57 protein-coding genes, 1 rRNA gene and 1 riboswitch (1 of these 59 running past the window's edge) are annotated in these 57,671 nt (G+C 45.6%); of the genes, 3 read left to right on the top strand and 55 right to left on the bottom strand.

The genetic code is table 11. The features are described from left to right. The 30 genes from folP to pth all read right to left on the bottom strand — a co-directional run. A protein-coding gene (gene folP / locus BM415_RS22655; RefSeq protein ID WP_091161530.1) for a dihydropteroate synthase crosses the window boundary here: on the bottom strand, positions 1-144 show its 5' portion. 714 nt of this gene lie to the left of the window's left edge; only the first 144 of its 858 coding nucleotides appear in the window; its start codon is at positions 142-144; the stop codon falls past the left edge of the window. Beyond that, positions 131-1,036 (bottom strand): aminotransferase class IV, encoded by a 906-nt coding sequence (locus BM415_RS22650; RefSeq protein WP_091161552.1) that lies wholly within the window; start codon positions 1,034-1,036, stop codon positions 131-133. Before BM415_RS22650 ends, folP begins: the two co-directional genes overlap by 14 nt. Before the next feature lie 10 nt (positions 1,037-1,046). Then, on the bottom strand, positions 1,047-1,622 hold the full coding sequence (gene pabA / locus BM415_RS22645; RefSeq protein WP_091161528.1) for an aminodeoxychorismate/anthranilate synthase component II: 576 nt from the start codon (positions 1,620-1,622) through the stop codon (positions 1,047-1,049). A gap of 97 nt (positions 1,623-1,719) precedes the next feature. Next, entirely contained in the window at positions 1,720-3,303 is a 1,584-nt protein-coding gene (locus BM415_RS22640; protein ID WP_091161526.1) for an anthranilate synthase component I family protein, read from the bottom strand. Between the two features lie 234 nt (positions 3,304-3,537). Next, positions 3,538-4,476: a cysteine synthase A gene (cysK, locus tag BM415_RS22635; RefSeq protein ID WP_091161525.1), complete on the bottom strand. Its 939-nt coding sequence runs from the start codon at positions 4,474-4,476 to the stop codon at positions 3,538-3,540. A 315-nt stretch (positions 4,477-4,791) separates the two neighbouring features. Continuing rightward, a complete protein-coding gene (locus tag BM415_RS22630; RefSeq protein ID WP_091161523.1) occupies positions 4,792-5,733 on the bottom strand; it encodes a peptidyl-prolyl cis-trans isomerase in 942 nt (313 codons plus the stop codon). 25 nt (positions 5,734-5,758) lie between these two features. Then, positions 5,759-6,643, bottom strand: coding sequence for an Hsp33 family molecular chaperone HslO (gene hslO, locus BM415_RS22625; RefSeq protein WP_091161521.1), 885 nt, complete (start codon positions 6,641-6,643; stop codon positions 5,759-5,761). A 191-nt stretch (positions 6,644-6,834) separates the two neighbouring features. Continuing rightward, the gene (locus BM415_RS22620) at positions 6,835-7,602 is read right to left on the bottom strand and encodes a type III pantothenate kinase (protein WP_091161519.1); all 768 of its coding nucleotides are present in this window, start codon (positions 7,600-7,602) and stop codon (positions 6,835-6,837) included. Between the two features lie 6 nt (positions 7,603-7,608). Beyond that, positions 7,609-8,472, bottom strand: coding sequence for a carboxylating nicotinate-nucleotide diphosphorylase (nadC, locus tag BM415_RS22615; protein ID WP_091161518.1), 864 nt, complete (start codon positions 8,470-8,472; stop codon positions 7,609-7,611). Next, entirely contained in the window at positions 8,465-10,078 is a 1,614-nt protein-coding gene (gene nadB, locus BM415_RS22610; RefSeq protein ID WP_091161516.1) for an L-aspartate oxidase, read from the bottom strand. Before nadB ends, nadC begins: the two co-directional genes overlap by 8 nt. 54 nt (positions 10,079-10,132) lie before the next feature. Further along, a complete protein-coding gene (gene nadA, locus BM415_RS22605; RefSeq protein WP_091161514.1) occupies positions 10,133-11,071 on the bottom strand; it encodes a quinolinate synthase NadA in 939 nt (312 codons plus the stop codon). Positions 11,072-11,366: 295 nt separating this feature from the next. Beyond that, the gene (gene ftsH, locus BM415_RS22600; protein WP_091161513.1) at positions 11,367-13,421 is read right to left on the bottom strand and encodes an ATP-dependent zinc metalloprotease FtsH; all 2,055 of its coding nucleotides are present in this window, start codon (positions 13,419-13,421) and stop codon (positions 11,367-11,369) included. Positions 13,422-13,519: 98 nt separating this feature from the next. Next, positions 13,520-14,059, bottom strand: a complete 540-nt coding sequence (gene hpt, locus BM415_RS22595; protein ID WP_091161511.1) for a hypoxanthine phosphoribosyltransferase — start codon at positions 14,057-14,059, stop codon at positions 13,520-13,522. Positions 14,060-14,124: 65 nt separating this feature from the next. Then, a complete protein-coding gene (gene tilS, locus BM415_RS22590; RefSeq protein ID WP_091161509.1) occupies positions 14,125-15,549 on the bottom strand; it encodes a tRNA lysidine(34) synthetase TilS in 1,425 nt (474 codons plus the stop codon). A gap of 50 nt (positions 15,550-15,599) precedes the next feature. Then, a complete protein-coding gene (locus BM415_RS22585; RefSeq protein ID WP_091161508.1) occupies positions 15,600-16,532 on the bottom strand; it encodes a serine/threonine protein kinase in 933 nt (310 codons plus the stop codon). Then, positions 16,516-17,262 (bottom strand): vWA domain-containing protein, encoded by a 747-nt coding sequence (locus tag BM415_RS22580; protein WP_091161506.1) that lies wholly within the window; start codon positions 17,260-17,262, stop codon positions 16,516-16,518. Before BM415_RS22580 ends, BM415_RS22585 begins: the two co-directional genes overlap by 17 nt. A gap of 100 nt (positions 17,263-17,362) precedes the next feature. Then, positions 17,363-19,867: a stage II sporulation protein E gene (gene spoIIE, locus BM415_RS22575; protein ID WP_091161504.1), complete on the bottom strand. Its 2,505-nt coding sequence runs from the start codon at positions 19,865-19,867 to the stop codon at positions 17,363-17,365. A 376-nt stretch (positions 19,868-20,243) separates the two neighbouring features. Further along, a complete protein-coding gene (locus BM415_RS22570; protein ID WP_091161502.1) occupies positions 20,244-20,777 on the bottom strand; it encodes a S1 domain-containing RNA-binding protein in 534 nt (177 codons plus the stop codon). 184 nt (positions 20,778-20,961) lie between these two features. Then, positions 20,962-21,306 (bottom strand): FtsB family cell division protein, encoded by a 345-nt coding sequence (locus BM415_RS22565; RefSeq protein WP_091161500.1) that lies wholly within the window; start codon positions 21,304-21,306, stop codon positions 20,962-20,964. Between the two features lie 33 nt (positions 21,307-21,339). Continuing rightward, entirely contained in the window at positions 21,340-21,909 is a 570-nt protein-coding gene (yabQ, locus tag BM415_RS22560) for a spore cortex biosynthesis protein YabQ (RefSeq protein WP_091161499.1), read from the bottom strand. Then, entirely contained in the window at positions 21,906-22,190 is a 285-nt protein-coding gene (gene yabP / locus BM415_RS22555) for a sporulation protein YabP (protein WP_091161497.1), read from the bottom strand. Before yabP ends, yabQ begins: the two co-directional genes overlap by 4 nt. Positions 22,191-22,317: 127 nt before the next feature. After that, positions 22,318-22,596, bottom strand: coding sequence for an RNA-binding S4 domain-containing protein (locus BM415_RS22550; protein WP_091161495.1), 279 nt, complete (start codon positions 22,594-22,596; stop codon positions 22,318-22,320). Beyond that, complete coding sequence (locus tag BM415_RS22545; protein ID WP_091161493.1) at positions 22,597-22,869, bottom strand: HU family DNA-binding protein; 273 nt, start codon at positions 22,867-22,869, stop codon at positions 22,597-22,599. Between the two features lie 296 nt (positions 22,870-23,165). Further along, positions 23,166-24,665, bottom strand: a complete 1,500-nt coding sequence (gene mazG / locus BM415_RS22540; protein ID WP_091161491.1) for a bifunctional methyltransferase/pyrophosphohydrolase YabN — start codon at positions 24,663-24,665, stop codon at positions 23,166-23,168. 122 nt (positions 24,666-24,787) lie between these two features. Continuing rightward, positions 24,788-26,443 (bottom strand): putative polysaccharide biosynthesis protein, encoded by a 1,656-nt coding sequence (locus BM415_RS22535; protein WP_091161490.1) that lies wholly within the window; start codon positions 26,441-26,443, stop codon positions 24,788-24,790. A gap of 142 nt (positions 26,444-26,585) precedes the next feature. Next, positions 26,586-27,128, bottom strand: a complete 543-nt coding sequence (gene spoVT / locus BM415_RS22530; protein ID WP_091161488.1) for a stage V sporulation protein T — start codon at positions 27,126-27,128, stop codon at positions 26,586-26,588. 360 nt (positions 27,129-27,488) lie between these two features. Continuing rightward, positions 27,489-28,661, bottom strand: coding sequence for a peptidylprolyl isomerase (locus BM415_RS22525; protein WP_091161486.1), 1,173 nt, complete (start codon positions 28,659-28,661; stop codon positions 27,489-27,491). Further along, a complete protein-coding gene (gene mfd / locus BM415_RS22520; RefSeq protein WP_091161484.1) occupies positions 28,648-32,172 on the bottom strand; it encodes a transcription-repair coupling factor in 3,525 nt (1,174 codons plus the stop codon). The genes BM415_RS22525 and mfd overlap by 14 nt, the downstream gene beginning before the upstream one ends. A 250-nt stretch (positions 32,173-32,422) precedes the next feature. Further along, on the bottom strand, positions 32,423-32,653 hold the full coding sequence (locus BM415_RS22515) for an anti-sigma-F factor Fin family protein (RefSeq protein WP_091161483.1): 231 nt from the start codon (positions 32,651-32,653) through the stop codon (positions 32,423-32,425). A 239-nt stretch (positions 32,654-32,892) separates the two neighbouring features. Next, positions 32,893-33,453: an aminoacyl-tRNA hydrolase gene (gene pth, locus BM415_RS22510; RefSeq protein WP_091161550.1), complete on the bottom strand. Its 561-nt coding sequence runs from the start codon at positions 33,451-33,453 to the stop codon at positions 32,893-32,895. 150 nt (positions 33,454-33,603) lie between these two features. Between pth and BM415_RS22505 the strand changes: the two genes are divergently transcribed. Beyond that, positions 33,604-33,804: a hypothetical protein gene (locus BM415_RS22505; RefSeq protein WP_091161481.1), complete on the top strand. Its 201-nt coding sequence runs from the start codon at positions 33,604-33,606 to the stop codon at positions 33,802-33,804. An 80-nt stretch (positions 33,805-33,884) separates the two neighbouring features. Here the strand turns inward: BM415_RS22505 and BM415_RS22500 are convergent, their stop codons facing one another. From BM415_RS22500 to BM415_RS22435, 13 genes are all read right to left on the bottom strand, one after another. Further along, on the bottom strand, positions 33,885-34,838 hold the full coding sequence (locus tag BM415_RS22500) for a ribose-phosphate diphosphokinase (protein WP_091161480.1): 954 nt from the start codon (positions 34,836-34,838) through the stop codon (positions 33,885-33,887). A gap of 95 nt (positions 34,839-34,933) precedes the next feature. After that, positions 34,934-36,334, bottom strand: coding sequence for a bifunctional UDP-N-acetylglucosamine diphosphorylase/glucosamine-1-phosphate N-acetyltransferase GlmU (gene glmU, locus BM415_RS22495; RefSeq protein WP_139237052.1), 1,401 nt, complete (start codon positions 36,332-36,334; stop codon positions 34,934-34,936). A 261-nt stretch (positions 36,335-36,595) separates the two neighbouring features. Then, positions 36,596-36,880: a septation regulator SpoVG gene (gene spoVG, locus BM415_RS22490; RefSeq protein WP_047914164.1), complete on the bottom strand. Its 285-nt coding sequence runs from the start codon at positions 36,878-36,880 to the stop codon at positions 36,596-36,598. Positions 36,881-37,069: 189 nt separating this feature from the next. Continuing rightward, positions 37,070-37,903, bottom strand: coding sequence for a pur operon repressor (purR, locus tag BM415_RS22485; protein ID WP_091161478.1), 834 nt, complete (start codon positions 37,901-37,903; stop codon positions 37,070-37,072). A gap of 116 nt (positions 37,904-38,019) precedes the next feature. After that, positions 38,020-38,874 (bottom strand): 4-(cytidine 5'-diphospho)-2-C-methyl-D-erythritol kinase, encoded by an 855-nt coding sequence (ispE, locus tag BM415_RS22480; RefSeq protein WP_091161476.1) that lies wholly within the window; start codon positions 38,872-38,874, stop codon positions 38,020-38,022. A 150-nt stretch (positions 38,875-39,024) separates the two neighbouring features. After that, positions 39,025-39,207: a small, acid-soluble spore protein, alpha/beta type gene (locus BM415_RS22475; RefSeq protein WP_091161475.1), complete on the bottom strand. Its 183-nt coding sequence runs from the start codon at positions 39,205-39,207 to the stop codon at positions 39,025-39,027. 242 nt (positions 39,208-39,449) lie between these two features. Then, a complete protein-coding gene (locus tag BM415_RS22470) occupies positions 39,450-39,728 on the bottom strand; it encodes a biofilm formation stimulator Veg (RefSeq protein WP_091161473.1) in 279 nt (92 codons plus the stop codon). 260 nt (positions 39,729-39,988) lie between these two features. Beyond that, positions 39,989-40,894 carry a sporulation peptidase YabG gene (gene yabG / locus BM415_RS22465; protein ID WP_091161471.1) on the bottom strand — a complete coding sequence of 302 codons (906 nt, stop codon included), beginning with the start codon at positions 40,892-40,894 and terminating at the stop codon, positions 39,989-39,991. A 93-nt stretch (positions 40,895-40,987) separates the two neighbouring features. Further along, on the bottom strand, positions 40,988-41,875 hold the full coding sequence (gene rsmA, locus BM415_RS22460; RefSeq protein ID WP_091161547.1) for a 16S rRNA (adenine(1518)-N(6)/adenine(1519)-N(6))-dimethyltransferase RsmA: 888 nt from the start codon (positions 41,873-41,875) through the stop codon (positions 40,988-40,990). Positions 41,876-41,879: 4 nt separating this feature from the next. Beyond that, positions 41,880-42,425 (bottom strand): ribonuclease M5, encoded by a 546-nt coding sequence (gene rnmV / locus BM415_RS22455; RefSeq protein ID WP_091161469.1) that lies wholly within the window; start codon positions 42,423-42,425, stop codon positions 41,880-41,882. A 168-nt stretch (positions 42,426-42,593) separates the two neighbouring features. Then, positions 42,594-43,820 carry a 3D domain-containing protein gene (locus BM415_RS22450; RefSeq protein WP_091161468.1) on the bottom strand — a complete coding sequence of 409 codons (1,227 nt, stop codon included), beginning with the start codon at positions 43,818-43,820 and terminating at the stop codon, positions 42,594-42,596. 277 nt (positions 43,821-44,097) lie between these two features. After that, positions 44,098-44,345, bottom strand: a riboswitch (cyclic di-AMP (ydaO/yuaA leader). Between the two features lie 230 nt (positions 44,346-44,575). Continuing rightward, entirely contained in the window at positions 44,576-45,343 is a 768-nt protein-coding gene (locus BM415_RS22440) for a TatD family hydrolase (protein WP_170862594.1), read from the bottom strand. A gap of 39 nt (positions 45,344-45,382) precedes the next feature. Beyond that, the gene (locus BM415_RS22435; protein WP_091161465.1) at positions 45,383-46,663 is read right to left on the bottom strand and encodes an HD domain-containing protein; all 1,281 of its coding nucleotides are present in this window, start codon (positions 46,661-46,663) and stop codon (positions 45,383-45,385) included. 358 nt (positions 46,664-47,021) lie between these two features. On the opposite strand from BM415_RS22435, the gene BM415_RS22430 reads away from it, so the two are divergent. Further along, on the top strand, positions 47,022-47,276 hold the full coding sequence (locus BM415_RS22430; RefSeq protein WP_047914173.1) for an AbrB/MazE/SpoVT family DNA-binding domain-containing protein: 255 nt from the start codon (positions 47,022-47,024) through the stop codon (positions 47,274-47,276). A gap of 201 nt (positions 47,277-47,477) precedes the next feature. Here BM415_RS22430 and rsmI read toward each other — a convergent pair whose 3' ends face one another. The 10 genes from rsmI to BM415_RS22380 form a co-directional block, all read right to left on the bottom strand. After that, on the bottom strand, positions 47,478-48,368 hold the full coding sequence (gene rsmI / locus BM415_RS22425; protein WP_091161463.1) for a 16S rRNA (cytidine(1402)-2'-O)-methyltransferase: 891 nt from the start codon (positions 48,366-48,368) through the stop codon (positions 47,478-47,480). Positions 48,369-48,429: 61 nt separating this feature from the next. Beyond that, entirely contained in the window at positions 48,430-49,179 is a 750-nt protein-coding gene (locus tag BM415_RS22420; protein ID WP_091161545.1) for a tRNA1(Val) (adenine(37)-N6)-methyltransferase, read from the bottom strand. 110 nt (positions 49,180-49,289) lie between these two features. Continuing rightward, on the bottom strand, positions 49,290-49,658 hold the full coding sequence (gene yabA, locus BM415_RS22415; protein WP_091161542.1) for a DNA replication initiation control protein YabA: 369 nt from the start codon (positions 49,656-49,658) through the stop codon (positions 49,290-49,292). 28 nt (positions 49,659-49,686) lie between these two features. Next, complete coding sequence (locus BM415_RS22410) at positions 49,687-50,487, bottom strand: PSP1 domain-containing protein (protein ID WP_091161461.1); 801 nt, start codon at positions 50,485-50,487, stop codon at positions 49,687-49,689. Positions 50,488-50,632: 145 nt separating this feature from the next. Then, a complete protein-coding gene (holB, locus tag BM415_RS22405; protein ID WP_091161459.1) occupies positions 50,633-51,607 on the bottom strand; it encodes a DNA polymerase III subunit delta' in 975 nt (324 codons plus the stop codon). A gap of 441 nt (positions 51,608-52,048) precedes the next feature. Beyond that, positions 52,049-52,492 carry a YaaR family protein gene (locus tag BM415_RS22400; RefSeq protein WP_091161458.1) on the bottom strand — a complete coding sequence of 148 codons (444 nt, stop codon included), beginning with the start codon at positions 52,490-52,492 and terminating at the stop codon, positions 52,049-52,051. A 36-nt stretch (positions 52,493-52,528) separates the two neighbouring features. Continuing rightward, positions 52,529-52,858, bottom strand: a complete 330-nt coding sequence (locus tag BM415_RS22395; protein ID WP_047914178.1) for a cyclic-di-AMP receptor — start codon at positions 52,856-52,858, stop codon at positions 52,529-52,531. Between the two features lie 317 nt (positions 52,859-53,175). Continuing rightward, entirely contained in the window at positions 53,176-53,811 is a 636-nt protein-coding gene (gene tmk, locus BM415_RS22390; RefSeq protein ID WP_091161456.1) for a dTMP kinase, read from the bottom strand. A 460-nt stretch (positions 53,812-54,271) separates the two neighbouring features. Then, positions 54,272-55,762 (bottom strand): aminotransferase class I/II-fold pyridoxal phosphate-dependent enzyme, encoded by a 1,491-nt coding sequence (locus BM415_RS22385; RefSeq protein WP_091161541.1) that lies wholly within the window; start codon positions 55,760-55,762, stop codon positions 54,272-54,274. Between the two features lie 158 nt (positions 55,763-55,920). Then, positions 55,921-56,112 carry a sigma factor G inhibitor Gin gene (locus BM415_RS22380; protein WP_047914181.1) on the bottom strand — a complete coding sequence of 64 codons (192 nt, stop codon included), beginning with the start codon at positions 56,110-56,112 and terminating at the stop codon, positions 55,921-55,923. Positions 56,113-56,372: 260 nt separating this feature from the next. Between BM415_RS22380 and BM415_RS22375 the strand changes: the two genes are divergently transcribed. After that, positions 56,373-56,894, top strand: a complete 522-nt coding sequence (locus tag BM415_RS22375; protein WP_091161454.1) for a hypothetical protein — start codon at positions 56,373-56,375, stop codon at positions 56,892-56,894. A 56-nt stretch (positions 56,895-56,950) separates the two neighbouring features. Here the strand turns inward: BM415_RS22375 and BM415_RS22370 are convergent, their stop codons facing one another. Then, the gene (locus BM415_RS22370) at positions 56,951-57,235 is read right to left on the bottom strand and encodes a hypothetical protein (RefSeq protein ID WP_091161452.1); all 285 of its coding nucleotides are present in this window, start codon (positions 57,233-57,235) and stop codon (positions 56,951-56,953) included. A gap of 318 nt (positions 57,236-57,553) precedes the next feature. Further along, positions 57,554-57,670, bottom strand: a 5S ribosomal RNA gene (gene rrf, locus BM415_RS22365). Position 57,671 lies beyond the last annotated feature (1 nt).

Raw genomic sequence — 57,671 nt, 5'->3', positions numbered from 1 at the left:
TCGCTCTACCTCATAATACTGTCCGCCATCAGAGAAGGAATCCGGCGTTACATTAACAATGCCCATAATGAGTGTTCTTTCTCCAAGAGAAAGCGTCATTTCTCCCTTTTGATAAGTACGTTTATAAATTCTAGGTTGCAGCATCTCTCCTACCTGCCTTTATTCGATATAGATGTAACAGCTCTCTCGTCATCGGACCTATTCGTCCTTGTGATATCTCCAGCGCTGGATACCCAGCTGCCGGCAAATCCAAGATTGCAGTAATCGGAACCAATTCCTGAATGGAGCTTGTCATAAAAATTTCGTCAGCACCTCCCAGCGCCTCCCAGGTATAGCGCCCCTCAGTAACTGGGATCTTCCGTTCTTTGCAGGCTTCCAGTACGACTTCTCGTGTTATGCCCGGCAAGATACCAGTCGATAACTCTGGTGTGAATACCATCCCATCCTTCACAAAAAAGAGATTGCTGACCATACCTTCCGCCAAATGCCCTTCTGGTGTCAGCATCAATCCCTCTGCTTGAAGCTGAACGGCCTGCTCATACTGCATAAGCTCCCGCTTCGCCAAAATATTATTCATGTAATGCAGCGATTTAAATCGAACCTGCCCCTCAGGGGTATTCCGTCTCGTTCGTAGAAGCTGAAGCGCCTTGCCCTTCTCATACCATTCGTCAGGCATGGCAGGCAATGGTTTGGCGAATACAATGTGATTCGGCTCAGAATAATTACCTGCAGGAAGTCCCAGCAGCTCCTCTCCTGCAGAGACGGTATAACGAATATAAGCTTCCTCCAATTCATTCGCAGCAAGAAGTCTGGCAATCCATTGTTCAAGCTCATCCGGGTCAGCTGTAAAAGGAATGCCCAGCTCATTACACCCTGCAGCCATCCGTTCCAAATGCCGTCCCAAGATAGAGGGCTTACCGTGATACGTGCGAAAGGTCTCAAACAAGCCGATGCCATACAAGAAGCCGTGATCCATCACAGGGATCGCGGCTTGTTTCAATTCGGTCAACTGACCGTTCATCATCGTATATTTCATCTTAATCATTTTAAGCCTGCTTCTTTGTCCGCAGAAAATTTCGCAGCATCTGGTGTCCATAATCAGTAACAATTGATTCAGGATGGAACTGAACACCTTCAATGGGATACTCTCTATGTCTTAGACCCATGATTTCGCCCTCTTCCGTCTCTGCCGTAATCTCCAGGCAGTCTGGCAGGCTCTCACGCTCCACCAGCAGGGAGTGATATCTCGTCGCCGTAAATGGCACCGGCAGGCCTTCAAAGACCGATTGTCCACCATGAAGGATTGGAGACGTTTTGCCATGCATTAATCTCTCTGCTCTAATCACGTTCCCACCAAAAGCCTGTCCGATCGCCTGATGCCCAAGACATACACCAAAGATCGGAATCTTGCCTTTGAAATGTGTCAGCACATCAAGACTGATACCCGCCTCATTCGGAGTACATGGTCCGGGTGAAATCAATATATGATCCGGCGCAAGCGCCTCTATTCCTTCAAGGTCTATCTCGTCATTGCGACGGACCTCAATTTCCTCACCTAGCTCACCTAAATACTGTACGAGGTTATACGTGAAAGAATCGTAATTATCAATAACTAGAATCATAATCTAATTAACCTCCTCTATTCTCTTCTCAGCTAAGCATTTGTGCAACAAATGCGATTCACGTTAGAAACGGTACATCACATTATTGTGAATGTTTCTATAAGTGTGAACTTCTAATATCAAGGGATGCAGCCTCTTCACTATATTGTACAGCTTTCATTACCGCGCGTGCTTTGTTTTTTGATTCCCGGTACTCCCGGTAAGGATCAGAATCAATAACGATTCCGGCCCCGGCCTGAATGTAACCTATTCCGTCTATTACCGTCAAGGTCCTTATAACGATGTTCAGCTCCATATCTCCATGGTAGCCAATCCAGCCGATCGAGCCAGTATAGGGCCCTCGTCTAACAGGCTCCAGCTCTTCTATGATCTCCATCGTGCGAACTTTGGGAGCACCTGTAATCGTTCCTCCTGGAAATGCAGCAGCAATGACATCAAAGGCATTTTTTCCGTCTGCAATCGTACCTTCAACTTGAGATACAAGATGCATAACATGGGAATAGTACTCAATCGTCATTAATTCAGGCACTCGGACGGTACCGTATTGTGCAACACGGCCGATATCGTTTCTTTCCAGATCAACAAGCATGATATGCTCAGCCCGCTCCTTCTCTGTATGCAGCAGCTCGCTAGCCATCCGCTCATCCTCTTCCGGCGTAGTTCCTCTTCGTCTTGTGCCTGCAATCGGCCTTGCTACCACTTGTCCATGATCAAGCTTGACCAGCAGCTCAGGAGAACCGCTTACCAGCTCGAATTCCGGAGTACGCACATACCCCATATACGGAGATGGATTAAGCACACGAAGCCACTCGTATACATCCTCCGGAGAGGTGTGAAGCTCCTTCTGCTGGCGTAGAGACAGATTCACCTGAAATACATCGCCCTGGCTGATATAATCTTGAACTTTGCGGACGGCTTGCTCGAACGCTTCTCGGGCAAAGGAGGATTCCCAGTCCGTCGTTACGTCAACAGAAGCATCTCCCTGCTGTGCCGCCAGCTCAATCCGATCTAACCGCTGCTCCAGCTCAAGCTTGTATTTCAAATCACCTGCAGCTTCAATTAGCTGCTCGGCTCTCGCCATCATTCGTTCTGCCCGAAGTCCAGCTTGATGAAATTGCTCCTCAAGAGAAAGCTCGGCATGCCTAAGCACATAAACCGCACTGAAGAGCGTCTTGCTCTCATGATCAATCATCCATACTTCATCAAACCGCATCCAGATATAATCAGGAAGCTCCGGATTATCCTCCGCTAATACAGGCAGCCTCTCAAGCGAGCGAGCAATATCATAGCTCAAGTAGCCGACAATGCCGCCAGAGAAAGGGGGAATCCCTTCTACACGAGGAGCAGTATATGGACTTAGCCACTCCTCAAGTACGGGAAGAGGATCTCCTTCCAAAGTATGAGTCAGCTTTTCTTGTGCATTAACCGTAAGATCCTCTATCTTTGCCCTATTCCCTTTGCCTGTAATAACAGATACAGGATCAAGGCCCAGATAAGTGTACCTGCCGTCTTTACCGCTCTCTAATACAAAAGCGTATGGAGAAGCTTGTTCCCAAGCGGGTTTCCATGAGCCAACTCTATCTCCTCCAGGGAAAGGCTTGCTTATTACATAAGGAAGAATAGTCCAGTCTTCCTTGCTCCAGGCCTGCCAGTGATCATATGTTGTCATTACTTTATTCATGTAAATCTTTATCCCCCAGCCGACTGATCTATTGTTTGTAAGTATACTAGAGCACGCTGCTTTTTGAAAAGAGCCGCACTGCACCAATCTTGAATTTCAGAACATCTGTTAGGAAGACGGAAATAAAAAAAGACTGCAGGCAAACTCAATTAAGCAGTTTGTCTACAGTCTGCTCAGTTCTTAGCATGACCTAAGAACTGAGAAAAATTGCGTAAGTCAAGGTTCAGCTTACAATTAGCCTTCGAAGTTATACAGCGGTGTGCTCAAGTAACGCTCACCATTACTTGGTACGATGGCAACGACACGTTTGCCAGCTCCAAGCTGCTTAGCTACTTGAAGAGCTGCACGAATGGCTGCACCAGAGGAAATACCCGCAAGAATACCCTCTTCTTTAGCTACTTGACGTGCAGTTTCAAAGGCATCTTCGTTCTCAATATGAACGATTTCATCATAAATGTCCTGATTCAGAATCTCAGGAATAAAGTTTGCACCAATTCCTTGGATTTTGTGAGGGCCTGGCGTTCCTCCAGCAAGAATCGGGGAGGCTGCAGGCTCAACGGCTACGATCTTGATATCCGGGTACTCTTTCTTCAGTACTTCACCAGCGCCTGTAATCGTTCCGCCAGTACCGATTCCTGCAACGAATGCATCCAGCGTTCCGCCGATGGATCCGATCGCTTCCACAATCTCAGGTCCAGTAGTTTCACGGTGAATCTTCACGTTCGCTTGGTTCTTAAACTGTTCTGCCATGAAATAGTTCGGATTCTCTTGAACGATCTCTTCCGCTTTCTTAACTGCACCGTTCATTCCTTCTGATCCTGGTGTCAGCACAAGCTCTGCGCCATATGCACGAAGCAGATTGCGGCGCTCCAAGCTCATCGTTTCAGGCATAACAATAATGACACGATAGCCTTTGGCTGCTGCTACCATTGCGAGACCAATACCTGTGTTACCACTTGTTGCTTCAACAATAGCATCGCCTGGTTTAATACGTCCTTGCTTCTCAGCTTCTTCTACCATGCTGATTGCAATACGGTCTTTGACACTGGCACCTGGGTTCTGGTACTCGAGCTTAACATAGATTTCTGCGCTTCCCTCAGGCACGACGCGATTCAGACGCACAAGGGGTGTGTCTCCGATCAGTTCAGTAACGTTGTTAACAACTTTAGCCATGATAATTGACCTCCTTGAGATGGATGAAATATGAAGAATGCTGCTGCTTCTTGGTTGTTAAAATAATTCGGCTGACCACGCCTGTAGAACAGAGTTAACCATGAATAGCGCGTCATGCTTCCGAATTTATAAAGAATTCATACAAGATTGATAAAAATCATTTATATTCCGAGTAAATCAGTAGGTATTTCAAAGTTAATATTATCAACCTTAGGTGCACTTGTCAATATTGCTCAAAAAAAATACTTTGACTTGGGTCTTTAGGCGGTTGTCAAAGTATTTTATAACAAGATTGTCGTCCTCACTGAACTCAGACTATGATGCCTTATCCAGCTCTACGAGAATCTCTGCACCGTATTTATTCCGAAGCGACTTCTCCACTTCAGAGAGCGGCCCCGCTTCATTAAGTGCAAGCATTCGTCGAATTTCCTCCATTGCCTGCTCACGGGTCGGGGCGTTCTCTTCGTTAATATCATTGAGCCGGATAATGATATAAGCATCATCTATGAGAAGAGGACCGGCTGCCTCACCGATATCCAGCTCCCTAGCAACATCCATCATCGCCTCAGGCTGAAAAGGATCATCCTCATCGATCAGGCCAAGGCTGCCCTTCGCATCCTTGCTATATTCATCGGTCGACAGCTCCTGAGCCAGCGCTTCAAAGCTTTCCCCCTGCTCCAGCCGCGACATGACCTGTTCTGCGGTACCCGCGTCATTCACCTGAATCATGGAGAGGTCAAACTGTCTGCTTGGGGTATAGCTGTCCAGATGCTCTTCATAATACTGCTCGACTTCTGCTTCGCTGACTTCGATACCTGCAGTGGCTATTTTTTCGAGTAGGATGTGATAGGTAGCCTCCGCCTTCAAGTCTTCTATGCTAAGACCGAATTGGGTGAGCATCTCCTTGTAGTATGCTTCTTCTGAAGTGTAACCTTCCATCGTCTCCTCCAGTTCAGCTTCTACCTCTGCCTCGGTTATTGATAACCCATTCTCTTTGGCTTCTTCCAAGACCGCACGACGATTCAGCATCTCAGTAAGCATGTTCTTACCGTATCTTGCCTTGAGCAAGTTAACCCATTCTTCCTCTGAAACATCCTGTCCAGCAATCCGGGCTACGGTCTCCTCCTGAGCCTGCATCTGAGAATCTGCTTCGTCAGAAGCCGTGTTCATTCCCTGAAGGATAAAAGTACCCATCATTACGACTGAAGCGGTCAGGACAACAACGGTTACCCACAGTCCTTTTTCCTGTTTCCTCATCCCATCTCATCTACCCCATAACGGATTAGCTTTTGGCTTGCTCAAGTATTGCTTCCAGATCCTCTTTATCAAATTGATAAGCTTCGTTGCAAAAGTGACATACAACCTCTGCTTTGCCTTCCTCGATCAAGTTCGTCAGTTCTTCCTCTCCCAAGGAAATCAGTGTTTGCTCGACACGCTCACGAGAGCACTGACATTTGAACTCAATGTCCATCTGATCACGAATTTCCACATCCGGTAAGATCCGGCGCAGCATATCCTCTACTTCTAATCCTTGCTCGAGCAGAGTCGTGACTGGAGGGAGCGAACCAAGTGAATTCTCAATTTCTGTAATCTCATCATCGTTTAACCCCGGCAGCAGCTGGATAATAAAACCGCCGGCAACAATCACCGAGTTATCTGTATTAACAAGCACACCAAGACCTACTGCGGATGGTGTCTGCTCCGAAGTTGCAAAATAATACGTAAAGTCTTCAGCAAGCTCACCGGAAACAATCGGGATACTGCCCCGGTAAGGCTCCTTCAATCCAAGGTCCTTGGTCACATGAATGTAGCCTGTAGTGCCGACCGCTCCTGCCACATCAAGTTTGCCCATGCTGTTGCTTGGCAAGTGAATATGGGGTTCATTTACGTAGCCGCGAACTTCTCCCTTCGCATTCGAATCGGCGACGATTTGCCCGACAGGGCCATCACCTTTAACCTGCACGGTTAGCTTTTCTTCTCCCTTGAGCATGGCACCCATCATAGCCGCAGCGGTTACCGTGCGTCCCAACGCTGCCGTTACGACTGGAAAGGTATCATGTCTTCTGCGAAGCTCGTCAACCAGATGGGTTGTGCTGACCGCAAAAGCGCGTACACGTCCTCCCAGTGCCGTTCCACGTACTAGATAGTCCTTCTTGTTGTTGTCCATAGCTGTATAAATTGCCTCCTTAAATTAACTGAATGAGAATTTATGCATAAATCCTCTATATGTTTATCATCATGCAGTGACGTCGATTTAATCATGCTTCGTTATTTCTTATTGTAATCGAAAAAGATAATGGAATAAAGGCAGCTAAGCTCTCGCCTTCTTCCATTATCTTTTGTAGAGAACAGGTATGATTATCCCTTGTTTCTTTCATATATAATTCGAAGCCCTTCCAGAGTGAGCATGGGATTTACCTCTTCAATCGTTCTGGTTTCGCTTGCGATCAGCTCTGCCAATCCGCCGGTTGCGATTACTTTGGGTACAGCCTTCATCTCGTCCTTGATTCGATCAACGATTCCATCCACTTGTCCGGCATATCCGAATATGATTCCGGCCTGCATCGCGTGAACCGTATTGCGTCCGATTACTTTTTTAGGCTTCTCCAGTTCAATTCGAGGCAGCTTGGATGCACGCTGATAGAGTGCCTCTGTGGAGATTCCAATTCCCGGAACAATGGCTCCTCCCAAGTAGTTGCCCTCTGCATCAATACAATCAAATGTAGTGGCTGTACCGAAATCGACAACAACCAACGGACATTGATAACGATCTATTGCCGCTACCGCGTTTACGATACGATCTGCACCGACCTCGCGCGGGTTCTCATAACGGAGATTCAGACCCGTTTTGATTCCCGGTCCTACCAGCAGCGGTTTTTTACCTACATATTTGATGCACATCTCCTCCAGCACATTCACGAGCGGTGGAACAACAGAAGAGATAATCACGCCTTCTATTTTGGAAGCAGATATACCTGACATCTGAAATAAGTTATGGATCATAACACCATACTCGTCTACCGTAGACTGCCTGGAAGTACTAATGCGAAAATGGTGAAGGAGCTCCTTCTTCTTATAAATACCGAGTACGATATTGCTGTTTCCTACATCTACAACAAGAATCAAAGAGGATTATCCTCCTTTCTTTTCATTTAAATCTAAACTGATATCAAGGCTTTCGAAAGAGTAGGTTAGTCTGCCGACTGAAATAATATCCACTCCCGTCTCAGCAATACCACGAATGGTAGCAAGCGAAACATTGCCCGAAGCTTCTATTTTAACATGAGGTGACCGGCTGTGGATACGCTGAGTTGCTTCACGCATCATAATGAGGTCCATATTGTCCAGCATTATGATGTCAGCCCCTGCTTCCAAGGCTTCATCTAACTGTTCAAGCGACTCGACTTCGACCTCGACCGTCATTGTATGAGGTATAGCTGCCCTGGCACGCTGAACAGCCTCTGTAATCCCGCCTGCTCCTTTGATGTGATTATCTTTGATCATGACCGCATCATATAGTCCAAACCGGTGATTATGACCGCCTCCGACGCGAACAGCATACTTCTCAAGCAAACGATGACCTGGTGTTGTTTTCCGCGTATCGACCAGCCTTGTGCTAAGGCCTTCCAGGGCATCCACATAGGAGCGTGTTCTTGTCGCAATTCCGGACATTCTTTGCAGCAAATTCAGAGCAAGCCGTTCTCCGGTCAGAAGACGGTGTGTGCTTCCTTCCACTTCTGCTAGTATTGTTCCCTTGGTTACCGCATCACCATCCTGGACATATGCGGTAAACGCGAGCTCTGGATCTACGATCTGAAATACGAGCTCAGCGACTGTCATTCCTGCAATGATACCTTCATCCTTGGCGTGAATTACAGCTTTGGACTTATGTCCTGGCGGGATGGTCGTCAAGGAAGTAACGTCACCCGCTCCCACATCCTCCTGCAGCCAGCCTTTAATTGATTCCTTCAATACTTCATTATATCCATTAAGCATGACTTACTTCCTCCACAATCTCCCGATCCCGCTGCTGAACCGTATGCTTTTGCCAATGATGATCATTTCTCACAGGATGATCCTCGCGGTAATGGGCTCCCCTGCTTTCTTTTCGGTATAGGGCGCCCTCTGTAACCAGCAGTGCACAGGTCAGCAAATTTGCGAATTCGTATTCTTCTTGCTTATCAAGCTTTGTATTAAAAATAGAACATTCCTGCTCAAGCAGAATCTTACCCTTTAGCAATCCCGATTCGGTTCGGCGCAGTCCTACTTGTCTAACCATGACCTTCTGCAGAGCCAGTCTTCGTACATGCACGGAATCGTAAGCACCAGTGATAAGCTCACGCTGAACACGAAGTCCGAAGGCATGCTGCTCCGTGTCAGGCAGTTGTCTGATTCTATCGACAATGCGTTTGCCAAATACAATAGCCTCTGACAAGGAGTTGCTCGCCAGCCGATTAGCTCCATGAACCCCAGTCGAGGATACTTCGCCGCATGCGAATAGTCGAGGAATACTGCTCTCTCCGTGCAGATCCGTCTTTACACCGCCCATCATATAATGGGCTGCTGGTGCCACCGGAATCCAGTCTGTTGTCATATCAAGGCCATAGCTCATGCAGGTCTCATATATCGTTGGAAAACGGCGCTTAATGAGTTCTGGCGTCTCATGTGTAATATCAAGATAGACATGTGTCGCATGAGTGTCTTCCATTTCACTTACGATTGCACGAGCAACCACATCTCTCGGTGCAAGCTCCAGCTGAGGGTGATATCGCTCCATGAACCGATTCCCGTGTATATTCCGTAGAACAGCTCCTTCTCCTCGAACTGCCTCCGAGATCAGGAATCTAGGCGCCTCTGGATAACATAATGAAGTCGGATGGAACTGGATAAACTCCATGTCCCGAATCTCGGCTCCTGCCCGGTAGGCCATGGCTACTCCATCTGCAGTAGCTACCTCGGGGTTGGTTGTATATCGATACAACTGCCCTGCTCCACCGGAACAGAGAACAACGGCATCTGCTTTCACAAAAGTACGCTGTCCATTCAGAGCCTGGACAAGAGCGCCGATACACTCTCCATCTGCTGTAATTAGATCGATTACAAAATGCTCATCCCATACGCTGATTGACGGATGCTCTGCCGCTTCTTTGGCCAGCGCTCTTACGATTTCATATCCTGTTGCATCTCCATTGGCATGCAATATCCGGCGATGGCTGTGAGCACCCTCCTGTGTCAAAGCAAGCTCGCCGTTCTCGATATCAAAAGCCGTGCCCAGCTGGATGAGCTCCTGGACTCGGTCCGGTCCTTCACTGACAAGTACCTCCACCGCTTCGCTGCGACACAATCCCGCTCCTGCCGTTAATGTATCTTGCATATGATACACAGGTGAATCGTCCTCAGCCGTCACGGCTGCAATGCCCCCTTGCGCATATCTCGTATTGCTCTCAAGGAGTGATTTTTTGGTAATCATGAGAACCTGGTGGTCTCTGCTTGCCTCAATCGCTGTATAAAGTCCGGCAATACCTGAGCCTATAATCAGAATATCAGTTTCGATTTGAGGCAGATCATTCAAATCGAAATTAACCAAGTAAGAAGGAATCATCGTTTGCTATCTCCCGTCTCTTCATAAAAAGTAGACTGCTGAAAACATAGTGAATTATTTCACCTGCAACATACGCTCAAGGGATAAACGGGCACGATCGGCTACATCCTGCGGCACATAAATCTCAGGCTTCATCGTTTCAAGCGCCTTGACCAGCTTCTTGAGATTATTCACCTTCATATTCGGGCAGACCAAGAACTTCGTTGCAAAGTGGAATTCCTTGTCCGGACTATCCACTCGAAGCTGGTACCCTGTTCCATCTTCCGTACCTACAATAAATTCTTTGCAAGCAGAGTCTCTGCAATATTCCAAAATAGCTGTCGTACTTCCAACAAAATCACCCATCTCAACGACTTCTGGGCGGCACTCTGGATGAACAACAAACTCTGCATTTGGATATTTGGCGCGCATTTCAACGACGTCTTTTACGGTCAGCATGTCATGAGTGTTGCAATATCCTTCCCAGATGATCATCTTCTTGTCTGTATGCTGCTGTACATAATGGCCCAAATTTTTATCGGGAACCCATATAATTTCTTCTGCATCCAAGGATTGAATGACCTTAACCGCATTGGAGGAAGTACAGCATATATCGGTCTCTGCCTTGATCTCGGCTGAGGAGTTTATATATGTAACCACCTTCGCATTCGGATGCTGTGCTTTCAGCTTGCGCAGTCCATCCACATTCACCATGTCAGCCATGGGACAGCCGGCTCTTTCATCTGGAATAATGACTTTCTTGTTAGGTGCCAGAATCTTCGCGCTCTCTCCCATAAAGTGAACACCGCAGAACACAATAACATCGGCATCGGTCTGAGCTGCCTTCTGAGCAAGCAGGAATGAATCGCCCCGAAAGTCAGCTACCTCTTGAATTTCATCACGCTGATAATAGTGTGCCAAAATAATTGCGTTGCGCTCTTTCTTTAACACCTCAATACGTTTTTTCAGTTCACGATTCATTTCTGCCTTACGCTCTAATGCTAATGCTTCCACTTGAAGACCCTCTCCCTTATATAAGCAATAGATAAAAAACCGCTTTCACCTTTGTGATGGCATCGCTTGTTATTTGATTCACAAAGTACGACATACGAATACCATAGGTGGATCAATTTCATTCTCATTGAACGAGCTATAAAGTTGATTCAGGTTTACACCTAATTTACATAAGGTTTCTCTATGTGTCAATTCACAAAATTGTCGCAAATTAAGGGTCATGGTCTATGTTAAATCAAAAAAACCGAAGAACGCTCCTGCGTTCTCCGGTTTAATCTCTTTTATGACTTGTTCATTACGTTGTTGGCTTGTTATTATCCGGTGAATTTGCATCACCAGACTCTGGGTTGGATGATGTTGTGTCAGGCTCTGTCTGACTAGGACCATCATTGGAAATATCACCAGCCTGGGATCCGTTGTTCTCTTTGCCTTGAATACGGACACGCACATCACCGACATTGTCGATTACAGGCTCGCCGTTCTCCGAAGAACCTCCGGACGAATCAGTACCTTTGTCTGTAATGGCACCTTTCTCAATCAACTGCTTAATATCTTCAAGATCAAGGGTTTCTCTCTCCAGAAGCGTTTCAGCAATCAGGTGTACTTCCTTAGAATGCTTGCTAAGCAGTTCTTTTGCTTGCTCATAGCATTCTGTAATCATACGTCTCATCTCTTGGTCAATTTCATGGGCAATCGCATCACTATAGTTTGGCTCATGTCCAAAATCGCGTCCCAGGAAGACTTGTCCCTGAGAGTTGCCAAATTGAAGAGGTCCGAGCTTCTCACTCATACCGTATTCCATAACCATGCTGCGTACAATGCCTGTCGCTTGTTGGAAGTCACTATATGCACCAGTTCCGATTTCACCGATAAAGATTTCTTCGGCAGCACGTCCGCCGAGCAAACCTGTGATACGGTCAAGGAGCTCCGGCTTCGTAGCAAGCATACGATCTTCTTTAGGCATCATAATAACATATCCGCCTGCACGTCCACGTGGGACAATCGTTACTTTATGAACCATATCGGCATTCTCCAAGAAATATCCGACAATCGTATGACCCGCTTCGTGATAAGCGACAATGCGCTTCTCGCGATCACTGACTACACGGCTCTTCTTCTCTGTACCGACAATTACACGGTCAATCGCTTCATCCATTTCACGCATGGAAATGTCTTTGCGATTACGTCTTGCAGCAAGTAGCGCTGCTTCGTTCAGCAGATTCTCCAGGTCTGCACCTGTAAATCCGGTAGTACGCTTCGCAATAACATCCATCTTAACGTCTTTTGTAAGTGGTTTGTTGCGCGCATGTACTTTCAGAACCGCTTCACGGCCTTTGACGTCCGGACGATCTACCGTAATTTGACGGTCAAAACGTCCTGGGCGGAGAAGGGCAGGGTCAAGAATATCTTGACGGTTCGTCGCTGCAATAATGATAATACCTTCATTTGCACCAAAGCCGTCCATTTCGACGAGCAACTGGTTGAGCGTTTGCTCACGCTCATCATGACCGCCGCCGAGTCCGGCGCCGCGCTGACGACCTACCGCATCGATTTCATCAATGAAGATGATACATGGTGCATTCTTCTTCGCATTCTCAAACAAGTCACGTACACGGGATGCACCGACACCGACGAACATTTCGACGAAGTCAGAACCCGAAATACTGAAGAACGGTACACCTGCTTCTCCTGCTACCGCACGAGCAAGAAGCGTTTTACCTGTTCCCGGAGGCCCGTTAAGCAGAACCCCTTTTGGAATTCTTGCGCCAACCGCCGCAAATTTACGAGGATCCTTCAAGAACTCAACGACTTCGACAAGCTCCTGCTTCTCTTCGTCAGCTCCTGCGACATCCTCAAAAGTAACTTTCTTCTTCTCTTCGTTATACAGACGTGCACGGCTCTTGCCAAAGTTCATCACTTTACCGCCGCCGCCCTGCGCCTGATTGAACAGGAAGAAGAACAGAACAAACATCAAAATAAGAGGTATAAACGATGTTAGCAGTGTCAGCCAGATGCTGTCACCTTCCATCGGTTGTTGCGCTAGTTCAAAGCCATTGGTCTCGCTGGCCTCAACGACTTCCTGTACAGCAGTCTCAGTGTAAGGGATATACGTAATGAAATTCTTTGGTTCGCCTTCAGCTACTTCTTTGTATTGACCTGTTACACGATATGTGTAACCGTCAAATTGGAGGCTCAGATTCTCTACGTTGTTAGTGGATAACTCCTGCCGAAACTGATTGTATTTAGGGGTATCAGCCGCTTCATTTCCACCATTAATGACTTGGTAGATGCCGACCACTACTAAAAATAAAATTAAATAAAAGCCAGAATTCCGGATGAACCGATTCATCCCCTACCTCCTCTCAAGACACTTAAATTATTTTAACATAGCCATTCTGCCCTTCTCAACAAAGGGAGGAACGTCATCCTTACTCAATGGCTGGGATATCAGCTAGTGTAAATTTCCGGTTTCAAAATCCCGATAAAGGGGAGGTTCCGGTATTTCTCTGCATAATCCAAACCGTATCCGACTACAAATGCATCAGGCAGCACGAAGCCTGTGTAGTCAGCCTCCAGATCGACTTTCCGGCCTGAAGGTTTATCAAACAAGGTTACCACCGTGGTTGACTTGGCTCCTCTGCGCTGCAGAAGATCAATTAGATGGGTAAGTGTAAGACCGCTGTCAATGATGTCCTCCACAATGAGGACGTCACGGTTCTCAACGCTAGCGTCAAGATCTTTAATGATTTTGACAACACCTGACGACTTGGTAGAAGCACCGTAGCTCGAAACGGCCATAAAGTCCATCTCAACTGGAACGGTTATGCTCTTCACCAAATCAGCCATAAATATAAACGCGCCTTTAAGTACACAAATGACTAAAGGATTGCGATCTGCATATTCCTTGCTCAGGATTTCTCCCAATTCCTTAATCTTGTTCTGAAGCTCTTCTTCACTAATCAATACTTCTTGAATATCGTTCTGCAACGTCGCGAACCTCCTAAGTTATACTATGAAAGTCATACCTGCACCATTACTGTCACTCGGGCCCACTAAAGTTCCTCCACCAGCATTCGAATGATGGATGTGGAATCTTCACTTACCGGGAAATGAATCGAGCGACGTACGCCCGGAATCCAGATGATGTTTCCGGCACCATCGCATATTACGGGAATACGAGAACGCAGGGACGGAGGAATTTTGGCATCTATAAAAATATCTTTAACCTTTTTGCTTCCGTTTAATCCCATCACTTTCATGGTATCTCCAGGCAATCGCGAACGAATCGTAAGCGGCCATATGAATGTATTCGCATCAAACAGCGCTTCACTAGCAGAAACCGGCCTGGATCGATTACCCAGACAGGATAAATGAAGTCTTGTGCCGATTTCAGTAAGATCCAATTGAGTGTCTCCATCCAAGAAATCCAACTGGTAACTATAATGCTCTAATACAGAAGACCTCTGGGAAGAAAAAATGATATTATCATATTCCCGAATGCAAACAATTCCTTGGCCAATATCGTGGCTCCACGTGGTGGGCTCATGCTGAACCGCACCTCTGCGAATGGTTTCAATCCTCGAAAAATCAACAAAATCATCGTTCGAAGGCAGATAATTTAATATTAATTTAATCAACCTCCGTTGTAAAGCGACATGTAGCTTCTTAAAATCAGTCACTTTAAAGGTTAGGTTGTCCTCTGAATTTCGAACCATTTCGGAATACGTCTGCCGGGAGATGGTATTCATATAATCATCTTCAACACTCATGACCTCAGCCAAGCGATTAAGTGACTCCGTAAGCTGATCATTATATTGCCCCAAATAAGGAAGTACATCCAGTCTAATCGCATTTCTTCTGTACTTCGTGCTCATATTGCTGCTGTCAATAACATAGGGCAGATCATATTGTTCACATTGATGAACCAAGTCCGTCTTGTTAATACGCAAACAAGGACGAATAAGTTCCACGTTTTTTTCAAAACGTTTAATTTTTATTCCGGTGAGTCCCGAAGGACCACTCCCCCTCAGCAAATGAAGCAGAACTGTCTCCGCCTGATCATCCGCATGATGAGCCAGAGCAATACTATCCGCATTGTATTTGGCAGCTATCTGATGGAGAAATTCATACCGCTTCTCTCGCGAAGCATCCTGTGCGTTCCTTCCGCTGTCTTGGACATACTGGGGTATATTTACCCTTGTCATCTCGAACGGAATCAATAGAGACTCGGCGAATTCCCTCACCATCTCCGCCTCCTGATCAGACTCTGCCCGAAATCCATGATGAACATGAGCACAGATTAGTGTAAGCGGTGTGTGATTTTTCGAAATTTGATGCAGAATATGTAAAAGAGCCACAGAATCCGCTCCTCCGGATACTGCGACCACGATCCGGTAACCCGGCTGCCATAAATCAAAAGTCTCTGCCGTTTCCAGCACCCGAAGTGCCGTATTGCTCAGCTTGCTGCGTCCTTCCATGCTGCTCCTTCTTTCTATAAATCAAGGTTAGCCTATGTACCTCTAAACCATCAGCGGAGCAGGAACATAATAGCTCCAGCCATGATTAGAGCAGATAATGCAAACGATGGAATTAACCACCTAGGAGCGGGCTCAGATCTGGACTCACTTTGCCGTTTAACTGGTCCATACACATGCTTCTTCCAATGCAGAAATGCCATTTCCGCACTTTCAAATTTTCCTTGTACTGCTTGTCCAAGCCAGCCTTTATATGGAGAGAGCCTCTCGCTTCGCAGAATCAATGCAGACAAGGGACCCATTCCCCTTAACTGGGGAAGACTTTCTCCGGCAAGCCGCTGTAGTTCATCCCCCTCCAAGAGATGAATCAGCAGGAGAGCAAAGGAGAATACGTCATATCCAGGATCAGCCACGCGGCTTCCCGCGTTCCAGTATCCCCTATCGTACCATTCTGTAAACTGTTTAGCACTGCGTCCGGCAGGACTTACTCCGCCGTAATCAATGAGCTCAACCTCCCCATACCGGGTGACAAGTACATTTTGCGGCTTTAGATCACAGAATATAAAGCCCATGCGATGCAGCTCGGCCAGCTTCTTCAGCAGCCTTAAACCTGTTATCGTTATCCAGTCCGAGCCATGCTTCCGAATAAAGTGATGAATGGGTTCGCCTCTAACATACTTCATCACGTAGAAAGGAATATCGGTACCATTGATTCGATAATCATCCACTTCCTTAAGATAGGAAGCGGACTTGCGTCCAGCTTGAGAATATTGACTTTCGAGCGATGTCAGGACATTAATTTCTGACTGCAAGTCTACTCCATTAAAGCCCATCTTCAACGCATACCGGCCTCCACCCGGTTCACGCTGAACCAAATAAACGATCCCGTTTGCTCCCTTACCCAGCGTTCTCAGGATAACATACTTGCCCTGTTTCCATTTGCCGGTTACCACTGTTCCAGGAGAAAAATCAGGACCCAGCGGCATAGTCACCCAGCATCCCTTCTTTAGTCCCTTGATCATAAGATATAAGCTCGTGTTCGTTTAGTGTACCATAACGGTAATAATCCATCACCTTTAATATTGCGGGTCCTGTAGGGGTTGCTCCCCTCATCTGGAGTCTGTTAAACATCTTACGCAGGGCATAAACATCCTCAGTCCAAGGTATATCAATGACAGCCTCCTCGCCCCCATGCTTTCCCGGAAAGTGAAATACAGAAATTTGACTTATACCTTCACGCGCTTGAAGGCTCAGCATCAAATCTCGGATTCCTTCCTCGACAGCCGGAAGCTTAGGCTTCATGCTCGCGCTTGCATCAATTAGAAGCGCAACCTGCAAGGGAGTCGTTTCACTTAAGTTGTCCATTACCTTCACAACCTCCGCGCGCTGATGCGGTGGAAGCTCGGATAACGTCCCTTTTCCCAAAATTTGCTTCAACTCTTTATTAACCGCCATTTCAATGGTCTGAACCACGGTTTTGCGTGTCATCATCTGCATCGTCTTCGCCAAATGAGGCGTACCGACGATTCGGCTGATGCCTCCGCCTGCCTTCGCGATTTCATCTATTTCCTGACTTCCCAGCTCTCCAATGGTCCCATAATCCACTACGCCAACCACATTGACGGTAATGCCCTCCTCCAAGGCATGAGCCGCTGCAAGAACCGGACTTGATCCAACATTCGAACATCCATCTGTAATCAGCAAAATCTGCTTCATCATTCATTCCCCTTTCAAATCAACTGGATCATTCCTATTATTTCCAGTATTGAATTGATTCAAACGGGGGGATTTTTTTCTTCTATATAATAGGTCCTGATCAGCTGACGGTTCTTGGTCGCTCCATTCGATCCATTCCCGGAATTCGGAGTGTTGACCATTCAGGTCTGAAGTGATCGATTTTGCCGACCACAACGGTCATGTCATCATGAATTTTATTTTGCTGATAACGAATAACTCTCTCTAGTAGAATATCGGCAATTTCCTGTGGATCTTCACTATCCAGCTCCTGAATCATCCGCTTCATCCACAATTCTTTATTCACCGCATAGCCGGGCGCATCATAGATGCCATCGGTCATCATAATGACGATATCCCCCGGGTTCAGCTGGATACTGACGAGATCGACCTCAATATCTTTAATAATCCCTATCGGCAGGTTGCTGGCAGATACGGGAATGACCTCATCCCCTCTCTTAATGAAGCTGGGTGTCGATCCGATCTTCAAGAAGGTGGACTGGGCAGAATACTGATCGATCAGTGCCATATCCACTGTGGCATAAATCTCTTCCGGAGACCGCAGCATCAGAATTGAATTGACAGACTTAATTGCTAGCTTCGCATCCATCCCGGATTGAAGAAGCTGCTCCAAGATATTAAGAGCTGTGCTGCTCTCCATTCTCGCTCGTTCACCATTGCCCATTCCATCGCTTAACGCAACAGCAAAAGTTCCATTCCCGAGCTCGACTGTGCTGTAGCTGTCACCAGACAAGAGTCCTCCTCCCTTGGCTGCGCCAGCTACGCCTGTTGTCACTTCATAGGTTTTTGCCGAACCGAAGGTAACGGTCGCCAATCCCTGTTTCGGTAAAGTCATGACCTCCTCTACTACAGCAATATGTTCATCAAGAATATCGGACAGCAGTGGTGCAATAATTTTTCGGCATTCATCAAATCCTCTCGTATAAGCATGTACAATCTCAATCTCGACATGACCTGCGTCCAGGTTAATGATGTCGATGCTGTGAATGGATAAACCGAGCTGCTCCAAGGCGGAACGAATCTGATCCTCCTGCTTATGCATAATCGTTGTTTCGCGCTGGATCTCACGTGCCAGGTCCTCCATTACCTGAGACACGCCGGACAATTGCTCGGCAACCAGCACACGGCTGTCGTATATTTGCCGCTTCCATTGCATATTATCTTGGTATAGCCCATATTGACGCTTCATCACCTCTAAGACAGCATCCGTCTTGGCACATGATTTAGTCCAGGATGCAGGAATATCCCTCGCTTCAAAGTCTGGATTCTCTTCAATCGCCGACATCATTTCCGTCATGTACTTATAAGTCTGATAGAACTTGCCGTCCCAACACTGAGACTGCTTGAAGCAAGCAGCACAGGTCCCGTCAGCCACAGCATTCATAAAATGCTCCATATCCTGTTGTCCTTGCTTGATCTCAGGTGCCTCCGACATCTGATCAAAGCTCTTCGACAGCTGCTTAAACACCTGTGAGAACCGGGTTACTCGTTCAGCTGTCAAATCCCGAATCCGCTTCGCATATTCATGCTGATTATGGCTGTGGTCCTGCGTCCCAGGCACATATTTCGATATGACATTTAATATACTCTTCGGTGTCAGCAAAAAGAGTAATATTGCGGCACAGCTCTCATAGGTTGATGTGATCACATCTCCCGTTCCGCCTAGATAAATGGCCAGAATGGAGGAGCCAAGCAGCATCCCAAGCGAGACAGCCAGCTTCTTTCCTTCCTTCAGCATCCCCGCCAGCATGCCGGAGAAAGCAAGCAAGCTCATCTGATATATCGCTGACATATTGGCAAGACTCAGAATTAGTCCCGTGATTACCCCGACCGATGCGCCAAGCGGTGCACCTCCCACTAGAGCAAAGACAAGAATAAGATATCGTGACAGCACATTCTCAGCGGATAGATTATATACCGTAAAACCGACAGCCCCTGTCATGACGGATGCCAGTAGAATTATAAGACACAGGATCTCCTCGCTGCGGAGGTTTACATTTTTCTTGCGATAAGTGAACACGGGAATGGCCTGAATAAACACAAGGGTGAGCACGAAGCTGAGTATGGCATCGATCGTCATCATTAGGACCGCGTACCATGTGAATGAGGGTCCGATCAGGACGGTAAACAAATTGACCATAAAGGCTGAAGTGAATACCATCACCGGTGCGTAAGACAACTCGGTCTTGCCAAAAGACGAGAGCCCTCGATAGAGGAGATAGAAAATACTGACCTCGGCGGCGATCGTAAATAGTGTGGGATAGGGAGCGAAAAAGCCTCCGGCCAGAATAGCGATCCCTACCGGGAGCAGAAAATCTCTTCTCAGGAACATAATGACGGCGAAGTAGGCTATGGCAAAAGGAGATAACTCGTCCAATATCATAGCCTTGCCGAGCAAAAAACCCATTACCGTCAGCAGAATCATCCATTTCTTCTCCGCAATGAACTGTACGGCCTTCAGCGATCCCGCCCAGGATTTTATTCTCGTGCCTGCTTCTTTACGAATGGCTTTGCCTCCTTTGCCTGTTCTCAGTCCAGGGAAAGGTATTACATTCCACTTGTCCATTACTTTGGCACCCCAATCGTTTGATTTGATGGTACCCATTATAGTCAGCTTGTTCTGTGAAAGTTTGTCAGAAACACAAACCGTGCCAAAAGAAATTTCCGACAAAAATAGGGAGTGTGCGAAAGTTCAGAGAAGCGTAGGCGAATGAAGCAACGGTATAGGCTTGTCCCTTTCTGTTCGTATCAAATTCGTATGTATTTGCCGGATGCGCAAGTCTTCTGTCCGCCTAAATCTGCTAGCGATATGAAAAGAGAATACCGGAATTCGCTTGAAACCTGTCGGACGATTCCTCACAAGCGACAAAAAAACCACAGACTATAAAAAGTCTGTGGTTCTTCTATACGATACAATCTATGCGTAAGATCAGGTTGATAACTTACATACGTTTCGCGCCGCGGCCTCCACGTTTACCTTCAGTGTTCTTCTTCAGCGACGAAATTCGCTCTTCACTGTCTTTCAGGAAGCGTGACATTTTATCCTCGAATGAAGGCTTGCCAAACGAAGGCTTGCCGGCAGAAGGTTTGTAAGGACGCCCTCCCCGTTCACGATTGTTATAGCTACTGCCGCCACTACCGCTGCTGCTGCCGCCGCCGAATCGTTCTCTGTCTCCACCAGTACGTTCCGGTCTTGGTGCTCTTGGTGGACGAGCCTGCTGTTGTACTTCACCTGCAGGGCGATCTACTGCCTGCTTAATGGAAAGTCCAATTTTGCCGTCTTTATCAACGTTAATGACCTTAACGGTTACGACGTCATTAATCTTCAGGTGATCATTGACATCCTTAACGTAATTATCGGCGATTTCCGAGATGTGAACGAGACCCGTGACACCTCCTGACAGATCCACAAATGCTCCAAAATGCGTGATGCCTGTCACTTTGCCCTCTAACTTGGTGCCCACTTCAATTGCCATAGAATAAAATGATCCTCCCTTAAAATTATACAACCCGATTTTTGAATCTGTTGCGGTATGTCAATTATACCTTATGCCCCAAAGCAAGGTCAACTGAGCGGACGCCTGCTTTGCAGCCTATTTTACGGTTATATTTGCATCAAATACCAGTAAATTTTGACTGAATGTGATGTACCTGCCTGTCCTATTCATCTACTGGATAAATTGGTGTTTCACCCGGCATAAACATCCCGTACTTCTTCCGTGCCAGCTGCCCGATGTATTCAGGATCCTGCAGCCGCTCCACTTCATTGGACAGTTCGGTCTTCTCCTTCTGAGCCTCAGCATTGATCTTTGTCGCCTGCTCAAGCTTGGCACTCTTGTCCGCCATTTGAACAGATTGACTATAGAAAGTGTACACTGCCCACCCTGTAAAGCAAACCATAAAGGTAAGCCACAGCATGATTCGCCTGCGTGCCCCCGTAGTTGTTGATTTATGCGCATTTCCTTGAGATGTACTTCGAATATGGCGCCCAGACGGTTTACTCATCCGTGGAACCTCCTTCATCATAATCAGGGCGATCTAGAACCAATAGGTCCACCACTCTTTAATTCGAACCCATACACGTTGCAGCCACATCGGCGTCTTCCATCTGCTGAGGAGTGGCCGGAGCGGCAAATAAAGCAGCTTCAATATCGGTCTGATCAACTGGTACAGCATCCTGATAATAAAAATAAACGCAGCCATTATAAATCCGAATAAAATGCGCAGGACTCTTATAATCCCTTTGATCGGAAGAACAAACAATACATTTAATATCCGGTAGATGCCGTATGCCAAACGTTTTACAATTCCAATTAACATTACCACAAATTTTTGAATCGTAACACTTAAAACCAAAAAATAGATCCAAACCCCTATGAACAGACCTAAAAAGACATAAAACCTCAAGTCTCCATGGTTAACTATATAGAGTGTTCGAAATATAAATAAGGCTGCGATCAGCCAGTACATCAGATCAAGAATATGGATGCTCCACCGCGGAAATCTTAACTGACCTGACAGTACCCGGTAACTGTCATACACGATTCCCATAATCCCTCCGGAGAGGAGCATCCATCCCAGCGTAAGCCATTGAAGCTCAGGATTCATCGAAACAGCTTGCCAAGAAGCCCCTTGCCAGATTTAGCATTAGAACCGGGATCTAGATATACAAGGGAGCTGACGTACCCTTCAATTGAGAGCAATCCTTCCTCCAAGCTGAGGTTCTTAATATGTAAATTGTTGCCCCGAATTGTCAGATGACCAAGCTCTGTCTTCAGCAGAAATTCCTCGCTGTCAAAGCTCTCTACATTCATGACACCCGTAATATCGAGCAGCTTCCGATTCTGAATCGTCATGCTGTGCTGTTTCAGCTTCGTTTGTTCCATCATGGCATGTACCCCTCCCTTCTTACACCTAGCTTATGGGCAAGATACACAGATTAGAACATGCCATGAATAGAAAAAAGCACTCTATCCAACCGAGGGATAGAGCGCTCTTCTGTTATGTTGACGGCATTTAAAAATCAAGTCCATTATTCTTGGCGATGGCTTCTTCCTTCACCACAGAGAATAAGCTGGATGCCTCTTCCTTACGTGTGCTTTCGGCTAATCTTTCGACGCGAACAGTAACGAGCTTCTGCCCGAATTGGACCGTAATCTCGTCACCCACCTTAACACTAGTGCTAGGCTTAGCTTCGCGTCCATTAATCAGCACTCTCCCCTGCTCAGAGACATCCTTCGCCACGGTACGGCGCTTAATCAGCCTGGACACTTTAAGAAATTTATCAACACGCATTTACTTTACGGCTTCTTTAAGTTTATTACCCGCTTTAAAAGCTGGAACGTTAGAAGCAGGGATTTCAATCGCTGTTCCTGTTTGCGGGTTGCGTCCCGTACGTCCGGAACGTTTACGAGTTTCGAAAGTACCGAAACCGATCAATTGAACTTTATCCCCACCTGCAAGTGCATCTGTAATTTCACCAAGGAAATTGTTAAGTACAGATTCTACGTCTTTTTTAGTTAACCCGCTCTTTTCAGAGATGTTGTTGATCAGATCTGTTTTGTTCATGTTTAAAAGCCTCCCAAATTAAAGAAAATGATACGCAACTATAGTGGAGCGTATTAACGCTGTCCTGTCACGTAACTTTACTATGTTTTCTATTCTTGCTTATACCGGAAAAATCCTTCTGTGATGGATCTTTTTTTGTGACATGCCCGGTATTTGTCCCATGGTTTGATCAAGAATACGATATTTTAGGGGCCATTGTCAAACAAGGCCGCCTCAGCAAAATAGGAATGCTATTCCAATTCCCTGTTCGTTGAATCCATTTCTCACAATACCTTTGAGTTGTGAACCATGTTCCATCAAATGTCTTTCAGCACTTTCTTTGCTTCCTGCCAGTATCCTTCCATCTCGTCTAAACTGCTGTCATGAACCGTTCGTCCCTGCTCTGCCAACCGCTCCTCGATGTAGCGGAATCTGCGGCTAAATTTGCGGTTGACAGCAGACAACGCCTCTTCCGGGTCAGCATCAATGAACCTTGCGATATTAACGGACGCAAACAGGATGTCACCCAGCTCAAGCATTTGCTCCTGCGGAGACTGCCCTTCGGCAATAGATTCCTTCAGCTCAGCCAGTTCCTCCTCGACTTTAGCGATGACGCCGCTCACGTCATCCCAGTCAAACCCGACTTTGGCCGCTTTCTTCTGCAGCTTGTATGATTTCATTAATGCCGGGAGATCTCTTGGGATGCCTGCCAGGGCCGATCTGTCTTCGCTCTCTTGACCTTTGCGCTTCTTCTCCTCCAGCTTCATCGCTTCCCAGTTTGCAATCGCCTCGCCCGCATCCTCTGCTTGATTATCGCCAAAGACGTGCGGATGACGGAAGATCAGCTTATCATTCAGCGTTTCAATCACATCATACACGTTAAATGAGCCTAGCTCTTCCTCCATTTGGGAGTGAAGCATGATTTGCAGGAGCAAGTCTCCGAGCTCCTCCTTCATGTGGTCCGGATCATCATCATCAATGGTTTCGAGCACTTCATAGGTTTCCTCGATCAGATTCTTGCGGATCGAAGCATGGGTCTGTTCACGATCCCATGGACAGCCTTCCGGACTGCGAAGAATGGCCACAATCTCATGCAAGCGACTGAAGGCACGTCTCCGGAGCTGCTCATCGTCTCTTCTCGGTACATAAATCAAGGAGAGATTGCCGTATCCCTCTACCCGATCGAGCTCATATAATGGAACTTCATGAATTTGCTCCTGACCCTCCACTCCAAGCGCATGGCAGGCATATACAAGGGTATCGTCAGGATAGACCTCCATTAGGCTCAGCTTCACATCAGAAGCGGTAAAAATATCATATACCTGTCCTATTACCGTATGAAGCTGGGGATGAAACAGGCTTGCGTCAATGACACCGGCATCGAGCAGCTGAAATCCTTCTATCGGATCAAAGCCGAGTCTTGTGAAGGCTTCATCCAGGAAGCTCTCCCCACCGAGCACAGTCAGCTCGATTCCCCGCTCCGGGCAACGCTCCTTCAGCAGACGAACTGTAGCTTCCGCTACCATGGGATGCCCGGGTACAGCGTACACAATTTCTTCCCCTGCGGCCGCTCCGGCTGCCAGGTTCATCAGCTCCTCCGTTATGGCATCATAGACTTCGGGAAAAGAACTCTTGGCTTCATATATATTATCGAAAGAAACAATCGTTAATTGTAGATCTTTCAGATCATTAAACACGGGATGATCGAGTGTCCGTGCATAGATACGCGCAGCTTGCTTCAACCTCTTCAGTATTCCAAGCGTCAGCTGGTCTTCTCCTCCCGAACCAAGACCAACAACCGTGATCGCTCCGCTCATAAGCATTACCTCCAAAATAGTTTAAGTCGTATTTACTATAACACAGCATACATGCAGACATCAGATGGCAGGCAGCAGCCACAATAGCATAGGGGGATTTGGATCACCTTTGCTTGTCTTGCTCACAACAGCTTCATCTTCTGAAGCAGCTGAGTGAGCTTCGCTCCCTTCGGCAGCACGGCAATCTCTGCTGCCGTAATCAGCTTCGTGCGGATGGCTCCCAGCACGAAGACAAGGACGCCTGCAGAGACGCCAAGCAGGCTCTGGACTAGCGCGGTGATCCTTCCATCCGCGCTAAACCCGGCGGCGCTTGTGCACAGCACAGCAGCGCCTGCGGATACAACCGCCGCGAAGGCTGCCATAGCGGCGGTAACCAGCGCCGGCTTGTATAACGCGGCGCTCAAGGTCACGCGCAGCTGCAAGAATCTTGCCAGCAGCAGCGCGTTCATGGCGGCAGCCGCTGCAAAGGCTGCCGCGGACGAGATTGCCGCTCCGCTGATTCCGAGCGGCGGCACGAGTATAAGGTTCAGCAGCGTCTTGATCGCTGCTGCCGCCAGCATGATGAGCGCAGGCGCTTTGGCGCTGCCGAGTCCCTGCAATAAGGCTGCGGCGATGACGCTAACGGTGCTCCCTGCAGCAGATAACGCGAGTATACGAAGCGTCATTGTTCCTTCTGCATTCATATACAGCATACGGTTAATAGGCTCTGCCAGCACCATGATGCCCACGCTAGCAGCAAGGCCAATCAGCCAAAACCACTTCAAAGCCAGGCTGCTGTGTCTTTGGATTCCGGCTTGATCCTGTCTGATCTTGGCTTCTGCCAGAGCGGGAACGAATAATACTGATAACGATGTAGCCAGCATAGTGACAAGCTGGACAAGCGGCAATCCCCGATTATAAATGCCGAACGTCTGCATCGCTTCCAGATCGTTCAGCCCTTCTTGCTTTAACAGACGAGGGACGGTAAAGGTATCTACCATATTAATTAGAGGCACGGCGACTGAGCCAAGAGCAATTGGGATCGCATACCTCAGTACGGTACGGAGCAGCGCGCCCGTGGATTTCCTCTCCCGGTCCAAAGGCTGCGCCCCTATACGAGCACTTTTCTGACTTTTTCGAAATCCATTTGAGCGAGATCGTATCAGCCAGAATATCCACATGACGACAAGACCTGCCGCGCCTCCTGCTGCTGATCCCAGCATAGCACCAGCGGCAATACCCTCTGCACCGACGCCATAACCCATGAGCACAAATAATAGAATCAACATGACGGTCACACGTATCGTCTGCTCCGTAACCTGGGACACGGCGGTCGGCACCATGTTCTGAAGCCCTTGAAAGTAGCCTCTCAGACCTGCCATCACGGGCACGAATAATAGGGAGAGAGAAGCTGCCCGTACGGATGCAATCACCTCGCTGTTATCGATCAGGCCTCCAATAAGCGGTGCACTCCAATATGTAAGCACACAGAGACATCCGCCTATGATGGCAAGCAGTATGGTGGTCGCCTTCAGTACTCTTCGGCCTTCCTCTTCGTCTCCTCTTGCTTCTGCCTCTGCCACAAGCTTGGATACAGCAATAGGGAAGCCTGCGGTCGCCAGTGTAACGAGCATGATATAAAAGGGATAGACTGTGTTGTATATACCAAATACGCTGTCCCCTGCGATATTTTGCAGCGGGATCTTCTGCAGTGTTCCAATCAGTTTGGACAAGATGGCAGCGCTGCTCAGAACAAAAGCCCCTTGAAGCAGCTTTTTGCTTGAATCCGATGAGTTCATATATGTATACCTGCTTTGTTCTATAGAATGAAGGTGAAGTATATGAACCTTATTATACGAGCATTTCGCATAAATCCCAAAACAAGCTTCAAAAAATGCAAAAAACTCCTGCCTATAGGAAGGCGGGAGTTTTGCTAACACACTACTGCTCCATTTGTTTTCCAAGGAATGCGGCAGCAGTTTCAGCCATTTTGGTCTCTAGCTGAGACATTTTAGTGGATTCGTCCTTGTTGTACATAATGACTGCACCAATCGGATCTCCTCCCGATATGATCGGTGCCACTACATAGGAAGACAAAGGTTCGATATGATCTTTAGCTAATTCATAAGATCCGTTACTGTTCTCAAGCAATGTCTTGCGGTTATCCATTGACGTTTCTAACATATGACCAATCTGCTTATCCAAATATTCCTTCTTGGATCCGCCTGCCACCGTAATAATCGTATCCCGGTCTGAGATTAACGTTACATGGCCAGTGCTTTCATACAGTGATTCTGCATACTCCTTCGCAAAATCCCCCAGTTCTCCAATTGGAGAGTATTTCTTCAGAATGACCTCGCCGTCACGGTCAACAAAAATCTCGAGCGGGTCTCCCTCGCGAATTCGCAAAGTACGGCGAATCTCTTTCGGAATAACCACACGACCAAGATCATCAATACGGCGGACGATACCAGTAGCTTTCATTTACATGTTGCCCCACTTTCTCGAGAAGATTTTTCAACTACTGTTCCTTTTTATGAGGAGGGTCCAGGGTAGTTAAGTGTGATTTCTATATAGAGAGAACTAAAGAAAAATATGTTCATCACGGGTAACAGACCAGCCTTTTGTGAAGGGACCCCTAGCAATAACTTTAGGGTCAGTCCGGCCACCAGATCCACCTCTGATCAAAATAATGACGATGCAGAACTTTAGTTCAATCTATCTAGACCATAGTATTCTTCTGTTCCCAGTTCCTTATACATGAAATATACAATAAGTTCCTAAGTGCAAGATCCGTTGAAATAAAAAAGAAAAGACGCAGTTTCCCGCGCCTCTATCTTGTTCTTATTTTCCATCTGTATTCGATTCTGTACTCTCGCCTTCTGCTCCTGAATCTGCTGCACCTTCATCGCCTGTCGATCCTTCTTCAGAACCTTCAGATCCAGCATCAGTGCCCTCAGTCCCATCAGTACCTTCTGTTCCTTCCGTCCCCTCTGTACCTTCTTCAGCAGCCGGATTCGCAGGTAGTGTAATCTCGCCTTCAATGACTCCATCCACTTCATTCGTCATAAATTCCTGAATTTCTGTGTTGACGACAGAGCTTTTGAGCAGCTTCGTTTGCGCTTCTGTCAATTCTTCAAGTGTTGGCTCTGTACGTTTCTCAACCTTAATAATATGGTAGCCATAATCGGTCTCGACCGGCTCTCCAATGACACCTTGCTCTTGAGTTTTTGCTGCTTCCTTGAAAGCCTCTACCCAATTCGTAACTGGTGTGTCCTCATACAGCCCGCCATTTTCCGCAGATCCCGGATCTTCGGAGTATTCCTTGGCGATAGTAGCAAAATCCTCACCTTTATCCAGCTTGGCTTTTACTTCCTTCGCAAGCTTAAGAGCTTCCCCTTCTGGGCGTGCTTCACCTGACTCAGGATCCGTATTGCTGATCAGCACATGACGAACACTTGCTGTAATAAATTGATCTTTATTGGCTTCGTATTCTGTCTTGACCTGCTCGTCGGTTACATCCTGTGATTTGTACTCAATTAAGCTCAAGACACGCGTCATATAATTCTTAAGCTCGTCCTCTGTTACTTCGTAATCCTTAAGCATTTGATTCCAGGCTTCATCTCCGCCAACCTGAGTTTTCATTTGAGTGATCTGGGCTTCTGCCTCTTCAACGCCTTTTTCCCCAGCTTCTTGAGATACGTCTTTACTCAAATATTCATATGCTACCTGCTGCTTCACAAACATCTCGCGCATCTCATCCATTTGCAGGTAGGCCGCAATCGTTGGATTCATAAACTCCATAATCTTGAGCTCTGAATTGAATTCTTTCTCCGTGATTTCGCCGCCTTTATATTTAACAACCACACTGCTCGTGTCGCCTTCAATTGAATTATTGAAACTGGTGCTGCCTCCTCCAGTATCATTGCTTCCGCATGCAGCCAGAAGAGATATCGATAGAGCGCCGACAGCCGTCACCGCGATCGTCTTCCAGGTTTTTCTGTTATTTTGCAACATCCTGTAGTTCCCCCTTTGATTTGAATGCATCCTTCAAGGCTGCAAGAAACTTCTCTAATGTTTGGAGCAATTCTTGATCACTCAGACCCTTGCCTTTAACATGTACGATCATGCTTTGTCCTTGTTCAAATTGTACACGTCTTTCGAATTGATTGCCAATCCGTGCTAGCTTTGCACCATCCACCGCTTTTTCGCGTCCTTCATAGAACTTCACAGAGATTTGATCACCGCGCTGTACAATCGTCTCGATGCCATACTTCTTGCCATACATTTTGAGTCTGGCAACGGACAGCAGATTCGTGACGGCTTCCGGCAGATCGCCAAACCGATCAACCAGCTCATCCTCAAGCTCCATTGCATCATCAAATGCAGCCAGAACCGCGACCTTTTTATAAATCTCGATCTTTTGAATACTGTCATAGATATAATCAGACGGCAGATAAGCATCAATGCTGATATCGATCGACGTGCTCCAGCTCTGCTCCTGCGGTGCTTCTTCGCCGAGCATCGTTACTTTACGTCTATTAATCTCTTCTGACAACATCTGAGAGTACAGATCGAACCCGACAGAGGCGATGAAGCCATGCTGCTCCGCACCAAGCAAATTCCCGGCCCCGCGGATAGACAAGTCGCGCATCGCAATTTTGAATCCAGAGCCAAGCTCTGTGAATTCCTTAATAGATTGCAGCCTTTTCTCTGCTACTTCGGTAAGCACCTTGTCTCTTTGGTACGTAAAATAGGCATATGCAATTCGGTTCGAGCGCCCTACCCGGCCGCGCAGCTGATACAGCTGGGACAAGCCCATTTTATCTGCATCATGTACGATCAGGGTATTTACGTTTGGAATATCAACCCCGGTCTCGATGATACTCGTGCTGACAAGCACATCAAATTCGCCATCAAGAAAATCGAGAATTGTTTTTTCCAGTTCAGATTCGGTCATTTGTCCGTGACCAACCCCCACTCTTGCCTCAGGGACAAGTGCGGAAATCTCTGCTGCCATCTCCTGTATACCTTGTACCCGATTGTACAAATAGTACACTTGACCGCCTCGTGCCAGCTCCCGCTCAATCGCTTCACGAACCAGCGTTTGACTATGCTCTACAACATAGGTTTGTACGGGGAACCTATTCTCTGGCGGTGTTTCAATAACCGACAAATCCCTTACACCCAGCATCGACATATGCAGTGTTCTCGGAATCGGAGTCGCTGTCAGTGTAAGCACATCGACATTTGTCTTCAGCTTCTTCAGCTTCTCTTTATGCGTTACACCGAATCGCTGCTCCTCATCCACGATTAACAACCCGAGGTCCTTAAACACAAGATCCTGAGAGAGCAGTCGATGTGTACCAATAACGATGTCAATAGTTCCTTGCTTAATCCCTTTAGCGGTCTCGTTCTGTTCTTTACGTGTACGGAACCGGCTAAGAACGCTGATATTAAACGGATACCCGGAGAAACGCTCGCGGAACGTCTCATAATGCTGCTGTGCCAGAATCGTCGTCGGCACAAGCACGGCAACCTGTTTGCCTTCAATAGCCGCCTTGAATGCAGCACGAATAGCGACCTCTGTCTTACCGTAACCTACATCTCCACACAGCAGTCTGTCCATCGGACGACTTTGCTCCATATCCTTCTTGATTTCCTCAATAGCTCGGACCTGGTCTCTCGTTTCGTCATACGGGAACATGTCCTCGAATTCCTGCTGCTCAGCCGTATCCTTATCGAACGCATACCCCGGAGAGGATTGCCGCTCCGCGTAGAGCTTAATCAGGTCATCTGCTATATCCTGGACTGAGCTGCGGACTTTATTTTTGACACGAGTCCACTCATTCCCGCCCAGCTTATAGATCTTCGGCTCCTTCTCTTCGGAACCGACATATTTCTGAATGAGATCAATCTGCTCAATCGGAACAGACAGCTTGTCGCCGCCTGCATACAAAATATGCATGTAATCTTTATGGATACCGCCTACTTCAAGTGTGCCGATACCCATATACTTACCGATTCCATGATTTTGATGTACTACGTAATCTCCAACCTTGAGCTCACTATAGCTCTTGATCCGTTCTGCATTGTCCACATTACGCATCGGCTTCCGTACTTTACGCTGTTTCTGAGAGAACATCTCTCCCTCTGTGATGACAGCCAGCTGGATAGAAGGCATTTCAAATCCGCTCTGCAGATTGCCAATGACCATGTTTGGCTCATGGATGTCATAGTCCTGCAGCACTTTGCGCATCCGATCAAGCCGTTCCTCTCCGCTAGCCATCATAACTACGTTGACTCCAGCTTTTTTCCAGCGCTCCATCTCCGCCTTGAGCACATTCATTTGACCATGGAAATCCTGCATACTGCGGCTGACCATATTCAGAATGTTCTGTGGCTGTGTGTGTGGTACCTGACGCAGGAAAATTGATACAAATAAAGTCTGGAACGGCCGATGGTACAGCACCTCATCATGGTCAAGCGAGAGCGTAAGCTGCGGCAGCGTTTTGCCATTTTGCAGCAGATGAACACTCCATTCGGATTCGTCTCGTTCGAGCTGCTTGCCCGTCTCCAGAAGTCGTGCCGGCTCATCCATGATTAAAATGGTATCCTCAGGCATGTAGTTATAAATGGTTTGCTTCTCAGGGTACAGCTCTGTTACATATTTATATATCTCCGGAAAATAGACATGCTCGCGCAGCAGCTCGATTTCACGATGGATCTCCTCGCGCAGACGCAGCTTCGCTTGACGATCCGTTGTTTTGTCGAGTTGCTCTTCAAGCAGAATGGCAGTTCGATCTGCAGCCTGTTCCATTCTCTCCTGACTTGCAATCAGTTCCTTACACGGTGTTATAACCACTTGCTCTACTCGGTCAATTGACCGCTGATCTGCGGGATCAAATGTCCGTATGGAGTCAATTTCATCATCAAACAGCTCAATACGATAAGCCAGCTCAGCAGTGAGTGGGAAGAAATCGATAATTCCTCCACGTACACTCATCTCACCTTGTGATTCAACACGCTCAACGCGTTCATATCCGAGCTCAACCATACGCTTGAGAAAATGCTCCAGCTCAATCGTCCCACTCTGCTTAAGGGTGATCTCTGCATTAGCTATCACCTGCGGAGCAGGCAGGTAGCGTCTAGCACCAGAGAGCGGAATCACAACAATGCCCCGAAAACCGGCTGCACACTTCAGTAAAACCTCAATGCGCTGAGCAAGTGTTTCAGGACTGGAAATCGCTGCTTCTGCAGCAATTAATTCATTGGCCGGGTAGAGCAACACTTGGTCAGCGGAAAGCGCTTCCTGCAAGTCTTCTGCCACTTTCTGTGCCGCAAACATATTATGTGTTACCACGAGCATCGGTCGATCCAACTGTTTATGCATAGCTGCCATCATTACCTGGCGAGCTGAACCCGATAATCCGGAGATGAGCTGCTCCTTCATTCCTGACCGAATACCGGAAGTTATCGATTCAAAATCGGAATCTTTAGTAAAAGCTTCAATAAGTGCTTGTAGCAAAAGGGGCACCTCTCTTATAACTTACTTTACTATTAATATAACCTGTAACGGTTATACAACTGTAAACATATGGATAATGAATCTGATTTTATCATAATCTTTTTTGACTAACCTTACCAGCAAAAGTGGAGAGGCCGCAGCCAGATAACTGAAAAAAAAGCCTCAGCAAACGCTGCCAAGGCCGCAAGGCTGGATGCATAATTCCCATCCTTAAAGCACTGTTCTATGCTTTTTGATTCCCAATTAACCGCTATTGCAGCGGGCTTGTTAACAGACTAAGCTCTGGGTTAACCAGTATAGCCTCATTACAGTAGTCACACGTAATGTTTACCAGCATTTCGCCTTTTGAATTATAGGCTATTATATCCCTTCGTTCTGCAGGGGTCAAGAAATGAAGACCCAGTCTTGCTTCTGTTACTTCGGATGAATCAATCTGTCCGATTGAAGTTCCACAATGCCTGCAGACATAATGAATTGGCATACTCAATACCCTCCTGAAAAGAAATGATATCTTCTATTCTTTCCAGAAATCACGAGTTTATATAATCCATTGAAAATCCTTCTGTAATTCAGTTGATTCAGCTCGGCTGATTCAATTGAATTTCAATGTATATTCGATTGATTCAGCCCGGCTGATTCAATTGAGTTACAATCTATATTCAATTGATTCAGCCCGGCTGATTCAATTGAACTGCAATGTATTATTCAGTTGATTCAGCCTCAACCATTAAATTTCGCCATCGTCCGTTCAAAAGTATCCTTCATAGCATACTCGAGGGCGTCACAGGTTGCTTCAATCATAGATTGGACGGCCTCCTGCTCCTTCTTCGCAAACTTAGACAGAACATAATCTACAATTGCGTAGCCTGGCTCCGGTCTCGAAATACCCATACGAACACGATTGAACTGCTGTGTCCCTGTATGCTGAATAATGGATTTGATTCCATTATGGCCGCCGGCACTGCCTTGGTATCTGAGCCGGATCTTGCCCACTTCAGTGTCCATATCATCATAGACTACAATGAGATCTTCAAGGGCAACCTTATAATAATCCATATATGCTCTGATCGATTCGCCGGAGAGATTCATATACGTCATTGGCTTAATCAGCACAGCCTTCTCCCCTTGTATCATTCCTTCTCCGATGAGAGCCTTGCACTTGCTCTGATTAATAGTGATGCCATGGCGATCTGCCAAAGCGTCGAGTGCCATGAATCCTATGTTATGCCTTGTCTTGGCATATTCGGAACCGGGATTGCCAAGTCCCACTATCCATTTCATATGAGAGGCTGCCTCCTTCATATTTCATATTGCTTCCTTGCCAGCGCACAAATCTTGAACTACCAATTGGACTTACACGCAGTTTCACTTTACAATAAAAACAATTGTTCAGATTCGATCAGCATAACAGCAAGAAAGGATGAACCGGTCATGCGCCATGATATTGAACGTTTAACGCAGCCGTCCCAATTTCAGCACCATTTGGAACAGGCCATACCGGTGCAAGTGTATGACCACGGCAACCATGTCGAGATCGGATGCATTACTATTTATGATGAGTACTTTGTTGAAATTAACGGTGCTCTGTTTAACCGATCTCATCATCAGTTCATTTCAAGGCCCGGATATTAAATAACCGGGATACGCCGACAGGGGTTACATTGTCGTCCTAGACGACAACGTAACCCCTTTTTCTTGTTTCATGCAGATCTTTATTCGATTTCAAACAATTTACTAATCGACAATTCCTCGTGAACCCGAATAATGGCTTCGCCAAGCAATGGAGCGACGGATAAGACATTCAGTTTCTTCGTTGGATTCGGATGTGTAATTGGAATCGTATCCGTTACAACAACTTCCTTCAGCGGTGAATTCTCCAGACGCTCCATAGCAGGGCCTGACAATACAGGATGCGTACAGCAAGCGTACACTTCTTTGGCTCCGCCTTCCATAAGTGCGTTGGCACCCAGCACAATAGTACCCGCAGTATCGATAATGTCATCGATCAAGATCGCAGTCTTGCCTTCAATATTACCGATAATATTCATAACTTCACTCACGTTAGGCTCCGGTCTGCGCTTGTCGATGATCGCAAGCGGAGCGTTCAGGAAGTCAGCCAATTTACGTGCGCGTACAACGCCGCCATGGTCAGGAGACACGACAACAGGATTCTCAATTTGCTTGGAACGGAAATACTGTGCCAAGATCGGAACCGCCAGCATGTGGTCTACCGGAATATCGAAGAAGCCCTGAATCTGCATGGCGTGCAGGTCCATCCCGATGACCCGTGTCGCTCCAGCTTTTTCAATCAGGTTAGCTACAAGTTTAGCTGTAATCGGATCTCTTGAGCGTGCCTTCCGATCTTGTCTTGCATATCCATAATAAGGAATGACAACATTGATCGTTTTGGCGGATGCACGCTTCAAGGCATCAATCATAACCAGCATTTCCATCAAGTTGTCGTTTACAGGGGCACAAGTCGACTGAACAATGTAAACATGACTGCCACGTACACTTTCAGACAGCTTCACTTGAATTTCACCGTCGCTAAAGCTAGTGGTACGGGACTCACCCATAGGAATACCAATGTAATCAGCAATTTGGTGTGCGAGCTTCGGGTTCGAGTTACAAGTAAATATTTTTAATTTGGAATCAAAATAAGTCATAAAATAAAAAACCTCCGTGCTGGTTCATTGGAATCTATTTTTAGATCTGCTGTGTCTAAACGTCGGCGCTGCTTTATCGCGAAATGCAGCAAAAATTAGGATTTAACGTTATTCTTCTTGGCTTTCGCACGTCCGCGAATCTTTTCTGCATAGCCAGGTTTATTCTCTTGACGGGTTCTTGCAATAGCAAGGTCATTCTCCGGAACAGCATGCGTAATGGTCGAACCTGCAACAACATAGGCGCCCTTACCTACTTTGACAGGGGCAATCAAATTCACGTTACTGCCGATGAAGGCATCATCTTCAATTTCTGTGACAGCTTTATTATATCCATCGTAGTTCACAGTTATCGCGCCGCAGCCGATATTCACATTCTTACCGACATTTGCATCGCCTACATAGCTGAGGTGAGAGACCTTCGAGCCATTGTCAATGGTCGCATTTTTGATCTCGACAAAATCGCCAACCTTCACTTGTTCTCCAAGCTTGGTTCCTGGACGCAAATATGCAAATGGCCCTACGGTTGTTTCATTACCCACTTCGGCATCGACTAATACGGATTGTTTAACGGTAACGTTATCGCCAATAACACTGTTCTCAATATCTGTATTCGGACCAATGACCGATTGCTCTCCAATCTTGGTGCTGCCCTTCAGAATCGTTCCAGGGTACAAGACAGTGTCTGCGCCAATCTCTACATCCGCACCAATATAGGTGGAAGAAGGATCAATAATCGTTACCCCGTTCAGCATATGCTTGCGAGTAAGACGTTCGCGCATAAATCCTTCGGCTTCCGATAGAGCTACACGATCGTTCACACCAATCGATTCTGCTGCATCATAAGTCATGAAGGCCTCAACTGTTTCGCCTGCTTCACGAAAAATACCGACAACGTCAGTGAGGTAATATTCTTGCTGTGCATTGTTGTTCGTTACTTTATCCAGAGCTTCAAACAATTTTGCATTGTCAAAGCAATAAGTGCCTGTATTTATTTCTTGAACTGCATTTTCTGTTTCATTGCAATCCTTCTGTTCAACGATCTTCGTTACAGAGCCATCTTCGCCCCGAATCACACGGCCATAACCCGCTGGGTTGTCCATATGAGCGGTCAGAACAGTAGCTGCAGCACCGCGGCTTTCATGCAGCTGCATCAAGCCTTCAAGCGTTTCACTTGTAACGAGCGGGGTGTCGCCGCAAATGACAATCGTGGTTCCTTTCTCAGAACCTAGCAAATCCTTAGCCTGTTTAACGGCATGTCCCGTGCCAAGCTGCTGCTCTTGTAATACGTATTCTGCGGAAGCTCCCAAGTAGGATTGTACAGCCTCTGCTCCATGTCCTACCACGACAACGTTACGAGTCACGCCTGCACGTTTTACGGTATCTAGAACGTGGCCGACCATCGGTTTGCCGCATACAGGATGCAACACCTTATATAATTTGGACTTCATTCGTTTGCCCTGCCCGGCGGCAAGTACAATAGCCATTTTCTTCAACATCCCGACCTCCTGCGCTGAAATTGTAATGTTATCCATTCTGCTGTTACAGAACGATAAGGATCCCATTTTTCGTTCACTTTGAAAGGAATAACGGTCTAGTCAACATCAAATTGGGCACAAGCAAGCAACCCATAATCCAAATTATGGGAGATAATTGATTGGTGCTCCAATATTGCTCATTAATGAATATACTTCATTCTTGAAAAAAAGAAAAGAGAGCCATAAAATGACCCTCTTTTCTTTCGAACCCCAATAATGTTCTTAAGCGCCTTCTTCGATAACCTCTTCCTCCGTCGCAGCACGTTCGTATTCAGCTAAAACAGCCGCTTGAATCTTCTCGCGTGTACCGGAAGAAATCGGATGGGCGATGTCACGGAATTCTCCATCGGGAGTCCGTTTGCTTGGCATAGCAACAAACATTCCGTTGTTACCATCAATAACGCGAATGTCATGAACGACGAACTCATTATCGATCGTAATCGAAGCTATAGCCTTCATTCTCCCCTCAGAGTTGACACGGCGGAGTCTGACATCTGTAATCTGCATGTGTGTTCACCACCTTTTTCCATCGGAACTTGGTGTATAATTCCACACAGCATGCAGAAACTCCTTCTTTTTATTTCCATAAAAATATCCTAATTTAAGGAATTTTTTGAGTTTTGGTGCGATTCAAGGGCTATTCGACAAAACTTGCGAAAGATCGATAGAAATCCTTCTGCATCGGGGAAGTTTATGTCACTCGCTTCGATTGAAATAATTACCCGGTACTACCGTGATTTGTTTCGTTTTGGGATCCACAGCCGTCAGGGTTGCCAGTGAAACATAATCATGAAGAAGACGTTCTTCAGAATCGACCTCGCCCGACTCAACAAGCACGCCGACTCCTGCTACTTCCGCATTGAACTCGCCCAGTAAGTCGATCATACCTTGCACTGTTCCTCCCGCCTTCATAAAATCATCGACGATAAGTACGCGAGACTTCTCTGGGAGTGCCCTTCTAGACAGGGACATCGTGTGCAGACTCTTATGAGAGCCGGATACGTAATTGATACTAACAGCTGAGCCTTCTGTCACTTGATGATCTCGTCTAACTAGGACTACAGGAAGATTGAGCTGTGAGCCTACCGCATAAGCAAGCGGAATTCCCTTGGTCTCTACAGTCATCACGACATCAATGTTTCGTCCTGCAAATGCCGTAGCCATAATCTTGCCGATCTCGTTCGTGGTAGCGGGCTGACCAAGCAGATCAGACATGTACAAATATCCGCCAGGTAGAATCCGATCCGGCTGTTCGAGTAATTCACATATATTCTGTATGAAGGATAAAGAACGTTCGTAGGACATCTTGGGCATAAACTTTACCCCGCCCGCTGCGCCAGCGAGTGTCTGCAGGTCCCCCATTCCTTCATCCTCAAATACTTCTTTGATAATGGCAAGGTCTTCGCTGATCGAAGATTTCGCCGCACCATAACGCTCTGCAAAAGTCGTTAAGGGAATCAGTGTATGTGGTCTCGAAAGCAAATATTGTGTCATTTCTACTAAACGAGCGCTTCGTTTTAATTTCTTCACGTCGATTCCTCACGATCTATCTCCAAATCCGAATGTTTACAATTCAATATATCATTTTTGTACGTATTTGTACAACAATCAATTTGTTTTTATACTATAAATAGAAAAAACAAAGTTTATGTCAGTAATCTTACTGCATACACTTCTTTGCAAAATCCTCGCAGGCCATTATAAATCCTCGGCACCTTCGATTCTTTCGATACAAGACCGAAGACGGTAGGTCCACTTCCAGACATGAGAACTCCGTCAGCTCCGAGCTTAATCATGGCTTCCTTCAATTGGCCTACTTCTGGATGCAGCTGCAAGGTCACATCCTCTAATACATTACCCAGTTCCTTACAAACCCCTGCAAAAGACTGATTGCGAATCGCATCTTCCATTCTTTTGGCGGATGGATGTCTCTCAATCTGATCGCTGCGTACACGACCATATACCTCTGCTGTAGATACGTTAATCGGCGGCTTCGCCAGCACTACCCAGCATTGCGGTGGATTCGGAAGCTGATGAAGCTTCTCTCCTCTTCCTGTAGCTAGTGCTGTTCCTCCTGTTATACAAAAAGGTACATCCGAGCCGAGCTCCGCACCCAGGAGCCTCAGCTCTTCATCAGATATACCAAGACCCCACAGCTTGTTTAAACCTCTCAGGGTTGCCGCAGCGTCACTGCTGCCGCCTGCAAGACCGGCTGCGACGGGAATCTTCTTATCCAGGTGAATGTATACACCTTTCTTGACATCGTATCTATCCTTCACCAGCTTGGCAGCCTGGAAGGCCAAGTTCTTCTCATCCAGGGGGATATATCCCGCCTGACTTGATATCATGATTGTATCCCGCTTGATTTCTGACATTTCAATCCGATCAGCAAGATCAACCATGGTCATAATCATTTCTACTTCATGATAACCATCGCTTCTTTTATGTAATACATCCAACATCAAATTAATTTTCGCAGGAGCTTTTTCATAAATTTTCAAGGCGACTCACCCACCCTCAGCTATTCCCTCAAGACAACTTAACATATTATATCAAAAGCGGGCTGTCAAGTCATATTTTTACCTGCACAATTGCTTCATTCTTTTAAAATATATAAAAGCCCCCTGTTGTATTCAGGGGGCCCTTCTTCGTTATTCTTGACCTTTGCGTGCTGCCTGCTCTGCAAGCTGTATAGCCCTCTTCACCATATTGCCTGCATCCTTGGCTTTTATCCCGCCCCATCCTTCTTGTTGAACGGTATCATAAAAGCCCAGGTCCTTGGCCAGCTCATACTTGAGCTCTTCTGACATTACACTGCGTCTTCTGCGGCTCATAAGGCTTCCTCCTTATTAGGGGACTCATAATTTCATGTTTCGATCGTTATTATGCCTCATGCGGGTTAACAATATTCGCAGTGGATAAACGTTTGTTAAGCCTATGCTTATACGCCCTCCTTAAGCACGCACCAGCTCTCTCACACTTAATAAGACGGAGCTGGAAGCTAATCCTCTCACTTGCGCAATAAAAAAAACGGCCCCGTCCTTGTATGGACGAGAGCCGCCTAGAGAAATCAAGCTTACACTTCGTTGTACGATATTTCGCTGATCACTTGCTCAGGATCATATACTGAAACCTGTACTGTTTCAGTCAATATATCGGCGTAACTGTAAGACACCCGTTTAAACGTTTGCTGTTCTTGATCTAGCTTCACAATAAAAACAGAAGGGTACGTTTCTTCCAATACACCAGTACGCTCAATTGTCTTGCGGCGTCCACCGTTTGCACGAAGTAGAATCTTCTGGCCAACATGAGCGTCGAGACTGCGTTTGATATCCAATAGCGAATTTTTAGCCATGGCTAACGACCACCTCTTTCCTTGTCCATTATACAAGGACTTTCAGAGTTTGTCAAATGATCAATTATATCAGCATCAAAATTGAGTTGTCAACGAATATTTTAGCAAAATTATCGCTTTAACATAGCACAACGCTTTTCCAATCCCATTTGATTCTAGCTCACTGATTTTTAACACGATTAACCCTTGTTAAACGAAGCAAAAAAAAGACCCCTTCAAATTAAGGAGTCTATATGCTATATATACTTCTTCAGTAAGCTTTAGATAGCCGCTGGCGAGACCTTAAGGGTGGACAGATCCTGAAGGGGCGGTAATCCAATCCGATAGCTCCCTCTGGACTCAAGTCCACCGACACCTTCACTGCCGCTAATGGTGTGATGGATGATATCATTTATGTTAATGGTATCCTTCACCGATGTAAACGCCGCCTTCGCTGCCACATACACGGGATCAAGCGCATGTATTAATACCCGACTAGGGCTGCTGGCGAAATTTGCTCCTGCACGAATCAGTGCTTCGAAATGAGACTGACATGCACCTGCAACGATCGTCAGCGCATCCAAATGCCACTCATATTGTCTGGCTACCTGGACGGCTGCAATGAAGTTGGATGAGTTCTTATAATGATTGATGTTATACAGATCATAGGGCTGTCTGCCCTTTAATACCCCATCATGGCCTGTAATGACAACAATATCAGGGCGTGAGCGTGGCAAGAGCCGATATAACGTATCCGCCATTGAAGCTTCATGTACATAATGTCCTTCGGCAGGTACACGTAGTCTGTCATACAATGCCATACTTTTCTTAAGATAATTGGGGTCTCCATCCAAATGGAGCACCTTGCCAGGCATTTCAAAAAAAGAAGGAGACTCTGTCTGTGTGTTCTTGTTCCACTCATCAACCAACCCCGCCTGGTTACGCTGTGCTTGCTCCAGACGATGCTTCTGCAATAGCGAGTAAGATTCATTTGCTTTAATATGTGCCAGCCTGGTTTTGTTCGTCTCTGGCTCATATGGCACTCTGATCAGATCATTCAGAGGAGAATCCGCAAAGAGCCTGAATTCGGTCCCTTTAATGTATGCTTTATTCTCCTTGAGGCCCTCCACTCGGAACGTGATATCTCCCCCATACGATTTCCGAACGACCAAGTCTCCTATATTCATCAACGTTATCACCTCTAACCCTATGTTATGGGCGAGGCAGGGCTTTGGTTCATCTCTTTTTCTTAATTTCCGGAAACACGAGTGATAAGCTTGTTAGAGCCTTATTCCGGCTTCCAGCAAGACATCGCTTAAACGAGCATACTCCTCAATACTGAGTGTCTCCCCTCGTCTCGTAGGTTCAATCCCAGCCGCCTCCAGCATGGGCTCCAGCTGGTCTCTGTTTTCTTTTGTAAAGAAACGACTCTTTAGATTATTAGCAATTGTCTTCCGTCTCTGTGCAAATGAAGCATGGATAACTTCAAAGAAAAACTTCTCATCCTTCACTTCAACGGGAGGCTTCTCTCTTACCTTTAACTTGATGACTGCGGATTCAACATTAGGCTGCGGAATAAATACCGTGTGGGGTACGATGCATACCAGTTCAGGCTCACTGTAATATTGAACCGCGATGCTGAGCGTCCCATAATCCTTCGTTCCCGGGGAAGCAGCCATTCGTTCTGCAACTTCCTTCTGAATCATGACAACAATGCTGTCGAGCGGCAGCTTCTCCTCGAGAAGCCTCATCAATATAGGTGTCGTTACATAGTAAGGCAAATTAGCAACAACGCTGACCTTGTCCATACCTGCGAAATTTTTTGCAAACAATTCAGGAAGATCTGTTTTAAGAACATCTCCATGATGTACATATATATTAGAGTAAGGTTCCAGCACTTCTGTAAGGATCGGAATCAAGCGTTGGTCAATCTCAACTGCGGTCACCTTCCCTGCACGCTGTGCAAGCTTCTCTGTCAGTGCACCGATTCCCGGTCCAATCTCAAGTGCCCCCTTATGTTCATTGAGATCAGCTGCATCCACAATTTTATGAAGAATATTTTGGTCGATCAGAAAATTTTGTCCCAGGCTTTTTTTGAAAGAAAACCCGTGTCTTGCAATGATCTCTTTCGTTCGTCTTGGCGTTGCAATCTCATCTATATTTTTCACGTTCTCACGATCCCTCACGTTCTATTTGCTCTAGTGCTCGTACAAATTCCTCACGGCTAATCTGGAACATCGTCAGCCGCTTATGCAGCTGCTTGCCATTACAATATCCTATACCCAGAATGTTGCCCAGCATCATACGCCGATTCGCAGCGTCCTTATGGACGATAAGTCCAGCTTCGATCAGATCTTGCCAGTCTATAAGCGGCTCTGCACCATCATAGGTTGTATGCACCTTGGACAGTGCTGCCCGTATTGAGTCGGGAGATGCATTCTCTACACCAATATCGCCTTTGCGGGTCGCATCCTGCTCCTTAATGAACGCATGCTTCACGCCAGGAATCTTGTTTGATATAATCTTGCGAATTCGCTCGCCTGCATGATCGGGGTCCGTAAAGACGATAACACCCCTTCTTTGCTGGGCAAGCTCGATTTTTTTAAGTATTCGGCTGTTTATAGCGGAACCGCCGGTTTCAATCGTATCTGCATCCACTGCACGCTTGATGGCTACGGTATCATCTCTGCCTTCAACGACAATGATTTCTTTAATCATGACCACATGACTTCCTTTCTAAACAAAAAGAGAAGAGGAAAAGCTCCTCTTCTGCATGTTAAGGGGCAAACGATAGACTTGCTGTCTAAACTTTCGTTCACCTTATATAGCATCACCTAATCTTGATGTTAATACTATAACATCAGGGACGTGATTGTAAAATATATTTTAATTCAGTTCCGGCTTCACCGGACCGATAACGTATACTGTTTTACCTTTTTTACGGCCAAAATGGATAGCCTGCTCTAAGCTGTCATAATACACATCAATTTTGTTGCCCTTAATTGCGCCGCCTGTATCTTCAGCACGACGGAATCCTACGCCTTCAATGTATACCCACCATCCAAGAGGGATCACATCAGGGTCAACTGCGATAGTACGTCCTTCCTGTACACGCGTGCCGGAAGCCGTCTTCGTACCAATACCCTCTTGTTCAGAGGAATAAGCCGTCATAGATACATTGCTTAGTACTTTTTTGGCCTTAAACGTAACTCCGTCCTTCGTGACGGATTCGCTGTCACTGGAAGCAGATACCTTCTTCACTTTATCAGCAAGGCTTGCTGATGATTTCGAAGAGGAAGCATTAGAAGATTTAGCTGCAGCTGTGGATTCAGTCGTGCTTGCAGCGGCAACTACGGTCTCCTGAACAGGTTCAGGCTTCTTCTTCGTTCCTACGGCAATGACTTTGTCAACACGGTTGGATTCAACCTTCTTGCCCGTCATTTTCTTGGACACCAATTCGCCATCCTGGAAGGTCTTCTCGATCGTCTGAACGATTACACCTTCCTTGCCGCTCTGAATGACCCGGTTATCGCCCTTGTACAAGCTTGGGTCAGCCGTTTTGATCACCTTGAACGGAATGGAAGCTTCCTGTGTTGCTGTTTGCTTGGTCACCCGGACTACTCGAATATTAAGATCCGCCTTCACCGCAGTGTCAGCAGCGGGATATACTTTATCATCTTCTGATACTTCGATGCTATGTGCAGCAAGTGCTTCCTTAACTGTATCTTGTGTCGTATAAATTTGCTCTGTCTCACCGTCTGCCGTTACGTTAATCGCTACAGCCCGGTTAATAGTTACTCGATCCCCATCTTCAATCTCATCACTCAAAGACATCGAGACTTCGTCATGCGGACTGACTGCGATTGAATGCTCATCCAGCACTTCACTAAGCATTCCTTCACGCGTTTCCAAGGTTTGAGCCTTGCCGTCCACGACGATTGAAATTTCCTTGCCTCCCTGACCATACACAATGAGTGAGATCATGACTAACAGTGCGATTGAGAAGATTGCGACTAGTGTGATCTGACGCAGATTCTCATGCTTCCATCGCAACGCGTAAGACTTGCTGGATGATGGTGACTCATGGGTCTCCTCTAGTTGGAAATTTCCCACTTCCTCCGTCCTCCTTCATAGTCCCGCCGTCAAGAGTATTGCATGATTGTATTTGACGCGACTATACCGATTTGTCTACAAAACCGGAGAAACTCCCGTCCGATTCTGCATCATGTGCCACTCTTCGCAGCATGATGTCACCTCCTGTTAACCAACAGTATGACGACAATGTAACTTTTATTCTCCTAAAGCAAAGAAGCCAAAAAAGAGTTTAAGAGGAACTCTTTCGTGGCTCCGATAAGTCCAAATGAGAATATCGGAAACATCATGCACGAGTTTTGCCTCTTCAATACGCTTACGGGGTTAGCTGTCGGGTTCGGGCGTAAGAGTCGCCCTCGCGTCAGATCCAGGCTGCTCATGGCAGCTGTCCTTTACGTTCACCCCAAGACTCAAATGTTGAAATCAAATACAGTGGTCCATGAAGAGAGACAACTCTCTTAATTTTAAATCTTCTGCCTAGCAGCAGACCACTATATCGGTTCCCCCGTTCTTTGTTTAATACAAAAGATTCAGCGAGAATGACTCATGAAGTGAATTCAAAGTGGTAAATCAAATGAATGTAAAATGGACTTTACCAACAATCAACAATTCACTGAAACGATGATATCCTGTTTCGATGCATGTTGTAAAGCAGTATTCAACTATGTTTTTCTAAATAATTGGTTAAAAATTTGTAATAATCAGCGGAAAACTCTTACAAAAAGTTTAATCGCTCCGTTTTACTCACTTTTTCACCTGTTTTTCTCTCTATTTTATCAAATACCAAATCGTTCCAGTGTATTTGCGGTCGTAATCTCTGCTAATTCCTCCACAGAAATGCCCTTCAGCTCTGCTGCCATTTCTGCCACCAGGGCCACATGAGCAGACTCATTTCTCTTGCCGCGGAATGGATGTGGTGTCAGGTATGGGGAATCCGTTTCGATCAAGAGCCGGTCAAGGGGTACTTTTGCGAGCACTTCCTTGGGCTGCTTTGCATTCTTGAACGTAATCGGCCCTCCGAAGGAGATATGAAAACCCATATCCAGCGCCATTTTTGCTGTTTCCCAGCTTCCTGAGAAGGAATGCATCACTCCGCCCACTTCATGTGCTTTCTCTTCACGTAGGATTCGAATAATATCTTCATGCGCATCTCGGTTATGAATGACAATCGGCATGGCGATCTCTCTAGCCAGTCCAATTTGTTGGCGCAACACCTCATGCTGAACTTCCTTGGGAGAAGTATCCCAATGATAATCCAGACCGATTTCACCGATCGCAACGACCTTCTCGTGTTTACATAATGATGCAATCCATTCCAGATCTCCATCCTTCATCGTGATGGCATCGACAGGATGCCAGCCAACTGCCGCATAGATAAAATCATAGGTTTCGGCAAGTTTCATCGTAGAAGGTATCGTTTCCCGGTTAAATCCTATATTAATCATGCGGGTAACCCCCTTTTCGACAGCACGCTGAATCACTTCCTCGCGGTCAGCGTCGAATTCAGGGGCATCCAAATGTGTATGTGTGTCGAATAACATCATATAATCTTACTCCTTTCAAGGGCTGTATCTTGTCTCACATTATTTAAACATTCCAGCAATTTCCGGAGGGAGCTTGGGCAATGCATTCATCAGCTTCTCATGAGGGAAGTAGAGATGATAATTTCCTTTTTGCATGCCGCTTATGGAGCGTACAATTTCTGAAACTTCGGATATATCTCTTTGTCTTTCCTGCTTGTCTAGAATAATGATCTGTCTCTTGCTCCCCGCAATATCAGGTCGGAACACATCATACGGCAGATCCGTAGGAAAATCAATTTCAAGATCATAGGTTGGATTCAAGCCTGCCTCGAGAAATGCATCTTCAATCTGCTTGATATCCTTGTGCTCGATATAATCCACTTCAACATATTTATAGAGCTTACGGTCCAAGAACCGGGTACAAAGTTCACTTAGAATCGGGTCCTTCTCATCAGTCCATTCATTAAAAGCAGCTTGAATCGTGGATTCATCAATACGAAGATAATCTTTGACCGATATATCCCCCTTAATCAAATGAAGGAGCGGTCTAAGCATGAAGCCGAATGTGTAGCCTTCTGTTACCAGTTCCTTAGCTCTTCTAAAGATTTGACGCAGAACAATTTCAGAACTTCGAGTTACCGGGTGGAAATATACCTGCCAATACATCTGATATCTCGACATTAGATAATCCTCAACTGCATGCATTCCTGAATCTTTAACGACAACTCTCCCCTGGTAAGGGCGCAGCATACGGAGTATCCGATCAAGGTCAATTGTTCCATAATTCACTCCAGTATAATAGGCATCTCGCAGCAAGTAATCCATTCGATCTGCATCGAGCGGACTTGAAACCAGATTGACAACGATAGGCTTATCATACGTCTTGGCAATGACAGAAGCGACCTTTTGGGCGAAATCAGGACCTACTGTATTTAGTATCCGGCCCACTTCGGTATCTCCCAGTATGATTTTACAGGTCCACTCTTCATGATCCATATCAAAAGCCTCTTCAATCGAATGAGAAAAAGGACCGTGTCCAACGTCATGCAATAAAGCTGCGCATAGAGCGACCAATTTCTCTTTCTTCGGCCAATCGGGATATTCATTCCGTTCAAACTGAGATATGATCTTCCTTGTAATTTCATACACACCTAAAGAATGAGAAAAGCGACTGTGTTCTGCTCCGTGAAAAGTCAAATATGTAGTGCCCAGTTGTCTAATTCGGCGAAGACGCTGAAATTCCGGGGTATTAATAAGCTGCCATATAATCGGATCCTGAACATGCACATAGTTATGAACGGGGTCTTTAAATACTTTCTCTTCGTTAAGCTTTTGCTCCATCGATTATCAGCTCCTTTTTCAACTAAATTCTTATAACAAAATTCAATTGTGTGCAACTAAAGTAGGAATTCGACTTTATCCTTGCATCTTACTTGATTATTTCGACATTATACGACATAATTTGTCGAATAGTGCTGCGGTTTTGATTTCCAAATCGACACGCGTTATAATAATAGATAGGTACTAGAAAATCATCGTTAATACCAGTACTCATTCTATTTCTTCATACAATGTTAATGCAATTCTTTATTTTTAATGTTGACTGATTTGGGAATGGTTGGTATGATGATTAGCATAAAACATAAAATAATGTCGAATCATGACAGTAATAAGCGATGGCGAGAGGAGTTAGTATAAAATGATGAAATCTACAGGTATTGTAAGAAAAGTTGATGAACTGGGCCGGGTTGTTATACCTATCGAATTGCGCCGTACACTCGGTATTGGTGAAAAAGATGCACTTGAAATTTACGTAGACGGTGAGCGCATCATGCTTAAGAAATATGAGCCTGCTTGTATTTTCTGCGGCAACGCTGAAAACGTAACGTACTTCAAAGGTAAAATTGTTTGTCACGAATGTATTTCTGAAATTCCAGCACCGGTGACAAATTAAGTAGAATAGGTTATAATCAATTTGGTAGAGAAAAGCATACCTTCAATCAGTAATCATTAACGATTCCTTTAATATAGATGCTCGCTTTTCTTAAGAATATATAATTGTTATTTCTAACCTTTTTCATATCTCCTTAGGCACCTTCCTCGTCAGATACATTCTGCCGAAGAAGGTGTTTTTTTCTTTCATTCAATATGAGGGCTATTCTTCCTCTTTTAATAAAGCATTATATACATCTCTTTTGGAAAGTTCCCGATCTGCAGCTGTTCTCTTCATTGCGTCCTTGCGAGTATTGCCTTCCTTCTCATAGTGCTCCACATGCTCTGTAAGACTTAACTGCTGCCACCACTCATTCTGCAGCTCTTTCTCTTCATCCTGACTTCTTCCCTCTATAATCAAACAATATTCACCTAGAGGAGGATGTTCCTCAAGCCATTCAATACATTCCTCTAGATTCCCTCGCACATACTCTTCGTGACGCTTGGTCAGCTCTCTTGCGAGCACAGCTCTTCGGTTTCCCCATATCTCCAGCATAACGGCTAAAGTTTTTTGTACCCGGTGTGGCGACTCATAAAACAAAAGGGTCCCCTGCGATGCTCCAAAACTCTTCAGGATGGCAGTAATGTCCTTTTTCTCACGGGGAAGAAATCCGACAAAGGTAAATCTCTCGGTTCCAAGACCGGATGCAATTAGTGCGGATAGAGCAGCGTTCGCTCCTGGCACTGTCACCACAGGAATATTCGCCTTAATTGCGAGACTGACCAGGTCTGAACCAGGGTCTGAAATGGCCGGCATACCCGCATCGCTGACGAGAGCTAAATTTTTTCCTTCTATTATATATCGGATTAATTCAGGTCCACTGGCATCCTTGTTGTGCTCATGATAACTAAACAACAGCTCCGGGCTGATCTCAAAATGAGTTAATAGCTTTCGGGTCTGTCTCGTATCTTCTGCGGCAATGATGTTACATGTCTTCAAGGTATTTACAGCTCGATAGGTGATATCTTCAAGATTGCCGATCGGTGTACCTACAAGATACAGTGTACCCGTCCCTTCCTTCTGATCAAAGCTCTTCTGTACCTGCATATTCATAGCTAACTCCTCTCCAGTTCCACGTTTCACTGATACTGCTTCAACATATGTCCAGCAGCTATCATGGACTCGGATAGTAAATATCCATAATTTCTTTGCAGTATTCCCCATTTTCGTTATACACGATTAGCGGAGGCAGCATTCTGACATCCGGTTTGCCATCTCGTAATGCCTCAATGAGCACCATATTCGCCTCTTTGTCGATTCGTGGATGGACCATGCGAATTCGTTTTGGCTCCAATCGGTATTTACGCATTAGGGTGATGATTTCACCGATTCTCTGGGGTTTGTGTACCATGGATACTTTTCCGCCTGTACGCACCAAATGCATACAAGCTGTTAGTACTTCCTCCAAAGTACAGTGGATCTCATGCCTAGCAATTGCCTGATGCTCATTCAGTGTAATATCACTGCCGTTTAACGGCATATAGGGCGGATTCACGGTAATGGCATCATAACCGCCATAACCTGTAATGCTAGTCAGTTCTCTCAAATCTCCTTCCCGAATCATAATCTGATCCCCTAGTCCATTTAGCATCACACTTCGTCTAGCCATGTCGGCAATTCTAGGCTGAATCTCAATCCCTTCGATGGTTGCCTCTGTTCTTGTGGACATTAGGAGAGGAATGACTCCATTCCCTGTACAGAGATCCAGGACCTTTCCCCTTCTAGGAAGGCCTGCGAATCTGGCCAGCAATACAGCGTCCATAGAGAAGCTGAACACCTCATCACTTTGAATAATACGCAAATCATGAGTTAACAGATCATCTAATCGTTCAGATGGCTGTAACTTAACCTTGTTTATGCTCATTTTGATACCTGCCTGATTATTATTAATGTGTGTAATGAATCGACCTTGATGCATAATCGAATCCGCTTAAGCTTTTTAAAAGAAAAGCCGTAGGGTATCCCTACGGCTCGTTACTTATTCAAAAATGACAGACAGAACAAACAATCGCCTTCTGTACGTAAATGACCATAATAAACGTTACAAATATGGAAACCTTCGTAATACAATCTTGCTAAATTGTCGTACCCCTCTCCAACAACCTCTTCGGTAGTCTCGGTCGCGGGAACTAATTGTACAGGATTTTTGGGAGCTGGTGCAGGCGTCTCCGAAGAGGACTCCCGCTTTAGGACCTTGCGCAACTGTTCATTTTCCAGCGTCAAACGTTGGTTCTCTTCGAGCAGTTCCTTTACAATCATTTTTAATTCGCCAAGATCATTATTCATTTGTCCCATTTGTGTTTCCATTTCAAGAATGTGCGCAAAAATCGATTTTTTCTCCAAGATCCCACCCCGAAAGCAAACATAATGGTTACTTGATGACAACGTCATCCATAGAAAGCTCTTTTACTTTGTTGATCTCAAACAATTGAACATGTACCTTACGGTTGCCTGCGTGAATACCAACGACCTTGCCCTCACCTAGCGAGGTTACGACAAGCTTGCCGACCGCAGGAAGCTCTTCCTTAACACTCTCATAATTATCATGCTCAAATTTCAAGCAACACATAAGTCTGCCGCAAAGTCCAGATATTTTGGTTGGATTAAGGGACAGACTCTGATCCTTAGCCATCTTAATGGATACAGGTTCAAAATCACCCAGCCAGGATGAACAGCAGAGTATCCGTCCACATGGACCGATGCCTCCCAGCATCTTTGCCTCATCACGAACACCAATTTGGCGGAGCTCAATCCGTGTCCGAAAAATACTGGCCAAATCTTTAACTAACTCTCTAAAATCGACACGTCCTTCTGCCGTAAAATAAAATATAATTTTATTTCGATCAAATGTGAATTCCACATCGACAAGCTTCATCTTAAGTTCGTGCTCTTTGATTTTATTTAAACAGGTGCCAAATGCGTCTTTCGCAGCAAGCTTGTTCTCTTCCACCACTTTGGCGTCCGTGTCGCCTGCAATACGAATTACCTTCTTAAGAGGTAATACAACGTCAGATTCACCAACGACTTTCTTTCCTATAACGACTTTGCCGTACTCAATCCCTCTCGCTGTCTCTACGATGACGCTAGAATCTTTTTCAATAGGAAGATCGAGGGGATCAAAGTAATAAATTTTGCCCGCTTTCTTAAAACGGACACCGACTACATTATACAAACAAATTAACCCCCTTGTATGCCAATAAATCTCTATCGAAGCCTGAAGACAGGGCCGCAATCGAGAAGCGCATCATGTTAGGACTGTGCTAGGGTATAGAATGAACGTCCCTGAGATGTAGTCGCCTATGCTGACGAGCTCTACCTCAAGAGGCTAGTCCAATTAGTAATTGTTCTACACATAGCTGACCATTCACATTATACCGCAGCTTCTTTCTGCATTCTGCAGCCAAGTCCATATAGGACACCCACTGTTCGGTTGTACGAGTCATGGCAATGGTAGAGAGTGTATTGATTTGATCTATAAAAATAACGTTCTCCTGCTTACCGTAAATAATATAAAGCATGTCCTTGAACCATAAATGAAACAGTTCAAACATGAGTTCAAGATGTTCTGAAAGCCCTGTCTTGAACAGCTTCTGCTGGGCAGAAATCAGCGCTATATCGCCTCTGGACAGAGATTCTTTCCCTAATTGTAACACTACATTTCTAATTTCTGCAAACCAATTCTGGTCAAGCAAATTCTTGCAAGATTCAAGACCGGCGCTTAAAAATGAAGCTGTTCGGACAAGCGCGGGAGCGTATCCCTCCTTCTGCAGCATCTCCTGAATCAGGTCTGGATTCAGTGCCTTAAAGGGGATCTCCTGCGTTCGAGATAGAATCGTAGGGAGCATAGCTCCTTTGTTGCTCGTAATCAGTATTCCTACTGCCGGCACCTGTGGCTCCTCCAGGAACTTGAGCATGCTGTTGGCAGCTTGAACCGTCATTTTATCCGCCTGATCAATAATATAAATCTTAGGATTATTATTTTCAGACCGATAAGCAAATATTTTTTGCAAATCGCGAATCTGATCTATTTTGAGGCTTGCGCTCTCAGGCTCTACATAATGGAGGTCTGGGTGATTACTATGTTTAACCTTTCGACACTCCAGACATTCACCGCATGCATCCTCTGCATTTTGAGTGCAAAAAATAGTTTGGGCAAATGCTGTTGCCATCTGACGTTGTCCGCTACCGGATGGACCACTGAATAAATAAGCATGACTGATCGCGTTTTTGCGGAGTCCGCCCTGCAGCATTTGTTTTGCTGTATCTTGCCCCAAAATTTCACGAAATGACATGAGTTCCTCCCCTAATAAAAAAACTGCTGCGGTCTAGAACTTCACTAAATAAATATGGATCTACACACTAAAAGTCAGCATGAGATATTATATATCATTTAGAAGAGAAGAACCAAAGAGATCATCCATCTCCGATCCTCCCGGAAACCATCCTCTAACTCCGAAATGGCTTCACCATAAAGTATCAACAGGATGGATATCACTTAGTTCAATCATCTAATCTCCATTATATCATGCCACGCAACCATTTTAATTTTAGTCTTCACAAAAAAAACATTTTCCATTTCTGCATTTTGTATATCCAAAAACTACGCAATCATATACTACACTTTGTAATTATCTATTTCCTCAGCTGCATGATAAGCAAATCAACCGCTCATCTTCTCTACAAAAAAACAAGCGATCGAAATCACTTGTCTTTGGATACGTCACAATATGAAATCAAAAGCTCAAGTTAATCAGCATTCCCCGAATCTCGCCGATTTTTTGCAGAAGCTCAATCTTCCCCTGCTCACTCTGAAGCAGCTCCTCCGCCATAGCAACCAGAGCGGCATCCACTTCATCCAGCAGCAGGTACTTCTTACCGCGCCCGCGACGATCCCAGCCTTTGGTCTGCTTCGCAGCTATGCCTCTTCTGACCGTGTCGTCTAAGAATCGTTTAACCAGCTGCTTATAAGCCTTGAGCTCCCGTATCGTCATCGATCTCGCTAATCGATCACCTTGAAGCTGAATTTCATTCAACCGGCGAGACAGCTCTGCCTGTGAAGCTCGATCGCCTTGCTGCTGCATCATATCGGCAAAGCCTTTATTTTGCACGGGCTTGGTATTATTCTCATTCGAATTGATACCGCTCTGAAGTGGTCTGAATCCTGGATTGATTTTCACAAGATATCCCTGCTTTCTGTTGCATAAAGACTGCTCTTAGAAATGTTCAAATCGATCAACCGGCAGAACGAACACGGTCGCTCCCCCTACTTGAACCTCTACAGGAAGTGGTAAATAGGAGTCCGTCGTCCCACTCATTGGCGTAACCGGAGTTACAAGCTGCTCTCTTACCTTACAGCTGCTGCGGATCACATTCATCACCGATTCTACCTGGCTGTCATCCACCCCGATCATAAATGTAGTGTTCCCTGCCTTCAAAAATCCACCTGTACTCGCGAGCTTCGTTGCACGAAAGTTAGCTTTGACCAGTGCACTAGATAAACGATTGCTGTCTTTATCCTGAATAATCGCAACAATGAGTTTCATCTCGAAACGCCTCCTCTAATTAATTTCCTGCTTAGTCCTTATGCTCCAAACCGCCTTCAACCGAATATCAGTCTTTAGAATGAAACATAAGTCACTGCTTTATTCCAGAGTAAGCCAACCTTGCCCATGGCAACATGACCTTCAATGATATAATGAGTCTTCCCCACTAAAGGAGTCTGACTAATAATAAAAAATAAAGCTTTAGCACTTATGAAGCATAATTCATCCTACCAAACGGAAAACACTTCTTCTTAAATGAATCAATCCCATATCTTATCAAACAGGTATTTTAATACTTAATAATTAGACATATACCCTCAAATATCCTTTATTACGCACCTTAACTTCGTAATTAAACTACAAAAAACCTCTTCTTGTGACAAGGATGCGTCAATGATTTGGATCCGATCCGGGTCTTGCTTAGCAAGAATAAGATATCCCTCTCTTACCTTGTCATGAAACGATAGATTCTCCATATCAAGCCGATTCACTTCACGTCCTTGATTGGCAGCAATACGTGCTAATCCTTGTTCCGGAGTAATGTCAAAATAAAGAGTCAAATCGGGTGACAAGTGATCTGTGGCAAATTCATTAATGGAGCGGACTTCCTCCATACCAAGTCCTCTGGCATAACCTTGATAAGCTAGACTGCTGTCAACAAAGCGGTCAGACAATACCATCACGCCATTTTGAAGGGCAGGAATGACCTTCTCCGCAAGATGTTGTCTACGAGCGGCTGCATAGAGCAATGCTTCAGTGCGAGCATCCATCGTCGTATGCTCAGGATTCAATATGATGGATCGGATTTTTTCCGCAATATCAATTCCACCGGGCTCGCGCGTTATCAGGTAAGGGATTTTTTTGTCTTCTAGATGCGCGGACAACTTCTTAATCATGGTCGTTTTACCGGATCCTTCTCCACCTTCAAATGTAATAAACTTTCCTATCGGCAATGTGTATCTCTCCTAAACTACGTTTTCATCCTTGGATTTATTTAAATCATTTAGCGTTATAAAATTGAACCATTTCAATCTAAATATAGCTGATTATTTGTTCTTTTTGGGGTTTATGCAAAATCCATATCTATATAAATAAATGTAATCATAAATGTTTCTGTTGTCATTTGTAAATATGAATTCATGGTGATGCCAACGTGCTTGGGCTACTTGAGATTCATTCCGTAGGCGTATCCCACAGATAGTTGATTGAAACGGCTTACTCTAGCTCATATATGACTAATAGGTGGCGTGGGTAAATTCAGAGTGTTTAACACGGCTCATTCGAATGCTTAGCCCTATGTTTTATCCCTATCTCTCATTCTGGATGCTTACCCTTACGTCTAAACCCACTTTCCCTAAGCTCCCTCTGTCTGTATACTTAGCAATACTTAGAAGACCTATGACAAAAGGGGTTTTAGCTTTTTTCTTGTATGACGAGCAGTTGGTTTAGATTTGCATCTTGTGTCCCTTGGCATTTTGCCCCCGCATTGCGAAGTGCAATTAAACGCTCCTTCATTGCTTCATCAATACGCTCTCCTGGATACAGAATAGGAATACCGGGCGGGTAAGGAATTACCATTTCTGCGGCTCTGCGGCCAGCACATTTACTGATTTCAACAGATTCGATATCTTCTTCCGATCTTGTTCGCATACTGAAAGGGACCGGACAGGAATAGACACCAGATTGCAAAATGTTCCACGTGGAAACAGGATTGTTGTTTGCTGCGGTATGATCTTTTTCTCTGGGCTTCTTCTCTAACGATATATGCACAAGGGCCTCTAAAAGGTGCATGGCATCTTCATCTGTAGAGCCTAGACTAAACAGGAGGACCACGTAACGGTCGTCACTCATCTCTGGCATGCAGCCGTGAGCTTCAAGCTCTCGCTGCAGCTCGTAACCGCTCAGATCCCCTGACTTGTCATAAATGACAAGTTTAAATGGGTCCTGAGCGGTATAACCTGCAGCCACTGTTGCAGACGGCTGCAGCATACCGTAGCGCGGCATGGAGTGTATGCCGCGCCTTGCTGTATTCACGGCAGCAAGGCCAGCCGTGAAAGCTTCTGCGCCGTGCACGTGTAGATGCCGGCGCGCCAAGTCAAGCGAAGCCATGAGCGGGTACGAAGGGCTTGAGCTCTGGATCATGGACAAGCGCTGCTTCAGCAGTGTCCGATTGATCCGCTCTCCCTGTACATGCAGCATGGCTCCCATCGTCATAGCAGAGAGCATTTTATGAGTGGATTGGACCACGCCATCTGCTCCAGCTGACAACGCGGATGCCGGGATATCCGGGTGCATTCCATAATGTGCGCCGTGTGCTTCATCCACAAGAAGCGGAACATGGTGTTGGTGACATATCTCTGCAATGGAATTGATAGAGAAGCCCATTCCATAATAGTTAGGCATCGTAATCAATACAGCCTTTGCTTGCGGATAGGCTTCAAGAGAAGCCCTAACCGTCTCGGCAGAAGGAGCTGTGGCTAACCTGGAATTGTGATCCATCTCCGGTAACATAAAGACTGCCTGAGATCCGGCCAGCATTAATCCATGTAATACTGATTTATGAACATTCCGCTGAACGAGTATAAGATCACCTGGTTCTGTACATACCGTAAGGAGTAAGGCGATATTTCCTGAAGTGCTACCTCCTACTAGCCAGTAGCTCTCTTCAGCGCCAAAACAGTCTGCAGCAAGTTGCTGAGCCTCTAAAATGACACCCTCAGGATGATGTAAATCATCTGTTCCTGTTATTTCGGTCACATCGATACTCATAACGTCATGCATTAATCGGCTGTAATCATCGGAGTAGACTTGTCCATTTTTATGACCCGGAACATGATAGGTTCGTTGTTGAGTTGATTTGTATTTCAAAAGTGCTTCGTATAAAGGTGCCCTATGCTTATCCATCTTGTTTCCCATAGATTATCATGAAACCTTTCTGTTATTATCCTTAAAGGTATATGATATCAAACTACTCTTGACCCATCCAAGTAAATTTAAGAAATATAAAAATAAAAAGGCCTTTCACAGACCTTTAAAATAAGTTCATATATAAGACTTGTCTATTATACATTATTTTGATGCAGCCAAATCTGCTTTAACTGATGAATAAAAAAAGGATACTTAGCATCCTGCGCGTCAGTGTGTACCATCTCCGTCTCACAATCTGTGCAAATAAACTCTGAAACTATAAAAATGCCTTCCTTTTTACGCTGCTCACAAACAATGCATGTATGTTCCATTTGTTGTGTTTCCATACGATCCCACCTTTACTCCTTTTGCTATCAGTATGGTACAGTTTCTACTATTTTAAACCTTTTCATAGTGAAACTCTACTTTATTTCCATAACATATGCTATTCAACCTAATATGCATAGGTGTCTGTACCTAATTATTTGTAACATTTAATTTTTTCCAAACAGTGATCCGATATATATTATATAAATTCTGTCTTTTGATTTCCGAACAGCTCGTATCAAGAGTCTTTTTCTGCTTTGAATAGGGGGTTATGAATCGAATGTCCGCAGTAATCGGAGATCAAGCTACTTACTATCAATATCGTCTTATCCGCAAGATCAATATATCCAGGCCAGTATTACTTAGTTACTTAAGCTTAACATTCATTATGCTCCTCGCCAGCTTCATCTTCTTTTCTTGGTCTGGACTTTGGTATTTCCTTTTGTCCTGCGTAACCATGGTATGGATTCATTATTTGGTTGCTCGCTCTACTCTTCTTCTTAGTAATCGCCAGCTTAATCGGTGGCAGCGGTCCTGGAGAGTTCCCTGGGTGGGATTGATCCCTTCCCAACATATTGCTTACCCCTTTTTTAGCCGTATTCATTTACATATGACCTGGATTGGCCTTGTCTTTATCTTTGTTTTTATCATCGCTTCCCCTCCTGCTTTTGCGATGAATTTGTTTTTCTGGCATGTATGGTTGATGGCGCCACGCCTGATGTGCATCCTATGGCTATTCAGAGAAAGAAAAGACGGCTATCTAAAAATAACCCAACAAGAAGTAGCCTACTATATTCAATAAAGAGCTGATGAACATCATCCTATGCATATGAAAAAGACCTTCACTCTTGTGAAGGTCTAGTTACTGTCTACGGTCTTAGGTTTAATAATGGAAGGGTCAAGTGTAGGTACCAATACCGTCAGATAACCATTATGCAAGGATAAATGAACACGGGTGCTGTCTTTTATAAAAATGCGAGGAGCGGATTCAGTGTTGTTCGTATCCTCGGCTGCCGTATCTTCTGTCCAGCCCCACTCTATAATTTCATTAATATATTCTTGAGGTATATCTGAATTCTTCCCTACACCAGGCAAAGTGTATTGTACATAATCCATTTCTGGATTATTCGATGCTCGATCCATTCGATTGGCTTCTTTAGGTACTGGAAAACTATTTACATTCACTGCACCCTCGTATGAGTCCCATGAAGTGCCTTGGCTGCAAGCAGTAAGGATTATAGTGAAGCAGATGATAGCATAGAGACATAGCATTCTGTAACGCAGTCGAAATTCCCCCTTTGTTGCGAAGTGACACGATCTCTATGTTAAATGAACCCTATTCTATTATAACTTCTCAGTTGTTTTAATCCGTAACAAAAATGTTACTACCTATTACATATTAGAGTCATATATAAAAATAGACAAAATAAAAACCACCGTCGTCATCGACAGTGGTTCTTTGCTTGGCAACGTCCTACTCTCCCAGGACCCTTCGGTCCAAGTACCATCGGCGCTGGAGGGCTTAACGGTCGTGTTCGGGATGGGTACGTGTGGAACCCCTCCGCTATCGCCACCAAAC

It is taken from the genome of Paenibacillus sp. 453mf (genome assembly GCF_900116105.1).
In the GTDB taxonomy this organism is placed as follows: Bacteria; Bacillota; Bacilli; order Paenibacillales; family Paenibacillaceae; genus Paenibacillus; species Paenibacillus provencensis.
The sequence above is the reverse complement of the archived record's forward strand: the minus strand, read 5'-3'. Positions and strand labels throughout refer to the sequence as shown.

Excerpts from the sequence above, each read along its gene's own strand:
- BM415_RS22650 (WP_091161552.1), bottom strand. The coding sequence starts at position 1,036 with ATGAAATATACGATGATGAACGGTCAGTTGACCGAATTGAAACAAGCC.
- pabA (WP_091161528.1), bottom strand. The coding sequence starts at position 1,622 with ATGATTCTAGTTATTGATAATTACGATTCTTTCACGTATAACCTCGTA.
- BM415_RS22640 (WP_091161526.1), bottom strand. The coding sequence starts at position 3,303 with ATGAATAAAGTAATGACAACATATGATCACTGGCAGGCCTGGAGCAAG.
- cysK (WP_091161525.1), bottom strand. The coding sequence starts at position 4,476 with ATGGCTAAAGTTGTTAACAACGTTACTGAACTGATCGGAGACACACCC.
- BM415_RS22630 (WP_091161523.1), bottom strand. The coding sequence starts at position 5,733 with ATGAGGAAACAGGAAAAAGGACTGTGGGTAACCGTTGTTGTCCTGACC.
- hslO (WP_091161521.1), bottom strand. The coding sequence starts at position 6,643 with ATGGACAACAACAAGAAGGACTATCTAGTACGTGGAACGGCACTGGGA.
- nadC (WP_091161518.1), bottom strand. The coding sequence starts at position 8,472 with ATGCTTAATGGATATAATGAAGTATTGAAGGAATCAATTAAAGGCTGG.
- nadB (WP_091161516.1), bottom strand. The coding sequence starts at position 10,078 with ATGATTCCTTCTTACTTGGTTAATTTCGATTTGAATGATCTGCCTCAA.
- ftsH (WP_091161513.1), bottom strand. The coding sequence starts at position 13,421 with ATGAATCGGTTCATCCGGAATTCTGGCTTTTATTTAATTTTATTTTTA.
- tilS (WP_091161509.1), bottom strand. The coding sequence starts at position 15,549 with ATGGAAGGACGCAGCAAGCTGAGCAATACGGCACTTCGGGTGCTGGAA.
- BM415_RS22585 (WP_091161508.1), bottom strand. The coding sequence starts at position 16,532 with ATGCCGCTGGGTCCTGATTTTTCTCCTGGAACAGTGGTAACCGGCAAA.
- BM415_RS22580 (WP_091161506.1), bottom strand. The coding sequence starts at position 17,262 with ATGAAGCAGATTTTGCTGATTACAGATGGATGTTCGAATGTTGGATCA.
- spoIIE (WP_091161504.1), bottom strand. The coding sequence starts at position 19,867 with ATGGACAAGTGGAATGTAATACCTTTCCCTGGACTGAGAACAGGCAAA.
- BM415_RS22570 (WP_091161502.1), bottom strand. The coding sequence starts at position 20,777 with ATGGCAATTGAAGTGGGCACCAAGTTAGAGGGCAAAGTGACAGGCATC.
- BM415_RS22565 (WP_091161500.1), bottom strand. The coding sequence starts at position 21,306 with ATGAGTAAACCGTCTGGGCGCCATATTCGAAGTACATCTCAAGGAAAT.
- yabQ (WP_091161499.1), bottom strand. The coding sequence starts at position 21,909 with ATGAATCCTGAGCTTCAATGGCTTACGCTGGGATGGATGCTCCTCTCC.
- yabP (WP_091161497.1), bottom strand. The coding sequence starts at position 22,190 with ATGATGGAACAAACGAAGCTGAAACAGCACAGCATGACGATTCAGAAT.
- BM415_RS22550 (WP_091161495.1), bottom strand. The coding sequence starts at position 22,596 with ATGCGTGTTGATAAATTTCTTAAAGTGTCCAGGCTGATTAAGCGCCGT.
- BM415_RS22545 (WP_091161493.1), bottom strand. The coding sequence starts at position 22,869 with ATGAACAAAACAGATCTGATCAACAACATCTCTGAAAAGAGCGGGTTA.
- mazG (WP_091161491.1), bottom strand. The coding sequence starts at position 24,665 with ATGAGCGGAGCGATCACGGTTGTTGGTCTTGGTTCGGGAGGAGAAGAC.
- BM415_RS22535 (WP_091161490.1), bottom strand. The coding sequence starts at position 26,443 with ATGAACTCATCGGATTCAAGCAAAAAGCTGCTTCAAGGGGCTTTTGTT.
- spoVT (WP_091161488.1), bottom strand. The coding sequence starts at position 27,128 with ATGAAAGCTACTGGTATCGTCCGCCGTATTGATGATCTTGGTCGTGTG.
- BM415_RS22525 (WP_091161486.1), bottom strand. The coding sequence starts at position 28,661 with ATGTTGCAAAATAACAGAAAAACCTGGAAGACGATCGCGGTGACGGCT.
- BM415_RS22515 (WP_091161483.1), bottom strand. The coding sequence starts at position 32,653 with ATGCCAATTCATTATGTCTGCAGGCATTGTGGAACTTCAATCGGACAG.
- pth (WP_091161550.1), bottom strand. The coding sequence starts at position 33,453 with ATGAAATGGATAGTGGGACTTGGCAATCCCGGTTCCGAATATGCCAAG.
- BM415_RS22505 (WP_091161481.1), top strand. The coding sequence starts at position 33,604 with ATGCGCCATGATATTGAACGTTTAACGCAGCCGTCCCAATTTCAGCAC.
- BM415_RS22500 (WP_091161480.1), bottom strand. The coding sequence starts at position 34,838 with ATGACTTATTTTGATTCCAAATTAAAAATATTTACTTGTAACTCGAAC.
- glmU (WP_139237052.1), bottom strand. The coding sequence starts at position 36,334 with ATGTTGAAGAAAATGGCTATTGTACTTGCCGCCGGGCAGGGCAAACGA.
- spoVG (WP_047914164.1), bottom strand. The coding sequence starts at position 36,880 with ATGCAGATTACAGATGTCAGACTCCGCCGTGTCAACTCTGAGGGGAGA.
- BM415_RS22475 (WP_091161475.1), bottom strand. The coding sequence starts at position 39,207 with ATGAGCCGCAGAAGACGCAGTGTAATGTCAGAAGAGCTCAAGTATGAG.
- BM415_RS22470 (WP_091161473.1), bottom strand. The coding sequence starts at position 39,728 with ATGGCTAAAAATTCGCTATTGGATATCAAACGCAGTCTCGACGCTCAT.
- yabG (WP_091161471.1), bottom strand. The coding sequence starts at position 40,894 with ATGAATATAGGAGACTTGGTCGTTCGGAAATCGTATGGGGGAGATATC.
- rnmV (WP_091161469.1), bottom strand. The coding sequence starts at position 42,425 with ATGATTAAAGAAATCATTGTCGTTGAAGGCAGAGATGATACCGTAGCC.
- BM415_RS22440 (WP_170862594.1), bottom strand. The coding sequence starts at position 45,343 with ATGATGTTATTCGACACACATACACATTTGGATGCCCCTGAATTCGAC.
- BM415_RS22435 (WP_091161465.1), bottom strand. The coding sequence starts at position 46,663 with ATGGAGCAAAAGCTTAACGAAGAGAAAGTATTTAAAGACCCCGTTCAT.
- BM415_RS22430 (WP_047914173.1), top strand. The coding sequence starts at position 47,022 with ATGATGAAATCTACAGGTATTGTAAGAAAAGTTGATGAACTGGGCCGG.
- rsmI (WP_091161463.1), bottom strand. The coding sequence starts at position 48,368 with ATGAATATGCAGGTACAGAAGAGCTTTGATCAGAAGGAAGGGACGGGT.
- BM415_RS22420 (WP_091161545.1), bottom strand. The coding sequence starts at position 49,179 with ATGAGCATAAACAAGGTTAAGTTACAGCCATCTGAACGATTAGATGAT.
- holB (WP_091161459.1), bottom strand. The coding sequence starts at position 51,607 with ATGTCATTTCGTGAAATTTTGGGGCAAGATACAGCAAAACAAATGCTG.
- BM415_RS22395 (WP_047914178.1), bottom strand. The coding sequence starts at position 52,858 with ATGAAACTCATTGTTGCGATTATTCAGGATAAAGACAGCAATCGTTTA.
- BM415_RS22385 (WP_091161541.1), bottom strand. The coding sequence starts at position 55,762 with ATGGATAAGCATAGGGCACCTTTATACGAAGCACTTTTGAAATACAAA.
- BM415_RS22380 (WP_047914181.1), bottom strand. The coding sequence starts at position 56,112 with ATGGAAACACAACAAATGGAACATACATGCATTGTTTGTGAGCAGCGT.
- BM415_RS22375 (WP_091161454.1), top strand. The coding sequence starts at position 56,373 with ATGTCCGCAGTAATCGGAGATCAAGCTACTTACTATCAATATCGTCTT.
- BM415_RS22370 (WP_091161452.1), bottom strand. The coding sequence starts at position 57,235 with ATGGATCGAGCATCGAATAATCCAGAAATGGATTATGTACAATACACT.